The sequence below is a fragment of the Bacteroides finegoldii DSM 17565 genome, from assembly GCF_000156195.1.
GTDB lineage: Bacteria > Bacteroidota > Bacteroidia > Bacteroidales > Bacteroidaceae > Bacteroides > Bacteroides finegoldii.
This window is the reverse complement of record NZ_GG688323.1, coordinates 234868-280974: the sequence shown is the minus strand read 5'-3', so window position 1 is coordinate 280974 and position 46107 is coordinate 234868. Positions and strand designations below refer to the sequence as shown.

39 protein-coding genes, 2 tRNA genes and 2 pseudogenes are annotated in these 46107 nt (G+C 41.8%); 17 read left to right on the top strand and 26 right to left on the bottom strand.

Annotation, left to right across the window (positions count from 1 at the left end):
- The 3 genes and pseudogenes from BACFIN_RS23970 to ligA form a co-directional block, all read right to left on the bottom strand.
- Positions 1–114: pseudogene (locus BACFIN_RS23970) on the bottom strand (ISAon1 family transposase N-terminal region protein); the annotation flags it as partial.
- Between the two features lie 131 nt (positions 115–245).
- A complete protein-coding gene (gene dapA / locus BACFIN_RS09670) occupies positions 246–1139 on the bottom strand; it encodes a 4-hydroxy-tetrahydrodipicolinate synthase (protein ID WP_007753443.1) in 894 nt (297 codons plus the stop codon).
- A gap of 59 nt (positions 1140–1198) precedes the next feature.
- Positions 1199–3199: an NAD-dependent DNA ligase LigA gene (gene ligA / locus BACFIN_RS09675; protein ID WP_007753440.1), complete on the bottom strand. Its 2001-nt coding sequence runs from the start codon at positions 3197–3199 to the stop codon at positions 1199–1201.
- A gap of 74 nt (positions 3200–3273) precedes the next feature.
- On the opposite strand from ligA, the gene trmD reads away from it, so the two are divergent.
- Positions 3274–3951, top strand: coding sequence for a tRNA (guanosine(37)-N1)-methyltransferase TrmD (gene trmD / locus BACFIN_RS09680; protein ID WP_007753437.1), 678 nt, complete (start codon positions 3274–3276; stop codon positions 3949–3951).
- Positions 3952–4168: 217 nt separating this feature from the next.
- Here the strand turns inward: trmD and BACFIN_RS09685 are convergent, their stop codons facing one another.
- The 5 genes from BACFIN_RS09685 to BACFIN_RS09705 all read right to left on the bottom strand — a co-directional run bounded on the left by BACFIN_RS09685 (position 4169) and on the right by BACFIN_RS09705 (position 9364).
- Positions 4169–5080, bottom strand: coding sequence for a dihydroorotate dehydrogenase (locus BACFIN_RS09685; RefSeq protein WP_007753435.1), 912 nt, complete (start codon positions 5078–5080; stop codon positions 4169–4171).
- Positions 5068–5844: a dihydroorotate dehydrogenase electron transfer subunit gene (locus BACFIN_RS09690; protein WP_007753432.1), complete on the bottom strand. Its 777-nt coding sequence runs from the start codon at positions 5842–5844 to the stop codon at positions 5068–5070. The genes BACFIN_RS09685 and BACFIN_RS09690 overlap by 13 nt, the downstream gene beginning before the upstream one ends.
- A 77-nt stretch (positions 5845–5921) precedes the next feature.
- On the bottom strand, positions 5922–6392 hold the full coding sequence (locus BACFIN_RS09695) for a helix-turn-helix domain-containing protein (protein WP_007753420.1): 471 nt from the start codon (positions 6390–6392) through the stop codon (positions 5922–5924).
- Between the two features lie 1154 nt (positions 6393–7546).
- Positions 7547–8566, bottom strand: coding sequence for a DNA polymerase III subunit delta (holA, locus tag BACFIN_RS09700; protein ID WP_007753417.1), 1020 nt, complete (start codon positions 8564–8566; stop codon positions 7547–7549).
- A gap of 21 nt (positions 8567–8587) precedes the next feature.
- On the bottom strand, positions 8588–9364 hold the full coding sequence (locus BACFIN_RS09705; RefSeq protein WP_007753413.1) for an AMP nucleosidase: 777 nt from the start codon (positions 9362–9364) through the stop codon (positions 8588–8590).
- 62 nt (positions 9365–9426) lie between these two features.
- On the opposite strand from BACFIN_RS09705, the gene BACFIN_RS09710 reads away from it, so the two are divergent.
- Complete coding sequence (locus BACFIN_RS09710; protein ID WP_007753411.1) at positions 9427–9876, top strand: type I restriction enzyme HsdR N-terminal domain-containing protein; 450 nt, start codon at positions 9427–9429, stop codon at positions 9874–9876.
- A gap of 35 nt (positions 9877–9911) precedes the next feature.
- Here the strand turns inward: BACFIN_RS09710 and BACFIN_RS09715 are convergent, their stop codons facing one another.
- The 7 genes from BACFIN_RS09715 to BACFIN_RS09745 form a co-directional block, all read right to left on the bottom strand.
- Positions 9912–13040, bottom strand: coding sequence for an efflux RND transporter permease subunit (locus BACFIN_RS09715; protein ID WP_007753409.1), 3129 nt, complete (start codon positions 13038–13040; stop codon positions 9912–9914).
- Between the two features lie 46 nt (positions 13041–13086).
- Positions 13087–14196, bottom strand: coding sequence for an efflux RND transporter periplasmic adaptor subunit (locus BACFIN_RS09720; protein WP_007753407.1), 1110 nt, complete (start codon positions 14194–14196; stop codon positions 13087–13089).
- Positions 14197–14231: 35 nt separating this feature from the next.
- Positions 14232–15629: an efflux transporter outer membrane subunit gene (locus tag BACFIN_RS09725; RefSeq protein ID WP_007753399.1), complete on the bottom strand. Its 1398-nt coding sequence runs from the start codon at positions 15627–15629 to the stop codon at positions 14232–14234.
- Between the two features lie 137 nt (positions 15630–15766).
- Entirely contained in the window at positions 15767–16597 is an 831-nt protein-coding gene (locus tag BACFIN_RS09730) for a zinc ribbon domain-containing protein (RefSeq protein WP_007753396.1), read from the bottom strand.
- A 5-nt stretch (positions 16598–16602) separates the two neighbouring features.
- Positions 16603–17400, bottom strand: coding sequence for a Nif3-like dinuclear metal center hexameric protein (locus BACFIN_RS09735; protein WP_007753394.1), 798 nt, complete (start codon positions 17398–17400; stop codon positions 16603–16605).
- 82 nt (positions 17401–17482) lie between these two features.
- The gene (locus tag BACFIN_RS09740; RefSeq protein ID WP_007753393.1) at positions 17483–18277 is read right to left on the bottom strand and encodes an ABC transporter permease; all 795 of its coding nucleotides are present in this window, start codon (positions 18275–18277) and stop codon (positions 17483–17485) included.
- Positions 18278–18308: 31 nt separating this feature from the next.
- A complete protein-coding gene (locus BACFIN_RS09745; RefSeq protein WP_007753391.1) occupies positions 18309–18929 on the bottom strand; it encodes an ABC transporter ATP-binding protein in 621 nt (206 codons plus the stop codon).
- Between the two features lie 765 nt (positions 18930–19694).
- Between BACFIN_RS09745 and BACFIN_RS09750 the strand changes: the two genes are divergently transcribed.
- Genes BACFIN_RS09750 through BACFIN_RS09760 form a run of 3 tightly spaced genes read left to right on the top strand, consistent with a single transcriptional unit; the run spans position 19695 to position 22300 of the window.
- Positions 19695–20237 (top strand): ferredoxin domain-containing protein, encoded by a 543-nt coding sequence (locus tag BACFIN_RS09750; protein WP_007753389.1) that lies wholly within the window; start codon positions 19695–19697, stop codon positions 20235–20237.
- A gap of 52 nt (positions 20238–20289) precedes the next feature.
- Complete coding sequence (locus BACFIN_RS09755; RefSeq protein ID WP_007753387.1) at positions 20290–21405, top strand: agmatine deiminase family protein; 1116 nt, start codon at positions 20290–20292, stop codon at positions 21403–21405.
- 13 nt (positions 21406–21418) lie between these two features.
- A complete protein-coding gene (locus BACFIN_RS09760; protein ID WP_007753383.1) occupies positions 21419–22300 on the top strand; it encodes a carbon-nitrogen hydrolase in 882 nt (293 codons plus the stop codon).
- Here the strand turns inward: BACFIN_RS09760 and BACFIN_RS09765 are convergent.
- From BACFIN_RS09765 to BACFIN_RS09775, 3 genes are all read right to left on the bottom strand, one after another.
- Positions 22294–22683 carry a GtrA family protein gene (locus BACFIN_RS09765; RefSeq protein WP_032839592.1) on the bottom strand — a complete coding sequence of 130 codons (390 nt, stop codon included), beginning with the start codon at positions 22681–22683 and terminating at the stop codon, positions 22294–22296. The two genes, BACFIN_RS09760 and BACFIN_RS09765, sit on opposite strands and share 7 nt — an antisense overlap.
- 14 nt (positions 22684–22697) lie before the next feature.
- A complete protein-coding gene (aspS, locus tag BACFIN_RS09770; RefSeq protein ID WP_007753377.1) occupies positions 22698–24455 on the bottom strand; it encodes an aspartate--tRNA ligase in 1758 nt (585 codons plus the stop codon).
- A 110-nt stretch (positions 24456–24565) separates the two neighbouring features.
- A complete protein-coding gene (locus BACFIN_RS09775; RefSeq protein ID WP_017142787.1) occupies positions 24566–25591 on the bottom strand; it encodes a diacylglycerol/lipid kinase family protein in 1026 nt (341 codons plus the stop codon).
- A gap of 220 nt (positions 25592–25811) precedes the next feature.
- Here BACFIN_RS09775 and spt point away from each other — a divergent pair, with 220 nt between their 5' ends.
- Positions 25812–26996 (top strand): serine palmitoyltransferase, encoded by a 1185-nt coding sequence (gene spt / locus BACFIN_RS09780; RefSeq protein WP_007753371.1) that lies wholly within the window; start codon positions 25812–25814, stop codon positions 26994–26996.
- A 39-nt stretch (positions 26997–27035) separates the two neighbouring features.
- Here spt and BACFIN_RS09785 read toward each other — a convergent pair whose 3' ends face one another.
- Complete coding sequence (locus BACFIN_RS09785) at positions 27036–27230, bottom strand: hypothetical protein (RefSeq protein ID WP_007753369.1); 195 nt, start codon at positions 27228–27230, stop codon at positions 27036–27038.
- 246 nt (positions 27231–27476) lie between these two features.
- On the opposite strand from BACFIN_RS09785, the gene BACFIN_RS09790 reads away from it, so the two are divergent.
- Together BACFIN_RS09790 and BACFIN_RS09795 are read left to right on the top strand one after the other, a co-directional pair.
- Positions 27477–27551 (top strand) — tRNA-Pro (locus BACFIN_RS09790).
- Between the two features lie 35 nt (positions 27552–27586).
- Positions 27587–27661 (top strand) — tRNA-Pro (locus BACFIN_RS09795).
- A 63-nt stretch (positions 27662–27724) separates the two neighbouring features.
- Here the strand turns inward: BACFIN_RS09795 and BACFIN_RS09800 are convergent.
- Positions 27725–28435, bottom strand: coding sequence for a tRNA1(Val) (adenine(37)-N6)-methyltransferase (locus BACFIN_RS09800; protein WP_007753364.1), 711 nt, complete (start codon positions 28433–28435; stop codon positions 27725–27727).
- Positions 28436–28654: 219 nt separating this feature from the next.
- Between BACFIN_RS09800 and lon the strand changes: the two genes are divergently transcribed.
- The 3 genes from lon to BACFIN_RS09815 are packed head-to-tail and all read left to right on the top strand — an operon-like array spanning position 28655 to position 33348.
- Positions 28655–31120 carry an endopeptidase La gene (gene lon, locus BACFIN_RS09805; RefSeq protein ID WP_007753361.1) on the top strand — a complete coding sequence of 822 codons (2466 nt, stop codon included), beginning with the start codon at positions 28655–28657 and terminating at the stop codon, positions 31118–31120.
- On the top strand, positions 31117–32247 hold the full coding sequence (gene tgt / locus BACFIN_RS09810; protein ID WP_007753359.1) for a tRNA guanosine(34) transglycosylase Tgt: 1131 nt from the start codon (positions 31117–31119) through the stop codon (positions 32245–32247). Before lon ends, tgt begins: the two co-directional genes overlap by 4 nt.
- A gap of 3 nt (positions 32248–32250) precedes the next feature.
- A complete protein-coding gene (locus BACFIN_RS09815; RefSeq protein ID WP_007753357.1) occupies positions 32251–33348 on the top strand; it encodes an LptF/LptG family permease in 1098 nt (365 codons plus the stop codon).
- A 105-nt stretch (positions 33349–33453) separates the two neighbouring features.
- On the opposite strand, the gene BACFIN_RS09820 is transcribed toward BACFIN_RS09815, so the two are convergent.
- Positions 33454–33957 (bottom strand): thioredoxin-like domain-containing protein, encoded by a 504-nt coding sequence (locus BACFIN_RS09820; RefSeq protein ID WP_007753354.1) that lies wholly within the window; start codon positions 33955–33957, stop codon positions 33454–33456.
- A 266-nt stretch (positions 33958–34223) separates the two neighbouring features.
- On the opposite strand from BACFIN_RS09820, the gene serB reads away from it, so the two are divergent.
- Positions 34224–35453 carry a phosphoserine phosphatase SerB gene (serB, locus tag BACFIN_RS09825; protein WP_007753342.1) on the top strand — a complete coding sequence of 410 codons (1230 nt, stop codon included), beginning with the start codon at positions 34224–34226 and terminating at the stop codon, positions 35451–35453.
- A 46-nt stretch (positions 35454–35499) separates the two neighbouring features.
- Positions 35500–36765, top strand: coding sequence for a DEAD/DEAH box helicase (locus BACFIN_RS09830; RefSeq protein WP_007753341.1), 1266 nt, complete (start codon positions 35500–35502; stop codon positions 36763–36765).
- A gap of 11 nt (positions 36766–36776) precedes the next feature.
- Here BACFIN_RS09830 and BACFIN_RS09835 read toward each other — a convergent pair whose 3' ends face one another.
- From BACFIN_RS09835 to rfbC, 3 genes are read right to left on the bottom strand one after another with little or no spacing between them, the layout of a single operon-like run.
- On the bottom strand, positions 36777–37574 hold the full coding sequence (locus BACFIN_RS09835) for a DUF4738 domain-containing protein (protein WP_007753340.1): 798 nt from the start codon (positions 37572–37574) through the stop codon (positions 36777–36779).
- A gap of 35 nt (positions 37575–37609) precedes the next feature.
- Positions 37610–38923 (bottom strand): UDP-glucose dehydrogenase family protein, encoded by a 1314-nt coding sequence (locus BACFIN_RS09840; protein WP_007753338.1) that lies wholly within the window; start codon positions 38921–38923, stop codon positions 37610–37612.
- A gap of 26 nt (positions 38924–38949) precedes the next feature.
- Positions 38950–39498, bottom strand: a complete 549-nt coding sequence (rfbC, locus tag BACFIN_RS09845; RefSeq protein WP_007753336.1) for a dTDP-4-dehydrorhamnose 3,5-epimerase — start codon at positions 39496–39498, stop codon at positions 38950–38952.
- A gap of 90 nt (positions 39499–39588) precedes the next feature.
- Here rfbC and BACFIN_RS09850 point away from each other — a divergent pair, with 90 nt between their 5' ends.
- Together BACFIN_RS09850 and BACFIN_RS09855 are read left to right on the top strand one after the other, a co-directional pair.
- Complete coding sequence (locus BACFIN_RS09850; protein ID WP_007753334.1) at positions 39589–40614, top strand: HU domain-containing protein; 1026 nt, start codon at positions 39589–39591, stop codon at positions 40612–40614.
- An 18-nt stretch (positions 40615–40632) separates the two neighbouring features.
- The gene (locus BACFIN_RS09855) at positions 40633–41160 is read left to right on the top strand and encodes an FHA domain-containing protein (protein ID WP_007753332.1); all 528 of its coding nucleotides are present in this window, start codon (positions 40633–40635) and stop codon (positions 41158–41160) included.
- Positions 41161–41668: 508 nt separating this feature from the next.
- On the opposite strand, the gene BACFIN_RS09860 is transcribed toward BACFIN_RS09855, so the two are convergent.
- Both BACFIN_RS09860 and BACFIN_RS09865 read right to left on the bottom strand, forming a co-directional pair.
- Positions 41669–43108, bottom strand: a complete 1440-nt coding sequence (locus BACFIN_RS09860; RefSeq protein WP_007753328.1) for a tagaturonate reductase — start codon at positions 43106–43108, stop codon at positions 41669–41671.
- 26 nt (positions 43109–43134) lie between these two features.
- Positions 43135–44202, bottom strand: a complete 1068-nt coding sequence (locus BACFIN_RS09865; RefSeq protein ID WP_007753326.1) for a LacI family DNA-binding transcriptional regulator — start codon at positions 44200–44202, stop codon at positions 43135–43137.
- Between the two features lie 198 nt (positions 44203–44400).
- Between BACFIN_RS09865 and uxaC the strand changes: the two genes are divergently transcribed.
- Both uxaC and BACFIN_RS23965 read left to right on the top strand, forming a co-directional pair.
- Positions 44401–45807, top strand: a complete 1407-nt coding sequence (uxaC, locus tag BACFIN_RS09870; RefSeq protein ID WP_007753315.1) for a glucuronate isomerase — start codon at positions 44401–44403, stop codon at positions 45805–45807.
- Between the two features lie 132 nt (positions 45808–45939).
- Positions 45940–46107, top strand: a pseudogene (locus BACFIN_RS23965) (ISAon1 family transposase N-terminal region protein); the annotation flags it as partial.

Sequence of the window (46107 nt, the reverse complement as noted above, 5' to 3'; positions counted from 1 at the left end):
ATTTTTCTCCTCAAGGTAGAACACAACTTCATTTACACTTTCCTTCACATCAACAAGATCAAAGTAGTCTAAAGTGCCTTCAGGAAGAAGAAGGCGATAACCGTTTAACTCCATAAGCTATGAATTTGGAGACAAAGATAACAATTTATAAATTTACCCCTCAGGTTTTTACATTGACCCATGAAAAGGTGAAGGGCGAACCTTTGTTAGATAAATATATCAGAAATTGATAATATCTCCTGTAATCAGCATTTAATATTCAGCTCATTCAAAACTTTACGAATAGCTTCAAACGTAGTAATGCGCGTAGGTACTAGTGGCAACCGAAGTTTATTTTCAATCATTCCCATTGCATTCAACATTGATTTCACACCGGCCGGATTCCCATCTACAAATAATAGATTAAACAATTCTGTAAATCTATGATGGATAGCCAGCGCGTTAGCAAAGTCTCCTTGAAGAGCCAGGCGAGTCATACGGCTAAACTCACGGGGAAAAGCATTTCCTATTACCGAAATAACGCCAACAGCTCCTAAAGTAATAAGAGGAAAAGTGATGCCATCATCTCCGGATATAACATTAAAATTCTCAGGTTTATTTTTAATGATATCATCCATCTGTGTAATATTACCGGAGGCTTCTTTTATAGCAATCACATTACTGAAGTTACGTGCGATACGCAAAGTCGTTTCAGCAGTCATATTCACACCTGTACGTCCCGGAACATTATACAACACAATAGGAAGTTCCGTTGCTTCGGCAATAGCCTTATAATGCTGATAAATACCTTCTTGAGAAGGCTTGTTATAATATGGCACAACAGACAATATAGCGTCGACTCCTGTGAAATCATCATTCTTCAATGTCTCCACAACAGCCCGAGTGTTATTACCACCTACACCTAACAGAATAGGGACTCTTCCGTTAACGCGGTCAATCACCATTTTTTTAATAGTTTTCTTTTCTTCCTCAGTAAGAGTCGGCGTTTCAGCCGTAGTTCCCAGCACACACAGGAAATCCGCATTATTCTGTAATAAATAGTCTACCATACGCATTAGCGCGTCATAGTCAACACTCTCATCCTCTTTGAAAGGAGTAATCAGTGCTACCCCCATTCCTTTCAATTTAGTCTGTATCATGAGTTTTAATTATAATCTCTAATTTATTTAGCCACAAAAGTACGAATATTTTTCATATCTTACGATATAAGTTTCAGAAATTCGTCTTCGCTTAATATGGTTATTCCTAATTTTTGCGCTTTTTCCAACTTTGCAGGTCCCATATTATCTCCAGCAAGAATAAAACTTGTTTTTGCGGAAATACTTCCCACATTTTTCCCTCCGTTTTTCTCAATAAGTTCTTTATATTCGTCACGCGAATGGTGGATAAACACACCGCTGATAACAATAGACTGTCCCGCTAACTTATCAGTATACCCACTCAAATCTTCTTCAGTACGATAAAACTGCAGCCCAGCCTCTTTCAACCTGTTCACCAACTCGCAATTAGCCTCATTTGCAAAATACGTAAGAATACTCTGGGCTATTTTCTCACCGATTTCATCGATACTTACTAATCTTTCAAGATCCGCCCGTTTCAACTCATCTATATTTTCAAACGACTTCGCAATCTTTTTTGCAACTGTTTCACCCACAAAGCGGATTCCCAGAGCAAAAATAACACGTTCGAAAGGAACTGTTTTGCTCTGGGCAATTCCTGTTACAATATTCTCAGCTGATTTTTCCCCCATACGCTCCAATCCTTTAATGTCGTCTATTGTGAGTTTATACAAATCAGCGGTATTATGAATTAAACCTAAGCGATAAAACATATCAACCGTCTCCGGACCTAAACCATCGATATCCATAGCTTTCCGACTAATAAAATGCTCTATCTTACCTTTAATCTGAGGAGGGCAAGCCGTTTCATTAGGACAGTAATGAGCAGCTTCCCCTTCATACCTGACTAATTTACTGCCACATTCAGGACAAGTAGTGATGAACCTGACCTTCTCACCAACCATAAAACTACGTGCATCTACATCCACACCCGTGATTTTAGGAATAATCTCACCACCTTTTTCCACATAAACCATATCTCCAATGTGCAAATCAAGTCCTTCGATTATATCAGCATTATGTAAGGATGCACGTTTCACGACAGTTCCCGAGAGCTGTACCGGATCCAAATTAGCCACAGGAGTAACAGCCCCCGTTCTACCGACTTGATAAGTCACTTTATTCAAACGAGTCAAAGCCCGCTCCGCCTGGAACTTGTAAGCAATAGCCCATCTGGGAGATTTAGCCGTAAACCCCAAATTCTTTTGCTGCCTCAAGCTATTTACCTTTAACACAATCCCATCCGTAGCAACCGGTAAGTTTTTACGTTCTACATCCCAATAATTTATAAATTCAAAAACCTCCTCTAATGTTTGACATTTACGCATTAGATCAGATATTTTAAAGCCCCATTTTGCCGCTTCCTGAAGATTTTCGTAATGTCCGTCGCAAGGCAGATTCTCTCCTAAAAGATAATATAAATACGCATCCAATTTACGGGAAGCGACAACTGAAGAATTTTGCAACTTCAATGTTCCGGAAGCTGCATTTCTTGGATTAGCAAAAAGTGGTTCCTCGCGGACCTCCTTTTCTCGATTCAATGCTTCAAATACTTCCCACGGCATAAGAATCTCCCCACGAATTTCAAATGAGGCAGGATAGTTATCACCGTGAAGCACAAGCGGAATAGAACGAATCGTTTTCACATTATCCGTCACATCATCACCTTTCTCACCATCTCCACGAGTAACCGCCCGAACTAATTTTCCATCCTCATAAGTCAATGAGATTGATGTTCCATCATATTTCATCTCACAGCAAATCTCAAAATCTTCATTAAGAGCCTTACGGACACGTTCATAGAAATCGGTGACTTCCTCCTCCGAATATGTGTTCGCCAATGATAACATAGGATATTTATGTGCTACCTGCGTAAAGTTCTTGTTCAAATCACTACCCACACGCATAGTAGGCGAATTCTCATCTTTATATTCCGGGTGAGCCTCCTCCAAATCCTGGAGTTCACGCATCTTGTCATCAAACTCCTTATCCGATATTTCAGGAGCATTCAACACGTAATAATTATAGTTATGCCGATGAAGTTCAGCACGCAATTCCTCTATTCTTCCTTTTATATCCATATTTCTTTGATTGTTTAAGGCAAAAATACGGGTTTATCTTTGAATATTTGTACTTTTGCGAAAAATTAAAGATTATGCGTATTGATATTATAACGGTTTTGCCCGAAATGATTGAGGGATTCTTCAATTGTTCCATTATGAAACGGGCTCAGAACAAAGGACTTGCAGAAATCCATATTCACAATCTGCGTGACTACACTGAAGATAAATACCGCCGTGTCGATGATTATCCTTTTGGCGGCTTTGCCGGAATGGTCATGAAAATAGAGCCTATCGAGCGTTGCATCAATGCTCTCAAAGCGGAGCGAGAGTACGATGAAGTAATCTTCACAACCCCCGACGGAGAACAATTCAACCAGCCTATGGCCAACAATCTGTCTTTAGCACAGAATCTTATTATCCTTTGTGGACATTTCAAAGGAATTGACTATCGTATCCGCGAGCACCTGATCACTAAAGAAATCAGTATCGGAGATTACGTCCTGACAGGTGGCGAATTAGCTGCGGCAGTCATGGCCGACGCTATTGTACGCATCATTCCGGGAGTCATCTCCGATGAACAATCTGCACTTTCCGATTCTTTCCAAGATAATTTGCTGGCAGCACCTGTATATACTCGTCCTGCCGACTATAAAGGCTGGAAAGTTCCCGAGATTCTTTTATCCGGTCATGAAGCCAAGATTAAAGAATGGGAACTGCAACAATCTTTGGAGCGCACCAAGAAACTTCGTCCCGACTTGCTGGAAGAATAAAAACGATATGTAAATAAAAACGACAGCAGGAAATAAGTTATTCCTGCTGTCGTTTTTATTATATCCTCCGCTTGGAGATTTTAGCTCTCACTCTTCACACTAAACACAAACATCTTATTCGTTCGCCATTTCATATTCAATTTCACAGATCAAAACTTGAAGGTAGAATAACATTTTTCTCATATATTTAGTGCGAATAGTTATTGTATGTTTGCAGTTATACCTCAAGCGCACCTATAATTTCCTTCACAGACTTATATCCATGTCTATCTAAGTAATTATTTATACCATCTTCCACTTTGATGGTAACAGCCGGATCTATGAAATTTGCCGTACCGATCTGGATAGCAGATGCACCCGCAAGCATGAATTCAACCGCATCTTTCCAATCCATAATCCCGCCTAATCCTATGACAGGAATATTTACCACTTTAGCAACTTGCCATACCATACGTAATGCGATAGGTTTTACGGCGGCTCCGGACATTCCACCCGTTATAGTGGATAAAATGGGACGTCTACGCTCCGCATCGATTGCCATTCCCAATAATGTATTGATTAATGATACACTATCTGCACCACTTTCTTCCGCTGCACGAGCTATTTCAGTGATATCTGTGACGTTTGGAGAGAGTTTTACGATAAGTGTCTTTTTATAAGCAGAACGTACTGCTTTCACTACTTCTGACGCACCTTTTGCTGACACACCAAAAGCCATACCACCTTGCTTTACATTGGGGCAGGAAATATTTAACTCTATAGCAGGAATTTTGTCAAGTTCATTAATAATTTCGGCTGTTTTCACATAATCTTCGATAGTAGAACCCGAAACGTTTACAATCATATTCGTTTCTATGTCTTTTATGCGAGGATATATATGTTCTACAAAGTACTCAACGCCCTTATTTTGCAGTCCCACAGCGTTTAACATCCCCGAAGGAGTCTCAGCCATACGTGGATAAGGATTCCCTTCACGTTTGTGAAGAGTAGTACCCTTTACAATAATACCACCTATTCGCGCTATATCAATGAAGTCAGAGAACTCTTCACCGTATCCAAATGTACCGGATGCTGTCATCACCGGATTCTTCATTTTCAATTCGCCAATATTTACATTTAAATCTGCCATAATAGTTTCTTTATATTAAAAACAGGACCTTCTTTGCATACACACAAGTGACCTTCTGTCGTATTTTCCACACAACATAAACATGCACCGATACCACAAGCCATCGTATTTTCCAAAGAGACTTCACATTCTATCTGATTACTTTTGGCATATTTTGCCACAGCCATCATCATAGGTTTGGGACCACAAGTGTAAATCTGCTCAAATTGTACTTTGCCTAATATAGAATGTTGAGTAACATATCCCTTTTCTCCGTAACTACCATCTTCAGTAGTAGTGTACACCTCACCATATTTAGCGAATTCTTCCAACTGCAAAAGATCCTTATCACTACGGGCGCCTAAAAGAAAGGTAGGTTTATGACCGTTTTTAGCCAATTGCTCACCCAAAAACAACATAGGAGCTGTTCCGACACCTCCACCCACTAGCAGGAGCTTATCAGAAGCATTGTGAGGCATTGTGTAGCCATTTCCTAACGGAAGTACCGTATTAATCACATCGCCTGATTTTACCTCTGCCAAACGCCTTGTACCATCTCCGACTAACTGGATCAGAAACCATACTTCATTTCGTTGTTTATCTACAAAGTTAATAGAAATAGGACGACGCAAGAATGTAGTAGGCGAACCGTCCACCCGGAGTTCGGCAAACTGCCCAGGCAACATTTCGGGCAACAACGATGGAGATGTCAATTTTAGCAATACATAATTAGTATGCAATTTAATATTCTCCGTAACCGTCAGATCTAAAATAAATTTCTTCATGTATGGATATAAAAAGTATAAATTCGTATTCCGGGTGCAAAGATACAGGAATTTGCTCAAACGAGCGATTTTACCTCTTATTTTTCAGGTCTAAACGTTTCATAGGTATTATCATCAAAGAAAATTCTTATTTCAGTGATTTTCCTAACAGGCTTTTCTATATACCTAATTTCCTGTTTTACAACCCCTTTAGCTACATTTTCAGTGCCTCTTAATGCAATTTCCTTGCGATTTTCCAGGCCAATCGTTTCTTTGGTCGAATTTACAGGATTCTCGTCAAACAAAGAAGGTTGATAATCTCCATTAGAAGATACCAATGAAGCACTTTCTGCAGAAGCAAGCATTTCACCTTTTCCATATAATAGCCATTCGAGATTTACATAGCTATAAGTCTGGTGAACTTTCATGACTACTTCCAGACTCGGTTTATTTCTATCATTTAAAATATGAGAAAGAGTAGACTGCTGAACACCGATTGTCTCGGCAAAAACTCTGGGGGGAACCTTTTCCCTTTCCATAATCATTCTAATTCTGTCTTTTATTTCCATACTGCCTTTATTGAAAGTTATAATTCCACGCACTAAATGATGTTTTCACAAAAATATATCAAAGTTTAAATGTAATACAAAAGTAATTATTTAAATTCACAAAAACAAATTACAACTATAAAATATAAATATTACAAAGTTATATCGTCATTCACATTTGAAATATTACGATTGTACACATAGATAAAAGAACCTATTTATATATCATAGTTATTATTTAATAAATACATATTACTATCTGATAATAAACAAATTACATAAAACAATAGTGAGTAAAAACAATGATATTCACAAAAATAAATGCCACATAAAGTTCTAATTTACAGTTCAAAATCAAATAACGGTATATATATAACTGATATTTAATGATATAACATACCTATAAATAACTATTAATCACTCTCCTACTACATTTATACTAAATACTCTATCTTTGTAAACTATCTATTTTACATTTATACAACCAGCTACTAAAGTACAAATGTATTGCATTCACAAGGGTATTAATTACAAATATATAACACGAAATACACAAGCGTAAATAGAAGAAGTTGCACTTGCAATAAAATAAAGAAAAAAAAGCTATTATTCACGAATGTATATTATGGTTTCTTCAAATCATATTTGACATTCTAACATAAAATACCAAATCCTTGCAATATTTCCGTCCATTAGCCCATTTCGATGTTTTTTTTCAATTCTAGAAAGGTCTAATTCTGCATAATACATTGTTATACAAATATTTACTTCAAATTTTATGATTCTGTTTTTTAGTTTAAATAGAGAAAAGCAAGAAAATCACCACTATTAATCTCCAAACTATCAAAATGATATTTAAAGCAAGATAGGAATTCAAATTTTTCTGTGAAGTTTCTTGTGAAGAGAAAAACGCCTATTCGATGAAAGAATGATATTGGGGACACCACCGAATAAAATTGAGATGAATGAATAAACGAAAAATTCCAAAGGATGAGGAAGTAGCCATGAAAAGATGAGGAAAGTATGTAGAAATTATTGTTCGTTTTTTTTATTCAAAATATAGACTTACACCGTCCAAAAGAAAACATATTTCAGAGGATATAGAAAAGACATCTACTTTATTCTATTTATAGTAAAAGTAGATGTCTTTTCTTTATATACCAAAAACGCTCCTACTAATGCAAAATATTAAACACTAATTCGCGAAGAATATCTCCATCTGTCATTGAACTGTTCTTTACTCCCTTTGACTTTGCATCCGCATATCGTATTTCACCAACGATTTGCATTGTCTTTACACCAGTATATTTTCTCATAGCAGCTATATAATCTTTAGCCTGCCAAGTCGTTTTCAGTCCTAACATATTAGCAACTCCCTGCTCTGATTTATCAGGCGCATAATATGCCAACATCAGATTAGAATAGAAGTTGAACAACAGTGACAAAGTCATCTGTATTGGATTCGTTTTCGGGTTTTCCTCAAAATATTTTATTATCTTATTTGCTTTAAGGATATCCTTTTCAACAAGTGCGCTCCGCAATTCAAAGTTATTATAATCCTTGCTTATACCGATATTCCTTTCTATCTGCTCAGGTGTTACACGTCTCTGACCAGCAGGTAAAGTGATGATTAGCTTTTCCAATTCCCCCGTCAGTCGGCTCAAATCAGAACCTACAAAATCAGCCAACATGGCTGTTGCCTTAGGTTCCATATCCACACCTTTACGCTTCATATAAGAAGATATGAAAGCAGGAAGTTGGGCCTCTTTTATTTTTTTCGATTCAAACAATACGCCCACCTTTTCAATTTCGGCTGCTAACTTCTTTCTACGATCCAACGTACCATGCTTATGGCATATTACCAGAATAGTAGACAGGAGTGGTTTTTGAAGATAATAAGACAACTCTTCCATATTGCGGATTACCTGCGCCTCCTTTACCACTACCACCTGATGTTCAGACATCATCGGATAACGCTTTGCTGCATTTATGACAGTAGCCACATCTGCATCGGCACCATATACCACGGTTAGATTGAACTCCTTCTCCGTTTCATTCAACACATTATTTGTTATATAATCCGCAATCAGGTCGATATAATACGATTCTTCCCCCATCAAATAATAGACAGGACGATATTGTTTAGCACCCAACTCCTTGAGAATATCATCACACGTCAGTTCTTGTTTTGCCATAATATCTTTCAAGACCGGGAATTACCAGTCAAATTTCAAGTGTTTTACAGTTTTCTTTTCATCAATAATCATGCGCAAAGAGGCAATACCTATTTCCACATGTTCTTCCACATAATTTTTGGTAACCAGGCTATCGCTCTTGTCTGTTTTCACCCCATCCGGAGTCATCGGTTGATCGGAAACCAACAGCAATGCACCGGTAGGAATATGATTGGCAAAGCCACAACTAAACAATGTTGCCGTTTCCATATCAACTGCCATTGCGCGAGTCTTTTTCAGATACTCCTTGAATGTATCATCATGTTCCCAAATACGACGATTCGTAGTATAAACAGTTCCTGTCCAATAGTCACGTCCATAGTCACGAATCGATGAAGAAACGGCACGCTGCAACATAAATGCAGGCAACGCCGGAACCTCAGGTGGAAAATAGTCATTGGAAGTTCCCTCGCCACGAATTGCCGCAATGGGAAGAATCAAATCTCCAAGATGATTCTTCTTGTCGATACCACCGCATTTACCAAGAAACAGACAGGCCTTCGGGCGGATAGCACCCAGCAAATCCATAATAATGGCGGCATTAGGACTCCCCATGCCAAAATTAATCATTGTAATTCCTCCGGCACTGGCAGAAATCATATTAGCATCCCTACCCAATATTGGAACATCAAATTGATTGGCGAAAATCTCTACATACTTGTTGAAGTTAGTCAACAGTATATACTCTCCAAAATCCTCCAAGTTACGTTTTGTGTAACGTGGCAGCCAATTAGCTACGATTTCTTCTTTTGTTTTCATAATTTCATTAAATTTGCGGTTCCAAATAAAGGAACCCGTTATTTAACTTACAAAAATAATAAATGTTATCGTTAAACCTACCAGTATTCGACACTAAAATAAACGTACGAAACGGAAAAAATGTAATTTTTGACGTAATTCGCAAACGATATGTCGCCCTTACTCCCGAAGAATGGGTACGGCAACACTTTGTACACTTTCTTATTGCACACAAAGGATACCCATCCGCTCTATTAGCTAACGAAGTAATGGTAAAGCTGAACGGTACAACTAAAAGATGCGATACAGTACTCTACCGGAGAGACCTCTCCGCCCGGATGATTGTGGAGTATAAAGCTCCCCATGTAGAAATCACGCAAGCCGTTTTCGATCAGATTACCCGATACAATATGGTACTGAAAGTAGATTACCTGATTGTCAGCAACGGAATGCAGCACTATTGCTGCCGCATGGATTATGAAAATCAGAGCTATACTTTTCTGAGAGATATTCCGGACTATGCTTCTTTATAAATCGATCATTACATGAAACCTACGGGATGATTATATCATCCCGCCACCTTCTTTTTCCCACCGAATTTTTCTTGCAATTTCTGCATCAGCTCATAGAAATTAGGTACATAAACCGTAGCCAGCAACGTATTCATTGCCATACCGAATACCACTGCAGCCCCCAGTGCGATACGACTTTCCGCACCTGCACCGGTAGCAAACAGCAACGGCATTACTCCCAAAACGAAAGCAAATGATGTCATTAAGATCGGTCGCAGACGAACATGTCCCGCTTCAAATGCCGCATCACGGATCGAATTCCCCTCAGCGCGGAAATCACGGGCAAACTCCACAATCAGAATTCCGTTCTTTGCCGAAAGCGCAATCAACAGGATAATACCAATCTGCGTATAAATACTTACCGGAGTCCCCATTATCAGACAACCGATCATCGCTCCCAACAATGCTACCGGCAAACCAATAACCGCCGCTACCGGACTGGTCCAACTTTCGTACTGCGCAGCCAACACTAGAAATGCGACAATCAAAGCCATGACCAGAACAATGGTCGTTGTATTCCCAGCCTGCGTTTCCTGGTATGCAACAGAAGTCCATTCATACCCGAATTCATCACCTAACTGTTCCTTGAACAAAGCCTCCATCTCTTGAATAGCCTGCCCCGTACTGCTTCCCGGAGCCACATTGCAGGTCAAAGCCGCAGTAGAATACATATTATACCGGTTAATCTGATCTTGCCCCAACTGTTCTTCTACTTTAGTAAAAGAAGAGAAAGGTACCATCTCTCCCGCAGAATTCGGCACACTCAATTTCAGCACATCATCGATCACCCTTTGCGCCTGATCACGCGCCTCGATCTTCACCTGATAGATACGTCCGAACTCTACAAAATCATTCACATACGCCGCTCCCATATAATATCCTAACGTAGAAAAGACATCATTCAAGGCAATACCCATAAATTGAACTTTATCCCGATCGATATTCAAAAAATACTGCGGTACATTTGCTTGATACTGGCTGGATATAGAAGCCAGAGCAGGTTTGGTATGGTAAGAAGCCAATAAAGCATCGATAGCCTGCTGCATCTCCGTAGATCCCAGGTTTTTCCTATCCTCTACCTGAAGCTGCAGACCTCCCGAAGCCCCTAATCCTGGAATAGCCGGTGGAACCATAGCAAACACCTGCCCGGCTTGGATTGTCATATACGCCTCACCGTTGAAACGGTTGACTACAGCGGCAGCCGTGTGCTCCTTCCCTTTCCTTTCGTTCCAGTTTTTCAGTACGACAAAATAAGTAGCCGAATTACTCTGCTCACCACCTCCCATAACGGAAAAACCAGTAATACCTATATAGTTCTGTACCTCAGGATACGAATCAAGTATGGCATTAATTTGATTTCCAACCGCTTGTGTACGCTCCAGACTGGCAGCAGGAGGCAATTGAACCACAGCAATGAAATATCCGTCATCTTCATCGGGAACGAACGTAGAAGGCCAGCGCATAAATAGAAGAACAGCAATAACTGTCAAAATGGCATAAGAAATAAAACTAAATCCCGGTCGTTTAAGCAGCCATTTAACGATTCCGTCATATACTCCCTGCGTTTTATCATAAGCCTTATTGAATCCCCGATAGATAAAAAATTTGGAAGGTTTGCTCTTTTCGAGAAAAAGCGCGCAAAGCGCAGGTGTCAACGTCAATGAATTAAAACCGCTCAACACGGTCGAAGCAGCAATAGTCAACGCAAACTGCTTATATAGCTGACCGGAAATTCCACTAATCAACATAGTAGGAACAAATACGGCAAGCAACACAAGAACCACACCGACAATAGGACCGGTAATCTCTCCCATCGCTTTTGTCACTGCTTCGCGAGGCGAATATTGTCCGGTTTCCAGTAACCTCGAAGCGTTCTCCACCACCACTATCGCATCATCCACCACAATGGCGATTGCCAAAATCAATCCGAACAACGTCAATGTATTGATAGAGAAGCCAAATGCCGCCATCACAGCAAGAGTACCAATCAAAGAGACCGGAATGGTGAGACAAGGAATAATAACCGCCCTCCAATTCTGAAGGAACAAGAAAATAACAAGCACCACCAGCAAAGTAGTCTCAAAGAACGTCACCATCACCTCATCAATGGAAGCATGAATCACATCCGTTGTATCCAACGTAACGTTATAAGTAACACCTGACGGAAAGTTCGCTCCCAATTCCTCCATTTTGGCTTTCACCCCTTTCGATACATCCAATGAGTTGGATCCCGGTTGCTGATAAATAGCAATGGCAGCCGTAGGTTTCCCATTCAGCCGGGATACCACTCCATAAGAAGCAGAACCCAGATCAATTCGTGCAATATCTTTCAGGTGAAGCATTGCTCCGTCCTTTTCCGTACGGATGATGATATTGCCAAACTGTTCCGGTGAGGTAAGTCTCCCCTGCACATTCAACGTATACTGAAACGCATTCTTATTATCCTGTCCGATAGGTTGACCGATATACCCGGCAGAAACCTCTACGTTCTGCGCCTGAATGGCCTGATAGACTTGCTGCGGTGAAATATTGCGAATCCGCATAGCTTCAGGATCCAGCCAGACACGCATAGAATAATCTCCGGCTCCCATGACATTTACCGCACCGACTCCCGGCACACGGGTTAACTGGTCGACAAGATTTAATTTCGCATAGTTGGTAAGGTACAAACTGTTATAGACAGAATCCTGCGAAGCCATTGTCAAGAACATAACGATGTTCGAAGATTGTTTCTGTACAGTCACTCCTTGCACCACCACCGGTTCCGGAAGTGATGATTGCGCGATACTCACCCTGTTTTGCACTTGCACAGTTGCCATGTCAATATCCGTTCCAACGGCAAAAGTGATAGTCAGAGAGTATGCTCCCGAAGATGAAGAGTTGGAAGACATATAAAGCATACCATCTACTCCATTCACCTGCTGTTCGATAGGAATACCTACCGTTTGGGCTACCGTCTCGGCATTTGCACCCGGATAAACGGCCGATACTTGTACCGTCGGTGGTGTAATCTCCGGAAATTGCGCTACCGGCAATATATTTAGTGTCACCAGACCGGCTACCACAATAAGCAGTGCAAGCACCGTAGCGAAGATCGGTCGGTTTATGAAAAATTTAGAAAACATAGATCTATAAGTTTAGGATTAATACTTGAAATGAAAGAACTACTCTTTAAGGTACAGGCTTTACCTTCATTCCATCTCTGACTTTCATCAGAGCTTCCGTGACATACCGCTCTTGAGGAGAAATGCCCTCCAATACCTGACGCAGGGTATCACCCATTAACTGCCCCACCTCAATATGACGGTAACGAACTACGTTCGAGTCATTTACGACATACAGAAATTTACCTAACTGATCCGTTCCTATAGAAGCTTCCTTCACCAATACAGCATTTGAGGCTTCGCCATAAGGAAGAGTTATACTCACATACAACCCGCTTTTCAGAAGCCCTTTCGGATTATCAAAATTAGCGCGTACCATCAATGTTCCCGTACTCATATCCACATTCGGGGATAAATAATCCAACACGGCAGGATAAGACTCCGTTCCATCCTTACCCAATTGTACCATAATCTTTTGCGGCAGGTTCTTTGCCGATTGATTGTCATTCATCGCCATGCCCAACCACTGATTGTCCGCTACATTAAAATACGCATACATCTGATTATCCTTATAGATAGTAGCCAAAGTAACGGGCTGTAAAGATCCGCCCACATAACTCCCTATGTCCACAGTCGATTTCGTGATAGTCCCGTCAAACGGAGCACGCACATAACAATATCCCAGATTCGTATGCGCCGTACTCAAAGCGGCTTCCGCATTATTCACAGCCGCGATCCCTTCTGTCACATTGGCTTCCGACTGTAGCAGTTGTATCTGACTCACCGCATCACTTTTGATAGCCTCTTTCATACGGCTGTAATTACTGCGTGCGTACTCCAGCTGCGCCTGAGCTGTTTGCAGATCCGCTTTCGCCTGTTCCACCTTATCCTTATATAATGTAGGCTCGATGACAAAAAGTAACTGTCCTTTCTTTACCCTTCCTCCCGGAGTATAGGAGGTGGACTGCAAAGTCCCGTTTACTCTGGCCACAAGATTTACCGTTTGCTCCGTTGTCAGGTATCCCGGGTAATCTTTCGTCAGAGTAATGTCCTTCACTACCGGTTTAGTCACGCTAATTTCAGGAGTAGGCATTCCTCCCATTGCTCCTGTGCTTTTCTTCTCCTTGCATCCTGTCAATATGGGCAGCGCAAGAAAGATATACATTAGTTTTTTCATATCCGTTCGGTTATATTTTTTTATTAGATTCTTTTTTATTCTCTCCAGCCTCCGCCCAATGCTTTATAAAGGGTTATCAGTTGCAATAATGAACTGCCTTCCGCTTGCACCAGCTGATTCTCATAAGATAGCAGAGAACGTTGGGCGTCGAGCACATTCTGGAACGGTGAAAGCCCCTGTTTATAAAGTTCTAAAGAAAGTTTCAACGTCTCCACACCTTGATTGCGCACCTCCCTCAACGCCACAATCTGCTTGATGGAATTACGATAAGCATTCATCGCATTATCCGTTTCCTGTACAGCAGTCAGAACCGTTTGATTAAATTGATTGATCGTTTCGTCCAATTGAACTTTTGCCAGTCTGGTGGCATTTACCAATTGTCCTCCACTGAAGATTGTCCAACTCAATGCCGGAGCAATCTCATAAGTCATACTTTTACTCTTCACCAGATCCTTTAAATCGCGGGCAGCATAGCCAAACGAACCTTTCAGAAAAACTTTCGGCAACCAGTCGGCCTTAGAAGCTCCGAGTAATGCTGCCTGCGCATTCACATTCCGTTCCGCACTCCGCACATCGGGTCTTCTCAATAATAAATCGACAGGCATACCCACTCCGATCGGTTCCATATAATCGGGTAAAATCCCCACCGTTTCCAGCACTGGGCGAATCTCCTGAGGATACATTCCAAGCAAAACGGCCAGTGTCGTGATATATTGGTTGATACCTGCTTCCAATTGTGGAATGGAAGCTCTCGTGCTATACAAAACCGACTTAGCCTGTGCCACGTCCAACTTAGCCACAAGTCCGGTGTTATAACGTACTTCCGTGATTTTCAGCACTTCTTCCTGCGAGGCGACATTCTTCTTCACCACCTCAAGCTGCTGCTGAAATTCCCGTAGATTGATATAAGCTGAGGCCACCTCGGCCGCCATAGAAATCATCACCCCCGTATACTCCTCTTTACTTGCAGCAAAATTCTCTTTCTGCGCTTTCACACGCTTACGGATACTGCCGAATACATCCACTTCCCAACTCATACTGAGTGATGCGCCATAATAATGTTCCGTAGATTGAGGAGCGGCACTGATATTACCGCTTGTCTCCTCGCGAGTCCATCCGGCATTCAATCCGACAGAAGGGAAAAAGTTACTGCGCTCCATCCAGAGATTGGCACGGGCAGCAGATATGCGGTTAATAGCCATCGCAACAGAGAAATTGCGGTCTACCGCCAAAGTGATCAGAGAATCCAGCTTGGTGTCTCGGAAAGATTTCCACCAATAATCATCCACAGGAAGCGTCTGTTGAAATACTTGTCCACTCTCCTCCCATTCATCAGGAAGAGGCGCCTTCAGGTAACAGTTTGCAGTTTGCCCAACCGCAGATACAGTAGAAAGAAACATAAAGAGCGATATGCCCCACATTCGTATATTCATATCAGTTCAGGTTTTTATGAAATGATATGATAACAACCAAAGGTTTGGTTTGTTTATTTTGGGTATGTTAAGAAAGGGAGATAAAAAAAGCCCCGCATGATGCGGAGCTTTGAAATATATAATCAAAAAGCGGTAGATTATTCTGCACTTTTTCTTCTGATCGCTCTTTTGGTTGTTGGTGCGGGAGCTTCTTCAGCCTTATGTTCAATCTGTACACCAGCCAATTCCGGGTCAATCATGATACGTCCGCAATATTCGCAAACGATCACCTTCTTACGAGAGCGAATATCCAATTGTCTCTGAGGCGGAATCTTGTTAAAGCAACCACCGCACGCGTCACGTTGTACATATACGATACCCAGTCCGTTACGAGAATTTTTACGTATACGTTTGAATGACTGCAATAGACGCGGCTCAATTTTAGTTTCCAGATCTTTGGCTTTGTCTCTCAACTTTTCTTCTTCCTGCTTGGTTTCAGAGATAATCTCATCCAACTCGCCCTTCTTCTGTTCAAGGTCTTTTTTTCTTTCATCCAAGACCTGTTCGTTTTTCACAACTTCACCCTCTTTCTCTTCTTTGTCTGCAGAATACTCCTTGATTCTCTTCTCACAAAGCTCGATCTCCAACGTCTGGAATTCAATTTCTTTTGTCAAGAAGTCATATTCACGGTTGTTGCGAACATTGTCTTGCTGTGACTTATATTTTTCAACCGAAGCCTTAGCCGTTTCAATCTCTACCTTCTTACCGGCAATAGCAGCTTTCAATTCATCTACTTCAGCTTTAATCTTATCGATACGAGTACTCAAACCGGCAATCTCATCTTCAAGGTCTTGCACTTCCAACGGAAGTTCACCTCTCAATGTTTTGATCTCGTCAATCTTAGACAACATAGTTTGCAGCTGGAACAGTGTCTTCAGTTTCTGTTCTACCGTCAACTCATTCGGATCTTTTTTTGCTTCTCTAGCCATTTTACTTATAAATATTTTATGGGATTCGTATTTATTTTACTCGATTGGAGTGCAAAATTTGGAAATAAATCCCGGATTATAGAATAAAAAATTTCTTTTGTATATTGTTCGCTTTCATAATGACCGATTTCCGCCATCAGAATATCGCCCTCATGACCAAAATAATCATGATATTTAATTTCACCCGTGATAAAGACATCCGCACCTGCCCGAATGGCCTGTGGAAGCAAAAAAGCTCCTGCGCCACCACACAACGCTACTTTCTGTATCTCCCTGCCTGTCAGTCTATTATGACGGACACAGCCTACCTCAAAAGTTTTCTTTATACGTTTCAGGAATTCAAGCTCTGTTTCAGGTTCATCCAATTCGCCCACAATACCCGCACCTGCCTGCGTCAAGTCGTCTTGCAGGCTGTTCTCTTTCGGTTCGAGCACTTGCAGATTCTTCAAACCTATTTTTTCAGCTATCTTATAGTTAACTCCCCCGTATGCATTATCCAGATTAGTATGCGCTGAATAGATCACAATATCATTCTTTATTGCCTTCAGTATGCAACGTTCCACATAATCTTTGCCCGTAATGGATTTATAGCCTTTGAAAATGAGCGGATGATGTGATATAACGAGATTGTACCCCAATGCGATAGCTTCATCCAGCACTGCTTCGGTAACGTCAAGACACAACAAAGCCCCTGTTGCTTCCACTTCTGTCAATCCGATTTGCAGGCCGACATTATCAAATCCGTCTTGCAATGGCAGAGGCGCGAATCGTTCAAGGGCGCTTACTATTTCCTTAATTTTCATTATTGATAGAAAATTTGGTCGCAAAGATAATAAATTAAATAGTTATGCGCATAACTTCCTCATCGTTTTTTTCGTGTGACTGTCATTTCTTGGATTCTTTAGTCACTTCCAACAGTTTTCCGTACGCATCGAACGAACGTCGTGAAGCCAATGAGATAGTAATCATCAACGACAACATGGATGCGGCGAAAGTAATCACCATAATCATCATTTGATATTTGATAGCGACATTCGGGCTGCTTCCCCCCAGAATCTGCCCGATCATCGTACCGGGAAAAGCAACCAGCCCCATGACCGCGATATTCGCAATCAAAGGACTGAAAGATTTAATAATGGCCTGCCGGATAAATGGAGCTTGGGCTTCCTGCCTTGTAGCCCCATTCCCCAATAAATACCGATACAATTGTTGTTCACGTTTCAGCCCGCTATAATAGGTATTCAAAGCGATAACATTGCTTGACAACATATTCCCCATCAGAATGCCGAATATCGGAATAAAATATTGGGCGCTAAAAATATTATCCAATTGAAGGACAACCCCGATAAAGTAAAGCCCTATTAACACAACACTACAGAAAAAGCCGACCGTAACGGGGATTAACAGAATACTTCGTTTCAACTGGGTACGTACCAATGCGGTTTGTCCGGCTACAAATATCATAACGACCACCCAAAGGAAATTAATAAAAGGATTATTCCATAAAAAGAGGTATTTCAGATACATACCGATAAGAAACAGTTGGATAATCATCCGTAATGTGCCAATCACAGCAGGTTTTAGCAGTCCTGTCTTGAATTTCCACAGATAAAAGAATGGAATGGCAAGCAGAAGCAAACCTACAAGAAGATTATAATATGATATGTCAATCGTTCCCACTATATAGTTTAGTATTCCATCTGGTTCTTAATTATAGTTCTATTACATAATGACATCCCGCTGCAAAGTCTTTGTCGTGAGATACCGCCAACACTGCCGCCCCTCTTTCTGCCTGCCGCCGAAAAAAAGACAATACTTTATCAGTCGCCCCCGCATCCAATGCAGACGTCGGTTCGTCAATGATAATCAACGGTTTATTAAGCATTGCAGCCACAGCCAATGTTATACGCTGGCGCTGTCCGCCGGATACCTCATTCACTCTCTTTACATATAATTCGTGTTCCAAGCCCAATTCGTCAAAACAAGCGTATAATCTCTCCTCCGAAAAGGGAACGGAACGATTCACTTTCAGCTCAAACGGAAGGGTAACCATATCTTTCACCCACTCAAACGGAAGTGCCAATTCTTGGGGAATCCATGCAATCTGTCGCCGGACGACATCTATGGTCGATATATCCAGCAACGTCCCTCCCACTTGAATGGTCCCTTCTCTTAACGGCACAAATCCCATCACCGCATTCAACAATGAAGTTTTTCCGCAACCGGACTGCCCCACGATACAAGCGGTTTCTCCCTGTTCCAGATTCAGATTAAAACCGGAGAAAAGCACTTCTGCCCCAAAAGCAATACAGGCATTATTGATATGCAACATGACTCATCTTTCTAAAATTCTCATCAAAAGTACATAAAAAAACACGACTTATGAATATAAAACCCCAATAATATCGCTAGTTATATATTTTGCTGTCTATAGAAGTAGGTTTACTATACCATTATTATCACATTTCTCAGCCATTCCGGAAAGCAATAAGAGTTGAAGCGCACACACCTTACATTTCATACAAAAGCTAACGGTAATTCATGTATCTATTAGCATACAATATATTGTATATCAACCAGTTTGTCACATTATCAAATAAACATTCAAACCGTTCTACTCTAGTGAACAGATCTGTTTACTAGAGTAGACAGCACTGTTCACTAGAGTGCACGAAACCGTTCACTATAGTGGAACGATTGAAATGCAAGCTAAATAATCCATCAATGATGGCTAAATAATCCGTCAATGGCGGCTAGATAATCCAACAATATAAGTAGCTTCACCTATAAACAACCGTTAGATTGTAATGAGAGATATATGAGAAATGCATGAGAGATGCATGAAAACAAAACATCTCTCATTGCAGTATATTGCTGATAATATGAACATTACATCAAATTTATGAGAGATATGAGAGATGAAAAAATAGATCTCTAGTAGTGCAGAATTCCCTAGGATTCATCAAATCCAAAATGCGACACTATTTCCTTTTATATCAGTGGCTTTTTCAATAACCTCTATTATTTAAACAAAGCACTTATACATCTCTTCGAATAAAATATTATCTTTGCCTGACTAATTAATTCTAGAAAAGTTATGATACTAAACGAAAGAGACGCTCGCCATGAGCACATACTGCAAGCAGCACGCCAGATAATGACCGCCGCACGCACTGCCCCCAAAGGAAAAGGGATAGATATTATTGAAGTGGCGCTAATTACTGATGAAGAAATCAAGCAATTATCGGACACTATGATAAAGATGGTGGAAGAACATGGAATGAAATTTTTTCTACGGGATGCAGACAACATACTAAATGCCGAATGCGTTATATTAATAGGAACGCGCGAGCAAGCACAGGGACTGAATTGCGGTCATTGCGGATTCTCAACTTGTGCCGGACGTACAGAAGGTGTTCCATGTGCCCTGAATAGTATTGACGTGGGTATTGCGATAGGTTCTGCCTGCGCAACAGCAGCCGATCTGCGTGTAGACACACGGGTAATGTTCTCTGCCGGACTTGCAGCACAACGTCTGAACTGGCTGAAAGACTGCAAAATGGTAATGGCAATTCCGGTAAGCGCATCATCAAAAAATCCGTTCTTCGACCGGAAGCCAAAACAGGAGAACAAAGATTGATATCATACTCGCAAAAAAGAAATGGATATAAATAACTAAATAGAAAAGTCTGATGGGAATCATGGTTGGATTGCCCAGCCCTAGCGGCTCGGAGAAAGATTTGCAATTAAACTTCGGTAAAAATATGACCGTACAGGTAGAAATGAGAGCACCTTATCTGCCTGCCGAATGGCATACGCAAAGCGGCATACAACTGACGTGGCCGCACGCTGGTACGGATTGGGCATATATGCTGGAAGAAGTACAGCAATGTTTCATAAATATCGCCCAAGAAATAGCAAAACGGGAACTGTTACTAATCGTCACCCCCGAACCTGAAAAGGTGAAGCAACAAATAACTGCTACCGTCAATATGAACAATGTACGCTTTCTGCAATGTGCCACCAACGACACTTGGGCACGTGACCACGGAGCTATAACCATGATTGACACAGGTACTCCCTCATTGCTAGACTTCGCATTTAACGGCTGGGGACTAAAATATGCTTCCGAACTGGACAATCAAATCACTAGGCAAGCTGTAGAAACCGGAGCTTTAAACGGCCAATACGTCAACCGGCTTGATTTCATACTCGAGGGCGGCTCTATCGAGAGCGATGGAATGGGCACACTGCTCACCACTTCCGAATGTCTGCTCTCTTCCAACCGTAATGAGCGTCTTAACCAAGTAGAGATAGAAGATTATTTAAAATCGGTTTTCCATCTCCAGCAAGTCCTTTGGTTGGATCACGGCTACCTCGCAGGCGACGATACTGACAGTCATATTGATACTTTAGCCCGTTTCTGCTCTACCGACACCATCGCCTACGTGAAATGTGAAGACAAAGAGGACGAGCATTATGGAGCGCTACACGCTATGGAAGAACAATTAAAAACATTCCGCACATTGGCCGGAGCTCCCTATCGTCTGTTAGCTTTACCTATGGCGGACAAGATAGAAGAAGATGGAGAGCGTCTTCCCGCCACATACGCTAATTTTCTGATTTTAAATGACGCCATCCTCTACCCGACTTACAATCAGCCGCAAAATGACAAGAAAGCAGGTGAAGTGTTGCAACAAGCATTTCCGGGACGGCAAATAGTCGGAATAGATTGTCGAGCCCTAATCAAACAGCATGGTTCTTTGCATTGCGTCACCATGCAATATCCAACAGGAGTTATAAAATAAATAATTATTCATCATGAGAAAAATAAAAGTCGGACTTATCCAACAGTCTAACACTTCGGACATTCGTGTCAATCTAATGAATCTCGCCAAAAGCATAGAAGCGTGTGCTGCGCACGGCGCACAGTTAATCGTGCTTCAGGAATTGCACAATTCGCTTTACTTCTGCCAGACAGAAAATACAAACCTATTCGACCTAGCAGAAACGATTCCCGGACCTTCCACCGGATTTTACTCGGAATTGGCGGCAGCCAATAAGGTAGTTCTTGTAACTTCCCTCTTCGAGAAACGCGCACCGGGACTTTATCACAATACAGCCGTTGTCTTCGATCGTGACGGAAGCATCGCCGGTAAATATCGGAAAATGCACATTCCCGACGATCCTGCATATTACGAAAAGTTTTATTTTACTCCCGGAGATATAGGTTTCGAACCGATCCAGACTTCTTTAGGAAAACTGGGAGTCTTGGTATGCTGGGATCAATGGTATCCGGAAGCTGCCCGCCTGATGACACTGAAAGGCGCCGAACTTCTAATCTATCCTACAGCTATCGGCTGGGAAAGTAGCGACACGGATGACGAGAAAGCGCGTCAACTCAACGCCTGGATTATCTCACAACGTGCTCATGCCGTTGCTAACGGTCTTCCTGTTATTTCCGTCAATCGTGTAGGTCATGAGCCCGATCCTTCCGGACAGACAAATGGTATCTTATTTTGGGGAAACAGTTTCGTTGCGGGTCCGCAAGGGGAATTTCTCGCACAGGCCGGAAATGACCGCCCGGAGAATATGGTAGTGGAAATTGATATGGAACGTTCTGAGAATGTACGTCGCTGGTGGCCATTCCTGCGCGATCGTCGCATCGACGAATACGAGGGACTGACTAAGCGATTTTATTGAAAAGTCAGTTTCTTATTAGCCATGAAGTTGACACCTCCGTAAATAAACAATCCCAAGAATTGTGCGAGGTATTCATTCACGTCTAATCCTTCAACCAATAAAACAAGAAACAGGAATTGTGCCGTGTAGGCCAGACCAAAAGCAGAACAAAAGAGCAGTATCTGTTTCCAGATACTGTTCTTTTTGTTTTCTATAGGGAATATCCAGTATTTACACCAAACGAAGTTATGGATTTGAGCAATCAGATACGCTGTTATATTAGCCACTATATAGTCACCGTTGAATGATATTTCCTTCATCATCAACCATACAACCAATGCCATTATCAAGGCATTCATCGTACCGATTACCATAAAACGAAATATACGTACCGATTCTTTCACTCCCACCCTTTGCTTCACTCTTTGATATCAACAATCAAATTCAGTTCGTCAAGTTGAGTCTGGTCAATTGCAGATGGCGCATCCAGCATCACATCACGTCCGGAATTGTTCTTCGGGAACGCGATACAGTCACGGATAGAGTCCAGACCGGCAAATAAAGACACCCAACGATCAAGCCCGTATGCAAGACCACCGTGAGGCGGTGCACCATACTTAAAGGCATTCATCAGGAAGCCGAACTGCGCTTCCGCCTTTTCCGGAGTAAAGCCCAGAATCTCAAACATCTTGGCTTGTAGTTTCGCATCGTGAATACGGATAGAACCTCCACCTACTTCGACACCATTGACTACCATATCGTATGCATCAGCACGCACTGCGGCCGGGTCAGTATCCAACAATGGAATATCTTCATCTTTCGGATGTGTGAAAGGATGATGCATTGCCATCAGACGACCTTCTTCCTCGCTCCATTCAAACATCGGGAAGTCAATCACCCAAAGACAAACGAATTTATTCTTGTCACGCAAGCCCAATTGAGAACCCATTTCCAAACGAAGTTCACAAAGTTGCTTACGGGTTTTCATGGCATCGTCACCGGAAAGAATTAAAATCAAGTCACCCGGCTTAGCTCCGAACGCTTCCTTCATTTTCTGAAGTACCTCTTGCGTATAGAACTTGTCTACGCTTGATTTCACCGTACCATCCGCTTCTATACGGGCATAGACCATACCTTTTGCGCCGATCTGAGGTTTCTTTACAAACTCAGTCAACGCATCCAACTGTTTACGGGTATAAGTCGCAGCACCTTCCGCACAGATACCACCGATATATGCAGCATTATCAAATACGGAGAATCCATGTCCTTTCATGATGTCCATCAATTCGACGAACTTCATGCCGAAACGCAAATCCGGTTTATCGCTACCATAATATTTCATGGCATCAGCCCAAGCCATTCTAGGGAACGGTTCGGTCAGTTCCACACCGCGAAGAGTCTTAAACAGATGTTTAGCCATCCCTTCGAAAGTAGTAATAATATCTTCTTGCTCAACAAAGCTCATTTCACAGTCAATCTGCGTAAACTCCGGTTGACGGTCGGCGCGCAGATCTTCATCGCGGAAACATTTCGCAATCTGGAAATAACGGTCGAACCCGGATACCATCAACAATTGCTTCAATGTCTGCGGAGATTGCGGAAGTGCATAGAATTGTCCCGGATTCATACGTGAAGGAACAACAAAGTCACGCGCTCCTTCCGGAGTAGAACCGATCAGAACCGGTGTTTCCACTTCGATAAAACCAAGGCTATCAAGATATTTGCGGACTTCGATAGTCATTTTATGACGTAATTCCAAATTGGAACGAACGGCATTACGACGCAAATCCAAATAGCGGTATTTCATACGGATATCATCACCGCCATCCGTATTGTCTTCAATAGTGAACGGAGGAGTCATGGCCGTGTTCAGCACATTCAGTTCGGAAACAATGATTTCAATGTCTCCGGTAGGAATATTTGCATTCTTGCTGAAACGTTCATTCACCGTTCCGGTGATTTGAATAACGAACTCACGTCCCAACTTATTGGCACGCTCACAGAGTTCTGCATTGATTTCTTCGTTAAATACTAATTGAGTAATTCCATAACGGTCGCGGAGGTCGATGAAGGTCATTCCTCCCATTTTGCGACTACGCTGTACCCATCCGGACAGCGTCACTTGCTTATTTGCATCAGAGATTCTCAGTTCTCCACATGTGTGTGTTCTGAACATATATTTTTTTTATTAAACGATTATCCACTCGCGTTTTTATTTTGGCTGAACCAAAACTCCGCAAAAGTACGCAATAATTTGTAATTCGTAATTAGTTATCCATTATTTTATCAGACTTTCTTCGTCAGCTTTTTCAAGATTTTCTTGTTTTTGTCTGTTATATTGTCAACAATAGCTTCATTCATCAATTTAATTCCATTCATATATTCTTGTGCTCTCTGAAGTACATTGGCCGCATCCTTCTCCGATGCGCGTGGCACTACTACGCGCAATCCTCTTTGAATCAACCTGATATCCACATCAGCGTCCGTCTCCATAGGATCTCCGTCAAAATGCACCACTCCGGGAGTAGCCCGACGAATACACAGCCGCCTACATCGGAAAGTCTTGATGCGGCTATTCTGGTCAATCGTCTTATTAAACAGTTGAAAAGCAAGCGAAGGCACGTCCAATACGGTAAACGGCTCGAGAATGGTCACATCCAGCAAACCATCCGTCAGCGTGGCTTGCGGAGCAATGTAGGCATTGTTTCCATATTGCGACGCATTTCCACAGGCAATAAGAAAGGCTTTATATTTGGATACTCCATTTTCAGTTTCCAGTTCGTATGTCTCCGGCTGGTATTTAAGGCTTTCTTGCAGCGTCTTTTCCAAATAAGTCAGCAACCCACGCTTACCGGCATGTGCAAACTTCAGACTGACAAACGCATCGAATCCGACACCACAGGTACAGAAAAAATCCGTTCCGTTGATCTTACCATAATCTATAATATCCGTGCAGCCTTCATTGAGCACTTCCAATGCCTTCTTCGGTTCCATAGGTATATGCAAGTGACGTGCAAGTCCGTTTCCTGACCCACAAGGAATAATTCCCAAAGCAGTATCAGTATGCACTAATGAACGAGCTATTTCATTGATTGTCCCGTCTCCTCCGATAGCTACCACCATATCCGTTTTTTCTTCCGCAGCTTGGGCAGCTATCTCTACCGCATGACCGGCTCTCTCCGTATACACTACTTCCCAAGAGTATTTCGTCTTGTCTATTTTTTCATCCAACAAACTAAGAATCAATTCTTTACTTTGTGTTCCCGAAATAGGATTGACGACGAATTTTATTTTTTTCATATTATCGTTCATGCTATTCTTGTCGATTGTAGACGACAAAAGTAATATAAATATCTCAAATTTTAATCTATTAGAGGTTTCGAATCGCATAGGAGCAACTTTTTTCTCTTAAAAAGAACATATGAAAGCAAAAATTGTTATCTTTGCCCCCTGTTTTAAACACTTGTTAAGATAAAAGTATATTTGATCGTCAGTGAACGATCTGAGTATGAGCATAATAAATTATAATTCAATGGGATTATTACAAGAGAAGTTAGCTAAGTACGACTTGCCACAACAATTTATGGCAAAGGGCGTTTACCCATATTTCCGTGAGATTGAAGGAAAACAGGGTACAGAGGTAGAAATGGGCGGACACGAAGTGCTGATGTTCGGTTCCAATGCATACACTGGCCTTACGGGAGATGAAAGAGTGATTGAAGCCGGTATCAAAGCTATGCACAAATATGGTTCCGGTTGCGCAGGGTCACGCTTTCTGAACGGTACACTTGACCTGCATGTTCAATTGGAGAAAGAGTTGGCCGCTTTTGTCGGAAAGGACGAAGCTCTCTGTTTTTCTACCGGTTTTACAGTAAACTCAGGTGTTATTCCGGCTTTGACCGACCGTAACGATTATATCATCTGTGACGACCGCGACCACGCCTCTATCGTAGATGGCCGTCGCCTCTCCTTCTCACAGCAATTGAAATACAAACACAATGATATGGCGGATTTGGAAAAACAACTTCAAAAGTGTAATCCGGATTCAGTGAAGCTGATTATAGTGGACGGTGTGTTCTCTATGGAAGGCGACTTGGCAAACCTGCCCGAAATCGTACGTTTGAAACATAAATACAATGCGACCATCATGGTAGACGAAGCACATGGCTTGGGAGTATTCGGAAAACAGGGACGTGGTGTTTGTGACCATTTCGGTCTGACTCACGAAGTTGACCTAATCATGGGTACTTTCAGTAAATCATTGGCTTCTATCGGTGGATTCATCGCTGCTGACTCCTCTATTATTAATTGGTTACGCCATAACGCACGTACATATATATTCAGTGCATCCAACACTCCGGCCGCTACCGCGTCCGCTTTGGAGGCTCTCCACATCATCCAGAATGAACCGGAAAGACTCGAAGCCTTGTGGGAAGCTACCAATTATGCTTTGAAACGTTTCCGTGAAGCCGGTTTTGAGATTGGCGCAACAGAGTCACCTATCATCCCTCTTTACGTACGCGATACGGAAAAGACATTCATGGTAACCAAACTGGCTTTCGACGAAGGTGTATTTATCAATCCGGTTATTCCGCCCGCATGTGCTCCACAAGACACATTGGTACGTGTGGCTTTGATGGCTACCCATACAAAAGAACAGATTGACCGTGCTGTAGAGAAATTAGTAAAAGCATTCAAGGCTTTAGACCTCTTATAATCAGCACTCGAAATCATAAATAAAAAGCAGAGGATGAACTCATCCTCTGCTTCCCAAGCTGTTCGTATCAGGATTTAATTCCCTGACAGCATCTTTTACCACCCTTTGAGTCGGATTCCTATAAGTTTCTGTCTGTTGTACAGGAACAATCTCATTCAGCATTCTCTCATATCCCTTCTGTTCCAACAAAGGCATTTCTTTCTCATCTACCTTCTTTTGATTTTTAGTCTTCATATATCTCCTTATTTTTATTTCTTATCTTAAGAACAGAAAATGATAAAAGATAGTTCATTGTTACACCAAATTATATCACTCTATAATATCTCTGATTTCTAACAAGAAAAAAAGTACAGGTACAAGAGTATGATATTCAATGAATTGAGAATTAATCAATAAAAAACATTCGTTTGCCTATTGTTAATTAAAAAATACTCCCTATCTTTGCACCGCTTTTGAAAAGAACAACCCTTCAAAAAGTAGCGGGGTGTAGCGCAGTCCGGTTAGCGCACCTGCTTTGGGAGCAGGGGGTCGTGGGTTCGAATCCCGCTACCCCGACTACAAAAAAGAGGGTTATTAAGTTCAAAGTTTTTCGGGGTGTAGCGCAGTCCGGTTAGCGCACCTGCTTTGGGAGCAGGGGGTCGTGGGTTCGAATCCCGCTACCCCGACGAAAGAGACAAATCGAAGATTATAAAATGAGGCTAATACAATAAATATTAGCCTCATTTGTTTTACATCTTCAAATAATACTCCCTAGTCAACATTATATATTCCTCGCTATATTTGTGACGTGCTATTTCTGTCAACAGCTCTTCGACCACACACTCCCGATTATCAAAAGAAAAAGCGATCAACACTCTTTTTGGAACACCTCCGGGCTTAGTTATCACATTCAGTTGGCGGGCTGCATACAGATTCCACATAGAAGCTATACCCTTTACCCTATCTGCCACATCTGCCGGAATCACAACCGTAAAAGTCCCATCCTCAGCCAATAATCCGGCAACTCCTTTCAATAGTTCCTCATAAGTCAAAGAAGTGGCATGACGCGCGGCATTCCTTTGTACATCCGGACATTTAAGTGAGCCTACAAAATAAGGAGGATTTGAGACAATCACATCAAATTTACCGGAAGAATGATACTGATTAAAATCTGCCTGAACCACTTCTATCTGTTCTTTCCAAAAAGAACGAGCTACATTTTCTTTAGCCTGCTCCACAGCTGCCGTATCTACTTCCAATGCTACAATTTTTACATCTGCCGGACTGCGTTGAGCCAACATCAGAGCAACCAATCCTGTTCCTGTACCTACATCCAATACCCGACGCGCTCCTTGAACCGAAGTCCAGGCACCTAAAAGTACTCCATCCGTGCCAACTTTCATAGCACATTTGTCATGCCACACTGTAAACTGCTTAAATTGAAAATAAGGATTCGACATTTTATTATTCGCTGATCTTAAAACCCGTTTTATTCCACTAATTTATTATGTACCGCCAAAAATAAATAATTATTATGGAAGTTACCCTTTATTACCCTACATTTTGGCATTGTTTTTGTGTTTTTATTCAAACCTGTGCTTCATTATTAAAGAGAATCAATTAACTTTGCAAACGATTTATGCATATTTGCATGGCATAAACTAAATTAAAACGAAAAGATGAAAGAAAGATACTTATTGGAAGATGTCAGTGACAACGGTTTCTCGTTAATTACCGACTATGATGGTAACGATGAACATGCATTTGATGTAAACATAAAATCTGGTGAAATTCTTCCGGTTCTCCCCCTCCGTAATATGGTATTATTTCCCGGAGTATTCCTGCCTATCACGGCTGGCCGAAAGTCTTCATTAAAGCTCATACGTGATGCTGAGAAAAAGCATAAAGACATAGCAGTAGTGTGTCAAAGAGCTGCGCATACGGAAGACCCCAAATTGGAAGATTTGCACAACATAGGTACTGTAGGACGAATTGTCCGGGTATTGGAAATGCCGGATCAAACGACAACCGTCATACTTCAAGGTATGAAGCGTCTAAGTTTGAAAAGTATTACCGATACACATCCATATCTCAAAGGCGAGGTTGAGATTTTGGAAGAAGAAATTCCTGGTAAGGACGATAAGGAGTTCCAAGCTTTGGTTGAAACATGCAAAGACCTGACAATGCGTTACATCAAGTCGTCAGATGCAATGCATCAGGATTCTGCGTTTGCCATTAAAAATATCAATAGTCCGATGTTCCTGATCAACTTTATCTGCTCGAATCTCCCGTTTAAAAAAGACGAAAAGATAGATTTATTAAGTATCAAGTCTTTGCGCGAACGTACTTATCACTTATTGGAGCTTCTGAATCGCGAAGTGCAGTTAGCCGAAATAAAAGCCTCCATCCAAATGCGTGCTCGCGAAGATATTGACCAGCAGCAGCGTGAATATTTCTTGCAACAGCAGATCAAAACCATTCAAGACGAATTAGGTGGCGGCGGTCAAGAGCAGGAAATTGAAGAAATGCGCAATAAAGCGGAGAAAATGCATTGGAATATGGAAGTTAAAGAGACTTTCCTGAAAGAGCTGGCTAAATTGGAACGCACCCATCCGCAGTCACCGGACTACAGCGTACAACTTAACTATCTGCAGACAATGCTTAACCTCCCATGGGGCATTTATACAACCGACAATCTGAATCTTAAGAATGCAGAGAAGACGTTGAATAAAGACCATTACGGATTGGAGAAGGTAAAAGAACGTATTCTGGAACATCTGGCTGTGCTGAAGCTAAAAGACGACATGAAGTCACCGATTATCTGCTTATATGGCCCTCCGGGAGTTGGTAAGACATCACTCGGAAAGTCCATCGCATCCGCCCTTAAACGAAAATACGTGCGTATGTCTTTAGGAGGAGTGCATGACGAAGCGGAAATACGTGGACATCGTAAGACATATATCGGTGCTATGCCGGGACGGATTATCAAGAGCCTTATTAAAGCAGGAGCCTCTAATCCGGTATTCATCTTGGATGAAATAGATAAAGTCAGTGCAGACCGCCAAGGAGATCCTTCATCTGCATTATTGGAAGTTCTCGACCCGGAACAAAACACTTCGTTCCATGACAACTTCCTAGATGTGGACTATGATCTCTCAAAGGTATTGTTCATTGCAACAGCTAATAACCTGAATACAATTCCCGGTCCATTGCTCGACCGTATGGAACTGATTGAAGTCAGCGGATATATCACAGAAGAGAAAATTGAAATTGCCCGTAAACATCTAGTCCCGAAAGAACTGGAAGCCACCGGGCTTAAAAAGACAGATATAAAACTTCCCAAAGATACGCTGGAAGCCATTATCGAATCGTACACTCGTGAAAGCGGTGTTCGTGAATTAGAGAAGAAAATAGGTAAGATTCTCCGTAAATCAGCCCGTCAATATGCAACCGACGGATATTTTGCTAAAACGGAAATTAAACCGGCTGACCTATACGATTTCTTGGGAGCACCGGAATATACACGAGACAAGTATCAAGGCAATGAGTATGCCGGTGTAGTTACCGGACTGGCATGGACAGCCGTAGGAGGTGAAATTCTATTTGTTGAGACGAGCTTGAGTCGTGGTAAAGGTGGACGTCTTACATTGACCGGTAATCTGGGAGATGTGATGAAAGAATCTGCCATGCTGGCACTTGAATACATCAAGGCACACGCTTCTATCCTTGACTTGGACGAAGACATTTTTGAAAACTGGAACATCCATATTCATGTTCCGGAAGGGGCGATTCCGAAAGACGGTCCGTCGGCAGGTATCACTATGGCCACTTCTTTAGCTTCCGCTCTGACACAACGAAAGGTAAAAGCCAACCTGGCTATGACAGGAGAAATCACCCTTCGCGGCAAGGTTCTTCCGGTTGGCGGAATCAAGGAAAAGATTCTTGCTGCCAAACGTGCCGGAATAAAAGAAATCATTATGAGCGCCGAGAATAAAAAGAACATAGATGAAATTCAGGATCTGTATTTGAAGGGATTGACTTTCCACTATGTGAATGATATAAAAGAAGTATTCGCCATTGCATTAACCAATGAAAAAGTAGCGGATGCCATTGATTTATCTGTAAAGAAACCCAGCCAGGAATGACATTTGAGTTACAATATACAGACACTAAAAGTAATGCCCGTGCCGGTCTGATAACCACTGACCACGGGCAGATACAAACCCCTATCTTCATGCCGGTGGGAACATTGGGCACTGTCAAAGGGGTGCATCTGACAGAATTGAAAGAAGACATCCAGGCACAGATCATTCTAGGGAATACTTATCATCTCTATTTACGTCCGGGATTGGATGTTATCGAGAAAGCCGGCGGCTTGCATCGCTTCAACGGTTTTGATCGCCCCATGCTGACAGACAGTGGTGGTTTTCAAGTATTTTCGCTAGCCGGAATCCGGAAACTCCGTGAAGAAGGAGCCGAGTTCCGTTCACATATTGATGGCAGCAAGCATATCTTCACTCCGGAAAAAGTGATGGATATAGAACGTACCATCGGAGCGGACATCATGATGGCTTTCGATGAATGCCCTCCCGGAGATTCAGACTATGCGTATGCTAAAAAGTCGTTAGGGCTGACCCACAGATGGCTCGACCGCTGCATACAACGTTTTAATGAAACCGAACCTAAGTATGGCTACAATCAGTCGCTATTCCCTATTGTGCAAGGATGTGTTTACCCCGATCTGCGCAAACAATCTGCGGAGTTTGTGGCTTCCAAAGGAGCGGACGGAAATGCTATCGGCGGATTGGCAGTAGGCGAACCCGTCGATAAGATGTATGAGATGATCGAAATTGTCAACGAGATTCTGCCTAAAGACAAACCCCGTTATTTGATGGGCGTCGGTACTCCTGTCAATATCCTTGAAGGGATAGAACGCGGCGTAGATATGTTCGACTGCGTAATGCCTACACGCAACGGACGAAATGGAATGCTGTTTACCAAAGACGGTATCATCAATATGCGAAACAAAAAATGGGAAACGGATTTCTCCCCCATTGAGGCGGACGGTGCTTCCTATGTAGACACACTGTACAGCAAAGCGTATTTGCGCCATCTTTTCCATGCACAAGAACTGTTGGCCATGCAAATTGCTTCTATACATAATCTGGCATTTTATTTATGGCTGGCAGGCGAAGCACGAAAACATATTATCGCCGGAGATTTCTCAACCTGGAAACCGATGATGGTCAGAAAAGTATCAACTAGATTATAAGGAATGAAAAGCAATCGATTCATAAAGCGGCTGGACTGGTATATCATCAAGAAATTCTTGGGAACATACGTATTTGCTATTGCATTGATCATTTCTATTGCAGTAGTATTCGACTTTAACGAGAAGATGGATAAACTGATGGAACATGAAGCGCCATGGAGCAAAATCATTTTCGAATACTACATGAACTTTATCCCCTACTTCTCCAATCTGTTCAGTCCGTTGTTCGTGTTCATTGCCGTCATTTTCTTTACTTCAAAACTAGCGGAGAACTCAGAGATTATCGCCATGTTCTCCACCGGAATGAGTTTCAAGAGAATGATGCGTCCTTATATGATTTCTGCGGCCATTATCGCATTAACGACCTTTATGCTAAGTTCGTACGTAATCCCTAAAGGAAGCGTCACCCGCCTGAACTTTGAAGACCGGTATATCAAACCCAAGAAACAGAATACGGCACGCAACGTACAACTGGAAGTGGATAGCGGTGTCATTGCATACATTGACAATTATAATAATGCCATGAAAACAGGCAACCGTTTCTCGTTGGATAAATTCGTCGACAAGAAACTGGTTTCTCACTTGACAGCACGTCGTGTAACGTATGATACAACCACCGTTCATAAATGGACAATTCATGACTACATGATACGCGAGTTGGACGGCTTGAAAGAAAAAATCACCAAAGGAGACCGGATAGACTCGATTATCAATATGGAACCGTCCGACTTCCTTATCATGAAGAATCAACAGGAAATGCTCACCAGCCCTCAATTGAGTGACTATATTGAGAAACAAAAACGAAGAGGATTTGCCAATATCAAAGAGTTTGAAATTGAATATCATAAACGAATCGCCATGTCGTTCGCCTCTTTCATCCTGACAATTATCGGTGTTTCTCTTTCGTCACGAAAGACCAAAGGAGGTATGGGTCTCCACTTGGGTATCGGACTGGGACTGAGCTTCTCATATATCTTATTCCAGACAATTACTTCTACATTTGCCATCAACGGTAATGTACCTCCTGTGATTGCAGTCTGGATTCCCAATATTCTTTATGCAGGTATCGCCTTCTTCCTGTATCAAAAGGCACCGAAGTAGATGACAAGATTCTCTTAATAGAAGTTCCGCCTATTCTTACCAAACAGCAAGTATAGGCGGAACTTTTTTGTTGTATCCATTTCCTCTTTTGTCTATTCTACATTGTCAACCAATCTCCTTTACATAAGCAGAAAGATCTGCAGCAGAGATGTTTTTGGCTATAATTACACCATTTCCATCCAATAAATAGTTAGTGAACCCCCGGTTCAAACGGTATTTCTTAAATAATCCGGAGTCCTCGCCTTCTGTTTCCACGAAACAAGTGGGCGTAACTATTTGGTCCTGACGAACGGTTTCCTTAAAAATTGACTGATATTCGTCAAACGAAATAGAAACCATTTCCACATTATGAGAAGAACGAAGCGCATTGCTTAAACTTACGTTTTGCATCCGGGATTGCGCGTCATAACTTGCCCAAAAACTTAGCAACACATACTTTCCTTTCAAATTTCCCAACTTAAAGGCAGGTTGCTCTTCCGATGTAGATTCGATTTTAAAATCTGGGGCTACATCACCCTCACTCAAACCTCCGGTAGGTTTGTCTTTCTCAACGAAAGCGGTCAAGGAACAAATTAGTAATACAACAAAAATCCACTTTACATACTTCATGTAACTCGGTTTTAGTTAATACTATCCGGGACTGTCCTTAAACAGTGGTTTCTTCCCGAAACGTTGTCTTTTCAGGCATCAGGCGAAGAGGAATCCGCTGATTATCAGAGCCTTTATTTTTGAAACCGGGTGCAAAGGTAAGTAATTATCAAATTAACTTCCAAAAGAATAAGCAAAAATCTCACTTTTCAGGTATAACTTTTTATGTTATTTAGCATAAAAACGAACTTTTTTCTCTACTTTTGCAGGATAAAAGTCTATTTCTTATGCAACCATCAAGTACAGAATTGATTCTGATTCGAGTTACCGGTGAAGATCGTCCGGGGCTTACCTCATCCGTGACCGAAATATTAGCTAAATACGATGCTACTATCCTCGATATCGGGCAGGCGGATATTCATAATACACTATCACTAGGTATTCTTTTCAAAAGTGAAGAAAGACATTCCGGATTTATCATGAAGGAATTATTATTCAAAGCTTCCTCTTTGGGAGTAACCATCCGGTTCGAACCAATTACAACCGAGCAATACGACAATTGGGTAGGTATGCAAGGCAAGAACCGTTATATCTTGACGGTGCTTGGCCGTAAACTGTCTGCGCGTCAAATATCGGCAGCCACCAGCGTATTGGCAGAGCAAGGAATGAATATCGATGCAATCAAGCGCCTGACGGGTAGAATCCCTTTGGATGAATGCGATACGGATGCACGCACACGCGCTTGCATAGAATTCTCAGTGAGAGGTACTCCCAAAGACCGCATCTCCATGCAAGAAAGCCTGATGAAGTTAGCCAGCGAACTGGAGATGGACTTTTCTTTTCAGTTGGATAATATGTATCGACGTATGCGCCGTCTGATCTGCTTTGATATGGATTCCACACTTATTGAAACCGAAGTTATTGATGAGCTCGCCATCCGCGCCGGCGTAGGCGATGAGGTAAAGGCCATTACGGAAAGCGCCATGCGTGGCGAAATAGACTTTACCGAAAGCTTTACCCGCCGCGTAGCCCTATTGAAAGGACTCGATGAATCCGTCATGCAGGAGATTGCAGAAAACTTGCCTATCACAGAAGGAGTAGACAGACTAATGTATGTATTGAAAAAGTATGGCTACAAAATAGCAATTCTGTCGGGAGGTTTCACCTATTTCGGCCAACACCTGCAAAAGAAGTATGGTATAGACTATGTATATGCGAATGAGCTGGAAATTATTGATGGAAAGCTCACCGGACGTTATTTGGGAGATGTGGTAGACGGAAAACGCAAAGCCGAACTACTCCGTTTAATTGCCCAAGTAGAAAAAGTAGATATTGCGCAAACCATTGCCGTAGGTGACGGAGCCAATGACCTCCCCATGCTGGGAATTGCCGGATTGGGAATAGCATTCCATGCCAAACCCAAAGTAGTAGCAAATGCCAAACAGTCTATCAATACCATCGGACTTGATGGGGTGCTCTATTTTCTTGGATTCAAAGATTCTTATTTGAATATGTAATTAGACCGAAAAATAAATTATCTTTGCGGACAAATAAAATAACAGAATGAAGTTTTCCGAACTACAATTAAACGCGAATGTGCTTGAGGCGCTTGACGCCATGCGATTTGACGAATGCACACCTATTCAGGAACAAGCAATTCCAATTATACTTGAAGGTAAAGATCTGATAGCAGTAGCGCAGACAGGTACGGGTAAAACCGCAGCTTTTCTGCTCCCTGTATTAAATAAACTATCCGAAGGAAACCATCCGGAAGATGCGATCAACTGCATTATCATGTCCCCTACCCGGGAACTGGCTCAGCAGATCGACCAACAGATGGAAGGATTCTCCTATTTTATGCCGGTATCAAGCGTCGCTGTATATGGCGGTAATGACGGCATTCTGTTCGAACAACAGAAAAAAGGACTTACATTAGGAGCTGATGTTGTTATTGCGACTCCGGGACGTCTGATCGCCCATCTGAGTCTCGGATATGTAGACCTCTCCAAAGTTTCTTATTTCATTTTGGACGAAGCAGACCGAATGCTCGACATGGGATTCTATGACGACATCATGCAAATAGTGAAATACCTGCCTAAAGAACGGCAGACTGTCATGTTCTCTGCAACTATGCCTGCCAAAATACAGCAATTGGCAAATACAATCCTGAATAATCCGTCAGAAATAAAATTGGCTGTCTCAAAACCGGCCGAAAAGATTATCCAGGCTGCTTACGTTTGCTACGAAAACCAAAAATTGGGAATTATACGTAGCCTTTTCGCCGACGAGGTTCCCGAACGTGTCATCATCTTCGCATCTTCAAAAATCAAAGTTAAAGAAGTCGCTAAGGCTTTGATGGCGATGAAATTGAATGTAGGAGAAATGCACTCGGATCTTGAGCAGGCCCAACGGGAAACAGTAATGCACGAATTTAAAGCCGGGCGAGTTAATATACTGGTAGCGACAGATATTGTGGCACGCGGCATTGACATTGATGATATTCGTCTGGTTATCAACTTCGACGTCCCTCACGACAGTGAAGATTATGTGCACCGCATCGGGCGTACGGCACGTGCCAATAACGATGGAGTAGCGCTTACATTTGTCAGCGAAAAAGAGCAGAGTAATTTCAAGAGCATTGAGAATTTCCTGGAAAAAGATATTTATAAAATTCCCATCCCGGCAGAATTAGGGGAAGCTCCGGAATACAAGCCACGCTCTTTCAGCAAAAGCAGGTACGGCAGCAACCCTAAAAGAAGAAATTTTCGGGGGAAAAACGGCAATAACAACAAAAGTAAGAACCGCCCCTCTCCCAGACAACAAAATTAGAACAGCATTTTTTATTTAGTGGAAGTGATAGTCAGTTTACCATCGAAACCCACTTCTATCTCCGCAATGCTATATACAGAACTTTCCGGAATGGCTAAAACTGCTTGATAATGAAAACCATTCCGGTCTACTTTTACAAACTTCGTATCAGATAGAATAGCCTGCGACAGGAAATCAGCAGGAATAACCTGAGCAAACATCTGCTTGGTCACATCACTGGCAAACAAACTTTTCTTGCCTTCGTACACACAAATGTGCATCACATTGTCGTAATACACATTGTCCATGCTAATCCCGTCTTCGGAATAAGTCGTCTTGACAACTCTAATTTTGGTAGGATTAATATATACATAAGCGCGATAGCGAGTGCCATTGTATGTCACCACACTATCCCGTTTTGTCACTTCCGTATAAGTCGGTATAACCACTTCACGACGAACAAATGACAACGAATCATTCGGATCCTCAGATTTATGCAGTTTGATTATGTTGTCCGTAATGGAATGAAACCAGAATATATGTTCCGCCTGCTTATCTATCTTGTAGTAAGCCGTATCATTTCCATACGTGTAAAGCGTATCCCGCATAACCTTAAATGTAATCGGAGCACTTTGGCTATCTGCATAATAGATCGTATCCCCCTCTACCCGCATCAACGGACTCTCCGTTTCATCGTCCAGCCAAATTCCCTGCAACAGTTCCTTAGCAGCTATATCCTCTTCCTCCAGTTCAAGAAAATTTGGATTTTTATTGCCGCCACATGACGCAGAAAAAATCACCATCAACGATAGCACTACATATTTCATCATTTGTTCCAGTTTTGCATAAAGATACTCTTATTTTTTCATTTACCAATGCAATAGTAAACGAATCCGAGTTCTTCCATCTCTTTCTTATCGTAAATGTTACGTCCGTCCAATACAACCTGCTGTGCCATCGTTTTCTTTATGACAGCCCATGAGGGTAGACGGAATTCCTTCCATTCGGTAACCAACATCAGCGCATCCGCATCAAGCACCGCATCATACATATCGCAAGCATAATAGACTGTATCTCCGATCCTACGCTTGCACTCCTGCATGGCAGCAGAATCGTACGCACGTACCTGACAGCCAGCCTTCAACAGCTTATCAATCAGGATCAAAGCCGGAGCTTCACGCATATCATCAGTCTCCGGTTTGAAAGCCAGTCCCCACAAAGCAACCGTTTTTCCTTTCAGGTCACCATTAAAATGCTTCACCAACTTTTCAAACAGAACACTTTTCTGTTGCTCGTTTACCTCTTCCACAGCACTGAGCACCCGCATTTTATATCCATTCTGTTCTGCCGTTTTGATAAGGGCTTTCACATCTTTCGGGAAACAAGAACCGCCATAGCCGATTCCCGGATACAAGAATTTACGTCCGATGCGCGTATCCGAACCGATTCCGCTACGTACCATATTCACATCGGCACCCACAATCTCGCACAAGTTTGCTATGTCATTCATAAAACTGATGCGGGTTGCCAACATTGAATTTGCCGCATATTTAGTCATCTCCGCTGACGGGATATCCATAAAGATAACGCGGAAGTTATTTAGCAAGAACGGTTTATACAGCTTCGACATCAGTTTCTGCGCACGTTCCGACTCCACTCCCACTACTACACGGTCCGGACTCATAAAGTCGCTGATCGCATTTCCTTCCTTTAGAAATTCCGGATTTGAAGCCACATCAAAATGGATATTCACCCCTCTCTTATCCAACTCCTCTTGAATAACCGCACGAACCTTGCCGGCAGTACCCACCGGAACCGTACTCTTGGTAACAACCAATTTATATTGTTTCATATTGCGACCGATAGTCCGGGCTACCTCCAACACATATTTCAGATCAGCGCTGCCGTCCTCATCCGGAGGCGTACCGACAGCACTGAATACTACTTCCACATCATCGAGGCAACTCTCCAGTGAGGTAGTAAACTTCAATCGTTTCGCTTTCATATTGCGAAGTACCATCTCTTCCAATCCATTTTCATAAATAGGAATGATACCCTTTTTCAAAGATTCGATTTTCTCACTGTTAGTATCTACGCAAGTCACATCCACGCCAATTTCAGCAAAGCATGTACCTGTCACCAGACCTACATATCCGGTTCCTACAATTGCTATTTTCATATCTTTATTTATTGTCTATACAGAAGTTATTCAAAATACACCGCATCTTTGAAAGCCATTCCCTCCTTGTCTTTAGGAGATAGCAACATCTGCGACTCGGCAAGCGGCCAATCTATACCCAATGTCGCATCATTATATATAATGGAAGCCTCACTTTGCGGAGCATACTTATTATCTACCTTATATGTAAAAATAGCTTCGTCACTCAATACGGCAAATCCATGCGCAAAACCACGTGGAATAAAAAACTGTCTCTTATTCTCTTCACTCAACAAAACACACACATGCTTTCCGAACGTAGGCGATGATCTGCGCAAATCCACAGCAACATCCAACACTTCTCCTTTGATAACACGAACCAGTTTAGCCTGGCTATGTTCACCTTTCTGATAATGCAATCCGCGTAATACCCCAAAGGAAGACTTGGATTCATTATCCTGTACAAAATCAACAGGACCGATATTAGCCTCAAACTCCTCTTTCTTAAAAGCTTCCATAAAGTAGCCACGTTCGTCGGAGAAAACTTTAGGCTCTATCAGCCATACTCCGTCTATTTCTGTCTGTATATAGTTCATTGTCGATGGTTATAAATAAAACGATGCAAAAGTAGTGATTTTTTCGTAGTTTTCTGGGATATATTCAATTTATCTCTTAATTTTGCACACATGATTGAATTAGCACAACATATAGAGGTTTTATTGCTGGAAAACGACTGCGTCATCGTTCCGGGATTTGGTGGATTCGTTGCACATTACGCACCTGCAACTCATGTAAAAGAAGAAAGTCTTTTCTTACCTCCTACCCGTACGATAGGATTCAATCCGCAACTGAAACTAAATGACGGAGTGTTGGTGCAATCATATATGGCCGTTTACGACACTAGTTTCGCTGACGCCAGCCGCATAGTAGAAAAAGAGGTAAACGAATTCATCTCCCTTCTTCATGAAGAAGGCAAAGCCCATCTGGAGAATATCGGTGAAATCCATTATAATATTTATGGCAATTACGAGTTCATTCCGTACGATTATAAGCTAACCACTCCTTCTTTATACGGATTGGATTCTTTTGAGATGCACGAGCTTGCCGCCTTGCCACAAAAGGAAAGAGTGTTAATACCACTCAATCCGGAGAAAGAAAAGAAAACTTATGAAATCAGTATCAACCGTACATTCCTCCGCAATGCAGCAGCTATGATTGCCGCCATTGTGTTGTTCTTCGCTTTTTCCACTCCGGTAGAGAATACCTACGTTCAGAAGAACAATTACGCACAGTTGTTACCTAACGAGCTTTTTGAACAAATAGAAGAACAGTCGGTTGCAATGACTCCTGTTCCGGTAAAGAACGATGTGAAACCACAGAGAGCCAAGAAAGCTAAAACATCAAAGCCCATTGCTGTGAAAGAAGTTAAAGTGGCGAAACCGCAAACAGTTCCTGCGCCATCGGTAAAGCCACAAGCTAATACGAATCACCCTTACCATATTATAGTAGCGGGAGGTATCAGCCTTAAAGATGCGGAAGCTATGGCAAACCGGTTAAATGCCAAAGGATTTGCGGAAGCAAAAGCGCTGAATACCGATGGTAAAGTACGTGTCAGTATCCGCTCATTCAGCAACCGTGAAGAAGCGACGAAACAGTTGTTGGAGCTTAGAAAAAACGAAACTTACAAGAATGCCTGGTTACTGGCAAAATAAAAATCCCTTTTAAAAAGCATGAAACGAGTTCTTTGTCCCAAATGTGAGAATTACCTTTATTTTGATGAAACCAAGTATAGTGAAGGTCAGTCACTTGTATTTGTATGCGAGCATTGCGGCAAGCAATTCAGTATCCGGCTTGGAAAAAGTAAAGTCAAAGCTCTCCGGAAAGAAGAGAATCTGGAAGAAGAGGCAGAATCCCATAAAGAAGAATTCGGATATATCACAGTAATTGAGAATATATTCGGATTCAAACAAGTACTTCCACTACAAGAGGGTGACAACGTGATAGGACGGCGTTGTGTAGGAACAGTCATCAATACTCCCATCGAAAGCGGAGACATGAGCATGGACCGCCGCCACTGCATTATCAATATCAAGCGCAATAAGCAAGGAAAACTAATCTATACACTTCGAGATGCCCCCAGTCTTACGGGCACATTCCTTATGAATGAAATCTTGGGAGATAAAGACCGTATCCGTATCGAAGATGGTGCTATCGTGACTATTGGAGCTACTACCTTTATCTTGCACACTGCCGAATAAATTTATATTCATTTTGGTACATATTTTTGCATCGTCCGGTAAAAACAATTGCCGTGCCGCTTTGATAAATAAAGGGTCAGTAGATTTTTAGTGGGGATATACATAAATTTTGACGATTCTATTATAGCCCTTGCTTTTCATCAGCCACTTTTAGTTCAATACCATCCATGAGTTTTCATTTTATATGTTTATGATCATAAGATAATCAGATATAAGGATACAGGTGACAGATGTTTTTCCAAAATAGTACCGGGTAGAGCGGAGTTGACGGCAATAAAAAAGTGAAAGGCGTCAAACCCATATTGTTGCAGACAAGAATGGCTTCCTTATTGCAGTGATGGTTACAGTAGCCAATATTCATGACAGCAAGGCTGCTTAAATATTTACACAAATAAACAGGCAAAAAGCAAAGGGTATCCCAATAGCCATAAGACTATCAAGACACCCTCTTGAATGAAAAACCAAACTCAGTTAAATTCAACTATTCGGCCTATCTCCGATATCTAAATCAAAGAATACCCTTCACAGTTTCAAGCATTCCCTTTTCTTGAATAGAATCCAAATCAGCTTTTACAGCTTCCGTCAATCCCGAAATTTTATTCAAATCTTCACCCCAGATAAATTCTGCGCCCAGAACACCTTCGGCTACTTTCTTTGTGCAACCAGTAGCCCACAGTTCTTTCAGCAGATTCATGATTTCAGGAGCGTCGTTCGGCACAATCTCAGCGCCATCCGCACGTACGCCACCCTTATAATAAGTAATGATAGCTGCCAAACCAAGTACAAGTCCTTTCGGAAGCTCACCTTTACGTTCCAGATAAGTTTTCAATCCCGGCAGATCACGAGTCTCATATTTCGGGAAAGAATTCAGCATAATGCTTGTTACCGCATGGTCTACAAACGGATTATTGAAACGCTCCAATACATCATTTGCAAATTTCTCCAATTCATCTTTCGGCAGGTTCAAAGTTTCCATTAACTCGTCAAACATCACCTTATGGACATATTTTCCAATTACTTCATGCTGGCAAGCGTCACGAACAATATTCACACCGGACAAATAAGCAACCGGAGAAAGAACGGTATGCGGCCCATTCAGCAAAGTAACCTTACGTTCATGGTATGGAGCTTCCGACGGTACAAACAATACGTTCAAGCCTGCCTTGTCAGCTGGGAATTCTTTGGCAATCTCCTGCGGAGCCTCAATAACCCACAAATGGAAGATTTCAGCCTGAACCACCAAGTTATCGTCATATTGCAGTTTTTCTTTGATAGCTGCAATATCCTTGCGGGGGAATCCCGGAACTATACGGTCTACCAACGTAGCATATACACCACAGGCTTCTTCAAACCAAGTCTTAAATTCTTCGCCCAAATTCCACAACTCAATGTATTGATAGATCGTTTCTTTCAGTTTGTGACCATTCAAGAAAATAAGTTCGCAAGGGAAGATAATCAGGCCTTTTGTCTTGTCGCCATTGAATGTCTTAAAACGATGATATAACAACTGAGTCAGTTTACCCGGATAAGAAGAAGCGGGAGCATCCTCTAGTTTGCAAGTCGGATCAAAGGCAATACCGGCTTCTGTAGTATTTGAAATAACGAAACGCATTTCCGGTTGTTCCGCCAGTTTCATGAATTCGTCATTTTGAGTATAAGGGTTCAATGCACGGCTGATTACATCAATCATTGTCAAGCTGTTAACCACTTCTCCTTTATCCAATCCTTGAAGATTGACATGATAAAGATCGTCCTGCGTATTCAACATATCGACCATACCTTTGTCAATGGGCTGAACTACTACAACACTACTGTTGAAATCTGTTTTCTGGTTCATGTTATAGATAATCCAATCTACAAAAGCACGTAAAAAGTTACCTTCACCAAATTGAATAATACGCTCCGGACGTTGTGCCTTAGGAGCAGTTTCTTTGTTTAATACTTTCATGTTAGTTGTAATTTATAAAGTTGATATTATACTAATTCAAAATAAAAATCGATGTTTTCTTTAATCAGGATATCAATAGGCATATATTTCACAGGATCGATATTTTTCTTGAACACGACATGATCACACAAAGCTTTCACACCACAATAACCTTGCAATCCCGGCCGCTGTCCGATCAAATAATGTACATCCCCCGATTTCAGCAACTCTACATTTGCTTTCAGGAGGTCATATCCTATCAATCCTTTCATGCTACGCCCTGCATGACGGAGATATTCTCCCAACTGATATACTCTGGAATTGAACACAACTCCGAGTACAGCTTTCGGGTATGTCTCAAAGAACCGGTCCAGTGTCCGACAGTTATTTTCCTGATTGGACTTATTCAATACTACTTCATGAATCACCAGACTATCGTATTCCTCAGTGATATACTGCATAAAACCTTCCAGACGGCGCTGCATCTGTATTTCAGCAGGGTTATCCTTGTTATTACTTAAAAACAGTACCAGTTCCTGTCCTTCTCCCACCGAATAATTACGCATCAATATCTTAGCCGCAATGTATCCGCTCTTATACGAATCTTGTCCGATATAGGTTAATGCATTCATTTCTTCCATATTGAAATCGACGAAAGCATACGCTATCCCATTCTCTCGCAGATAGCCCGTCAATGATAAGGTTTCTTCCCGGAAATTGGGAGCAATCAACACCGCATCCACATTGCTTTCCTTGATAGAACGACAGGCTTCCTGATAGCTGGCTTCATCTCCGTGATGGTAACACAGATAATCCACGCTCACATTGAAAGGACGCAACTCTTGCCGGGCACGCTCAATGCCACCCACTACGGAATGCCAATAATCGTGCTCTATATAATAAGGAATTAAGCAAACGAAAGAATATTTCTTTTTAGCAGCCAGTCCGATAGCAAAAACATTGGGCTGATAATGAATTTCATCCAGCACCTTCTGAACCTTAGCTTTGCTCTTAGGAGATACGTCACCGCGATTGTGCAATACCCTGTCCACCGTTCCGGCAGAAACGCCTGCCATACGGGCTATGTCTTTAATCGTATAATTCTGGTCCTCCATAGTGTTAAAACTTAAATATTATAAATAATCGCTGCAAATATACGAATTATTTTGTTACTCCAAGTAAAATTTCTATTTTTGTGTTCGATAACGGTTAATAAAACTAAAACAAGATTTACACCTAGTAGCTTTAAAATCAATACTATATAGGTATAAATACAGAAAGTAATAATTTTATATACTTAAAACACAGTAATAATGAAGAATTTCATGGACGAGAACTTCTTACTGCAAACAGAAACTGCACAGAAGTTGTATCACGAGCATGCGGCTAAAATGCCGATTATCGACTATCACTGTCATTTAATTCCACAAATGGTAGCCGATGACTACAAGTTTAAATCACTGACTGAAATCTGGTTGGGAGGCGACCATTACAAATGGCGCGCTATGCGTACAAACGGTGTAGACGAACGTTTCTGCACAGGAAAGGACACCACAGACTGGGAAAAATTTGAGAAATGGGCAGAAACCGTACCCTATACTTTCCGCAATCCGTTATACCATTGGACTCATCTGGAACTGAAAACAGCTTTCGGCATCGATAAGATATTAAATCCGAAAACCGCACGTGAGATATACGATGAATGTAACGAGAAATTAGCTCAACCAGAATATTCCGCTCGCGGAATGATACGTCGCTACCACGTAGAAACCGTATGTACTACCGACGATCCGATAGACTCGTTGGAATATCACATCAAGACATGCGAAAGCGGATTTGAAATCAAAATGTTGCCGACTTGGCGTCCGGACAAAGCTATGGCAGTAGAAGTTCCGGCAGATTTCCGCGCTTATGTAGAAAAATTGGCAGAAGTAAGCGACACCAACATTTCCAGCTTTGACGATATGATTGCCGCTTTGCGCAAACGTCACGATTTCTTCGCAGCACAAGGATGTCGCCTGTCCGATCACGGCATCGAAGAATTCTACGCAGAAGATTATAGTGATGCGGAAATCAAAGCCATATTTAATAAGGTATATGGCGGTACTGAACTGACGAAGGAAGAAATCCTGAAGTTCAAATCGGCGATGCTCGTAATCTTCGGAGAAATGGATTGGGAAAAGGGATGGACTCAACAGTTCCATTACGGCGCAATCCGCAACAACAACACCAAGATGTTTAAATTGTTAGGTCCCGACACAGGTTTCGACTCTATCGGTGAATTTACAACAGCAAAAGCAATGGCTAAATTCCTCGACCGCTTGAACACAAACGGTAAATTGACGAAGACAATCCTCTACAACCTGAATCCATGTGCAAACGAGGTGATTGCAACTATGCTGGGTAACTTCCAGGATGGATCTGTTGCAGGAAAAATCCAGTTTGGTTCTGGATGGTGGTTCTTGGATCAGAAAGATGGTATGGAAAAACAAATGAATGCCTTATCGGTACTCGGTCTTTTGAGCCGCTTCGTAGGTATGTTGACTGACTCCCGTTCATTCCTATCCTACCCGCGTCACGAATATTTCCGCCGTACATTGTGTAATCTGGTAGGACGTGACGTAGAGAACGGAGAAATCCCAGCATCCGAAATGGAACGTGTAAATCAAATGATTGAAGACATCAGCTATAACAACGCTAAGAACTTCTTCAAGTTCTAAGTAGTATATCAAAGTTATAAATGCCGCTGCCTGAATCCAACAATCAGACAACGGCATTTTTATAACGGGTCAATGTAAAAACCTGAGGGGTAAATTTATAAATTGTTATCTTTGTCTCCAAATTCATAGCTTATGGAGTTAAACGGTTATCGCCTTCTTCTTCCTGAAGGCACTTTAGACTACCTTGATCTTGTTGATGTGAAGGAAAGTGTAAATGAAGTTGTGTTCTACCTTGAGGAGAAAAATATCGTTCCTGAGAAGTATACAGATCAGGATACTGAGAGTAAAGGCTTTTATGAC

Excerpts from the sequence above, each read along its gene's own strand:
- dapA (WP_007753443.1), bottom strand. The coding sequence starts at position 1,139 with ATGATACAGACTAAATTGAAAGGAATGGGGGTAGCACTGATTACTCCT.
- ligA (WP_007753440.1), bottom strand. The coding sequence starts at position 3,199 with ATGGATATAAAAGGAAGAATAGAGGAATTGCGTGCTGAACTTCATCGG.
- trmD (WP_007753437.1), top strand. The coding sequence starts at position 3,274 with ATGCGTATTGATATTATAACGGTTTTGCCCGAAATGATTGAGGGATTC.
- BACFIN_RS09685 (WP_007753435.1), bottom strand. The coding sequence starts at position 5,080 with ATGGCAGATTTAAATGTAAATATTGGCGAATTGAAAATGAAGAATCCG.
- BACFIN_RS09690 (WP_007753432.1), bottom strand. The coding sequence starts at position 5,844 with ATGAAGAAATTTATTTTAGATCTGACGGTTACGGAGAATATTAAATTG.
- BACFIN_RS09695 (WP_007753420.1), bottom strand. The coding sequence starts at position 6,392 with ATGGAAATAAAAGACAGAATTAGAATGATTATGGAAAGGGAAAAGGTT.
- holA (WP_007753417.1), bottom strand. The coding sequence starts at position 8,566 with ATGGCAAAACAAGAACTGACGTGTGATGATATTCTCAAGGAGTTGGGT.
- BACFIN_RS09705 (WP_007753413.1), bottom strand. The coding sequence starts at position 9,364 with ATGAAAACAAAAGAAGAAATCGTAGCTAATTGGCTGCCACGTTACACA.
- BACFIN_RS09710 (WP_007753411.1), top strand. The coding sequence starts at position 9,427 with ATGTTATCGTTAAACCTACCAGTATTCGACACTAAAATAAACGTACGA.
- BACFIN_RS09715 (WP_007753409.1), bottom strand. The coding sequence starts at position 13,040 with ATGTTTTCTAAATTTTTCATAAACCGACCGATCTTCGCTACGGTGCTT.
- BACFIN_RS09720 (WP_007753407.1), bottom strand. The coding sequence starts at position 14,196 with ATGAAAAAACTAATGTATATCTTTCTTGCGCTGCCCATATTGACAGGA.
- BACFIN_RS09725 (WP_007753399.1), bottom strand. The coding sequence starts at position 15,629 with ATGAATATACGAATGTGGGGCATATCGCTCTTTATGTTTCTTTCTACT.
- BACFIN_RS09730 (WP_007753396.1), bottom strand. The coding sequence starts at position 16,597 with ATGGCTAGAGAAGCAAAAAAAGATCCGAATGAGTTGACGGTAGAACAG.
- BACFIN_RS09735 (WP_007753394.1), bottom strand. The coding sequence starts at position 17,400 with ATGAAAATTAAGGAAATAGTAAGCGCCCTTGAACGATTCGCGCCTCTG.
- BACFIN_RS09745 (WP_007753391.1), bottom strand. The coding sequence starts at position 18,929 with ATGTTGCATATCAATAATGCCTGTATTGCTTTTGGGGCAGAAGTGCTT.
- BACFIN_RS09750 (WP_007753389.1), top strand. The coding sequence starts at position 19,695 with ATGATACTAAACGAAAGAGACGCTCGCCATGAGCACATACTGCAAGCA.
- BACFIN_RS09755 (WP_007753387.1), top strand. The coding sequence starts at position 20,290 with ATGGGAATCATGGTTGGATTGCCCAGCCCTAGCGGCTCGGAGAAAGAT.
- BACFIN_RS09760 (WP_007753383.1), top strand. The coding sequence starts at position 21,419 with ATGAGAAAAATAAAAGTCGGACTTATCCAACAGTCTAACACTTCGGAC.
- aspS (WP_007753377.1), bottom strand. The coding sequence starts at position 24,455 with ATGTTCAGAACACACACATGTGGAGAACTGAGAATCTCTGATGCAAAT.
- BACFIN_RS09775 (WP_017142787.1), bottom strand. The coding sequence starts at position 25,591 with ATGAACGATAATATGAAAAAAATAAAATTCGTCGTCAATCCTATTTCG.
- spt (WP_007753371.1), top strand. The coding sequence starts at position 25,812 with ATGGGATTATTACAAGAGAAGTTAGCTAAGTACGACTTGCCACAACAA.
- BACFIN_RS09785 (WP_007753369.1), bottom strand. The coding sequence starts at position 27,230 with ATGAAGACTAAAAATCAAAAGAAGGTAGATGAGAAAGAAATGCCTTTG.
- BACFIN_RS09800 (WP_007753364.1), bottom strand. The coding sequence starts at position 28,435 with ATGTCGAATCCTTATTTTCAATTTAAGCAGTTTACAGTGTGGCATGAC.
- lon (WP_007753361.1), top strand. The coding sequence starts at position 28,655 with ATGAAAGAAAGATACTTATTGGAAGATGTCAGTGACAACGGTTTCTCG.
- tgt (WP_007753359.1), top strand. The coding sequence starts at position 31,117 with ATGACATTTGAGTTACAATATACAGACACTAAAAGTAATGCCCGTGCC.
- BACFIN_RS09815 (WP_007753357.1), top strand. The coding sequence starts at position 32,251 with ATGAAAAGCAATCGATTCATAAAGCGGCTGGACTGGTATATCATCAAG.
- BACFIN_RS09820 (WP_007753354.1), bottom strand. The coding sequence starts at position 33,957 with ATGAAGTATGTAAAGTGGATTTTTGTTGTATTACTAATTTGTTCCTTG.
- serB (WP_007753342.1), top strand. The coding sequence starts at position 34,224 with ATGCAACCATCAAGTACAGAATTGATTCTGATTCGAGTTACCGGTGAA.
- BACFIN_RS09830 (WP_007753341.1), top strand. The coding sequence starts at position 35,500 with ATGAAGTTTTCCGAACTACAATTAAACGCGAATGTGCTTGAGGCGCTT.
- BACFIN_RS09835 (WP_007753340.1), bottom strand. The coding sequence starts at position 37,574 with ATGATGAAATATGTAGTGCTATCGTTGATGGTGATTTTTTCTGCGTCA.
- BACFIN_RS09840 (WP_007753338.1), bottom strand. The coding sequence starts at position 38,923 with ATGAAAATAGCAATTGTAGGAACCGGATATGTAGGTCTGGTGACAGGT.
- rfbC (WP_007753336.1), bottom strand. The coding sequence starts at position 39,498 with ATGAACTATATACAGACAGAAATAGACGGAGTATGGCTGATAGAGCCT.
- BACFIN_RS09850 (WP_007753334.1), top strand. The coding sequence starts at position 39,589 with ATGATTGAATTAGCACAACATATAGAGGTTTTATTGCTGGAAAACGAC.
- BACFIN_RS09855 (WP_007753332.1), top strand. The coding sequence starts at position 40,633 with ATGAAACGAGTTCTTTGTCCCAAATGTGAGAATTACCTTTATTTTGAT.
- BACFIN_RS09860 (WP_007753328.1), bottom strand. The coding sequence starts at position 43,108 with ATGAAAGTATTAAACAAAGAAACTGCTCCTAAGGCACAACGTCCGGAG.
- BACFIN_RS09865 (WP_007753326.1), bottom strand. The coding sequence starts at position 44,202 with ATGGAGGACCAGAATTATACGATTAAAGACATAGCCCGTATGGCAGGC.
- uxaC (WP_007753315.1), top strand. The coding sequence starts at position 44,401 with ATGAAGAATTTCATGGACGAGAACTTCTTACTGCAAACAGAAACTGCA.